Raw genomic sequence first — 57,671 nt, forward strand, 5'->3', positions numbered from 1 at the left:
GGCCCCCAAGCTGCACCCAAACACTCGAAGGACTTTTCAGGTGCGATGCCCCATGCCTGGAGGCATTGAAAAATGCCGTGTGGCTACTTCCTCAGAGAAGTTGTCTGCTGCCATAGAATCTCCCACAGATACACCACTGCCCCTGAGAGCAGTGCAGTACCTGTGGGATTACAGGTACACCACTGCCCTTGGAAGCAGTGCAATACCTATGTGGGAGCGGGCTTGCCCCGCGAAGAGGCCGGCCGGCACAACGCATATCCAGATGAAAAACGGAACCTTCAATTGGCCAGCAGGCGCATTTGGATACGCCATTCACGACATCTGGCGTTTATGGAAATGCGCTGTCGTGATCGAACAGTTCCGAGGCGTTCTCGTGTAATTTCCCACAGCCTCACGGGGCTTAAATGAAACCCGAATTGCACTGACACCTTGCGCTGTGACGCGTGCCAAAGATCAACAACAGTGCGCATACAAGGTGTCGACTTATTGATTTCAAAGGAGATATTTTCGCCTACGCCTGCCCGTCCTTCCTTGTGTCAGCAAAAAGAGAACAACATCAATGAACACCGTGGGATCTGATGGCAACCTTGCACAAGGTTTCAAGCCACGTCATGTAACGATGCTGTCCATCGCGGGCATCATCGGTGCCGGACTATTCGTCGGCTCCGGGCACGCCATTGCGGCGGCCGGGCCAGCCACCATTGTTTCTTACTTCGTGGCCGGCACCTTGGTAGTGCTGGTGATGCGCATGCTCGGCGAAATGGCCGTCGCGCACCCTGACACCGGCTCGTTCTCCACCTACGCCGACCAGGCCATTGGCCGCTGGGCCGGCTACACCATCGGCTGGCTGTACTGGTGGTTCTGGGTGCTGGTGATCCCGATCGAAGCGCTGGCCGCAGGGCATGTGCTTAACGCCTGGTTCCCGCAGTTGGACAGCTGGATCTTCGCCCTGGCTTCGGTGTTGCTGCTGGCCGGCACCAACCTGTTCAGCGTGGCCAAGTACGGTGAGTTCGAGTTCTGGTTCGCCATCCTCAAGGTCACGGCCATTCTCTGCTTCATCGGCGCCGGCTTCGCGGCCCTGATGGGCTGGCTGCCCGACCGCGAAGTCAGCGGCCTGAGCGGGTTGATGAAGGATTACGGCGGCTTTGCGCCGAACGGCTGGTCTGCCGTGATCGGTGCGTTCATCACCGTGATGTTCAGCTTCATCGGCACCGAGGCCGTGACCATTGCCGCATCGGAATCCAGCGACCCCTCGCGCAACATCGCCAAGGCGACCCGCTCGGTGATCTGGCGCATCAGCACCTTCTACATCCTGTCGATCTTCGTGATCATCTCGATCGTGCCGTGGAACGACCCGCAGCTGGCAGTGGTGGGCTCGTACCAGCGTGCACTGGAAATCATGAACATCCCCAACGCCGGCTTCCTGGTCGACCTGGTAGTCCTGGTGGCGGTGACCAGCTGCATGAACTCGTCGATCTACATCGCCTCGCGCATGATGTATTCGCTGGCCAAGCGCGGCGACGCCCCGGCCTTCCTGAAGCACACCTCCGAGGTCGGCGTGCCACGCGCTGCGGTGTTCGGCAGCACGCTGATCGGCGCTGCCATCGCGGTGCTCAACTACTTCGCACCCAAGGGCGTGTTCGAGTTCCTGCTGGCCAGCTCCGGCGCCATCGCCTTGCTGGTGTACATGGTCATCGCCATCTCCCAGCTGCGCATGCGCCGCCGCCTGGAGCGCGAGAACGCCCAGCTGAAATTCCGTATGTGGCTGTTCCCATGGCTGACCTGGGCGGTAATCATCTTCATCGCCGGGGCGCTGGCGGTGATGATGTACACGCCAGAGCACCGGGCGGAGGTGAGTTCGACGCTGGGGCTGGCGATCGTGATCTCGTTCCTCGGCATCGTGACCTCGCGGGGGCATGCGCAGGCAGTGGCGGCGCGTTCGGTGGGGTGATTGGGTTCACCCAGCGCTAGCCACCCATCATCTCGATGTACCTGTTCACCGCTGGCGCTTTCTCGAAGCGCCGGTGGAGCAGGCTCAACCACGAACTGGCTTCACTGTCGGCGATCCGCCGGTAGTTCACCTGTGGCAGGCTGATGCGCTGCACCACCGACTCTGGCACCACCGCAATCCCTTGCCCCAGCGACACCAAGGTAATCACCGCCACCAGGCTGCCGGGTTGCGGCCCCAGCCGCGGGACGAAACCACCCTGCGCCGCGGCCTCCAGCGTGCCGGAAATCTGCTCTGGCAGAATGAAGGTTTCGTTGGCCAGGCGCGCCGCCGGAATCTGCGGCAGTTCGTTGATCCGCGAACTGGCGGGCAGGGCGAGCACGAAACCTTCCTGATGCAAGGCGATGGCTTCGAGTTCTTCGGGCAACTCCATCGGTGAACGCACATAGGCCAGGTCGAGCAGGCCATCACCCACCATGCCCGGTAGCTCGGCCATGGGTAGTTCCCGAATGTTCAAGCGCACGCCGGGGTGAGCAGCGCTGAAGCCGGTCACCTGGCGCTGCAGCATGCCGGAATAGGCCGCCGACGCCACGTAACCCAATTCGATGCTGCCACTTTCACCACGCCCCGCACGTTGCGCCCCCAGTTGCGCGGCATCGAACTGGCGCACCGCCTGGTCGGCCTCGATCAACAGCGCCTGCCCGGCCGCCGTCAGGTTGACCTCGCGCTGATTGCGCTCGAACAGCCGCACACCCAGCTCGCGTTCCATGTCCTGGATCTGCCGGCTGAGGGTCGGCGGGGCGATGCCCAGCTGCTCGGCGGCACGGGTGAAATGGCCGTGCCGGGCGACGCAGAGGAAGTAGCGGAAATGACGGATTTCCATGGTGCGGGTGACCTGTGGGTTTCGCTTCTTGAAACACTTGTACAGGGCTGAGCACCACAAGGGAACTGGCCGGCGGCGTTAGCGGTTTCACGCGTGCTGTTACCTGCAAGCTAATGATGCCGGCCGCTGGAGCTAACAATCTTTTGGGGTGGCGGCGTTAAGGTGAAGCCAACATCAAAAGGCGGGTGTCTTGGCGGTACAGCTTGCCTTTGAGATTGCCGGGGCCGCTGCGCGCCCCATCGCCGGCAAGCCAGCTCCCACAGTAAAGCGCCGATCTTGCACACGCTGCTGTAAAGGTAGGAGCTGGCTTGCCGGCGATGGGTCGCGCAGCGGCCCCAGCGATCTCAAAAGCAACAACCGTTCCCCAAGGCAACCCGCCCTGCCTTTTGGAGCCCCACCATGCCCTCTGCGCGTTTCACGCTACTGACCGCCTCCCTGGTCTGCGCCCTGATCATCCTCGACACCAACATCGTCGCCGTCAGCCTGCCCAGCATCGCCCGCGACCTGTCCGGCTCGTTCGCCGATATCGAATGGGTCGTCAGCGCCTACCTGCTGGCCTTCGCCGCCTGCCTGCTACCCGCCGGCAGCCTGGCCGACCGCTTCGGCCGCCAGCGCATGCTGCTGCTTGGCCTGGCCGTGTTCGGCGCCGCCTCCCTTGCCTGCGGCGCCGCCCCAAGCCTACTGTTCCTCGACCTCGCCCGTGCCGCCAAAGGCATCGGCGCCGCCATGCTGCTGACCGCAGCACTGGCCGCCATCGGCCACCGCTTCCACGAACCCCAGGCACGCATGCGCGCCTGGGCCTTCTGGGGCGCCTGCATGGGCGCGACCATCACCTTCGCGCCACTGCTCGGCGGCGTAATCGCCAGCACCCTCGGCTGGCGCTGGATCTTCTACATCAACCTGCCGCTGGTGGCCGTGCTCGCCCTGATGGTGCTGCGCAGCGTCGAAGAATCCCGCGACAGCGACGCCTCCCGGCTCGACCCCATGGGCAGCCTGACCTTCGCCGGCAGCCTCGGCTGCCTGATCTGGGCAATGATCGAAGCCAACCAAGTCGGCTGGACCAGCGTAGACACCCTCGGCCGCCTGCTGATCAGCGCCTTCCTGTTCAGCCTGTTCATCATGGTCGAGCGCAGCCAGCCACGGCCCATGATCGACCTGCAACTGATGCGCAGCGCCCGCTTCATCGGCGCCCTGCTCGGCATGTTCGCCTACGCCGCCTGCGCGCAGGTGATGATGACGCTGTTGCCGCTGTACCTGCAGAACGGGCTGCAACTGTCCGCGCTAGCGGCAGGGGCGGGCATGTTGCCGTTTGCAATCGCCATGCTGCTGATGCCCCGGGTCGGCATGCGCCTCGCAGGCCGTTGGAGCCCCGCGCAGGTGTTTGCCCTGGGCCTGGTGTTGGTTGGGGTGGGCAATCTGCTGTGTGCCTGGGCGGTCGGGCAGGGCGGTTACCTCGCCTTCGCGTTGGCCAGCATCGTGCTGGGGGCGGGGGCGGGACTGCTGAATGGCGATACGCAGAAGAACATCATGGCGTGTGTGCCGCGCGAGCGGACCGGGATGGCTTCGGGGTTGAGTACGACTACGCGGTTTGGGGCGATCGTGATTGCTGTAGGCGTGTTGGGCGGAGTGCTGGCGGCGCGCAGTGGGCAGTTGTTGCGGGACGCCGTGGCAGGGGTGGCGCCGGAGCAGTTGGGGAAGGTTAGTGGTATGGCTACTCGGGTTGCGGCGGGGGATTTAGAGGCTGCGTTGTCGTTGCTTGAGCCGGGGTTGCGCGAGGTGGTGGCGCCGTTGGCGCGGGAAGCGTTTGCGGGGGGATTTGAGGCGGTGTTGGTGACGGCGGGGGTGGTGGCGCTGGTATTTGCGGTGGTGGTGGGGGTACTTCTGGGGCGGCCGATTCCGGAGCAGGGGGCGGCGGCATTGCAAAGCGCGCGGGGATAAAAAAGGCATCTGGGTTACCAGGTGCCTTTTACGTGTTTGGTGGGCCGGGGTAATTTGAACAGATTGTTTATTTATCTGAATTTATTGAGATTTTATCGATTGACTCTGACCGTTGGAATGCCAATTGGAAAGCCAGTATTCTGATTCGGTGGCATAAGCGTGATGATGAGACGGGCACTGTGCTCACGCTTTTCAGGAGGCTGGCGGGTTGGAGGCGGTTCCCAATGAGTTCGGTACGGCTATGAATCGTCAGCGCGTGCACAGCTGCATAAGCTTCTCGGCCTAGCTATTGGTACACTTCGGGAATTTTGCGCCTCAGGCGGGCGCTGGCAGTATTCCTAAGGATCGTTTGATGACCGCTCTCTCTACTCTTCTAGACTCCTACCGCAGTGCCGCGCTGACAGAGCGTGAGAAGGGCACCTATTTCGAGGAGCTGATCTGCGTCTACCTCCGTAACGAAGCGACCTATAGGGACCTCTACGATAAGGTATGGACCTATGCCGATTGGGCTAGAGAGCAGGGTCTGAGTGGTAAGGACGCGGGCATTGACTTGGTGGCTCGCACTCAGGGGACCGGTGAGTACCATGCCGTCCAATGCAAGCTTTACGCCGAAGACTACAAAATCCAGAAGAAAGATATTGATAGCTTCTTCACCGCTTCGGGAAAAGCACCTTTCTCGTATCGAGTCATCGTCACCACTACCAACAACTGGAGCGAGCACGCCGAGGATGCGCTACTGGGTCAGCAGCCTCCGGTTAGTAAGATCGATCTGCAAGCCCTAGAAGAAAGCCAAATTGACTGGGCTAAGTACCAGTCCAGCAAAGCGATCACGCTAAAAACCAAGAAGCAACTGCGCGAGCACCAGCAAACGGCATTGAACGCGGTAGCTGCTGGCCTAAAGGAGGCTGAGCGCGGCAAGCTGATTATGGCTTGCGGAACCGGCAAAACGTTCACGAGCTTGAAGATCGCTGAGCGCCTTGCGGGCAAGGACAAAAGAGTACTCTTTTTGGTGCCTAGCCTGTCGCTGCTATCACAGACGCTCACAGAGTGGACGCAGGAGAGTGAGACCCCGCTTCACAGCTTTGCAGTCTGCTCCGACAGTGATGTAGGGAAGAAGCGCAAGGCAGAGGACGATGTGGTTCAGGTTTTCACTCATGAACTGCGATACCCGGCGACGACCAAGGCGGATCGTCTGGCGGCGGAAATGCTCAAGCGTCACGACACTGAGCACATGAGCGTGGTGTTCTCCACCTACCATTCAATCGATGTGATTAGCCGAGCCCAGCATGAGCATGGCCTGGCCGACTTCGATCTGGTGATCTGCGACGAAGCACACCGCACCACAGGTGCGACCTTCGGTGATGACGACGAAAGTAATTTCGTGCGGATTCACGATGGTGCCGATATTCGCGCCGCCAAGCGCTTGTATATGACTGCCACGCCACGCATCTACGGTGACAGCGCAAAGGTCAAAGCTGAATCCGGCGAAGTCACGCTCTGTTCGATGGATGACGAAGCTCTGTATGGTAAGGAGTTGTTTGTCATCAACTTCTCCGAGGCTGTTCAGCGTGGCCTGCTCACTGATTACAAGGTGCTGGTACTTACTGTAGAGGAGAGCACCATCAGTCGCCGTCTTCAGGACATGCTGAAGGACGAGAACAACCAGCTCAAAGTAGATGATGCGGCGAAAATCGTTGGCTGCTGGAAGGCATTGGCTAAACAGGGCTTGCATGAGCAGTTAATCGGTGATGATGAACCGATGAAACGTGCTGTCGCCTTCTGCCAGGTCATTTCGCCCAATTACAAGGGCACAAAACACAAGGTCAGTTCCGTCAACATTGCTGATATGTTCCAGTCGGTAGTGGAGGCTTATCAGGAGTCCGAGGAAATCGAAGAAGCCTCGTGGCTGACCTGCGAAGCTGAGCACGTTGATGGCGGCATGAATGCCAGTCAGAAGGAAGCCAAGCTGAAGTGGTTGAAGGCCGAAGCACCTGCCAATACCTGTCGCATCCTCAGCAACGTACGGTGCCTATCTGAGGGTGTGGACGTGCCAGCTTTGGACGCCGTGCTCTTTCTCACCCCGCGTAACTCCCAGGTGGATGTGGTTCAGTCTGTTGGCCGGGTGATGCGCAACGCACCGGGAAAGAAGCGCGGTTATGTGGTGCTGCCGGTTGTCATCCCTGCTGGCTTGGAGCCGCACGAAGCACTCAACGACAACCAGACCTACAAGGTGGTCTGGCAGGTTCTGCAGGCACTGCGCTCGCACGACGACAGCTTCGACGCCATGGTCAATAAGCTCGACCTGATTGGTTCAGACCCTCGCAAGATGGAAGTCATCGCCATCACCGACAAGGCCGAGAAGAAGGCCAAGAAAGCTGCCGGTACCAATAACGGCAAGGCCGGCAAAGGGCAGTACGGCATTGGTGAAAAGCGCGCTAAATACGATGCCGAAGGTCAGATGACTCAACAGGCCGAACTGGCCTACGAGGTTGGTGAAATCGAGAAGGCCATCTACGCCAAAATCGTCGAGAAGTGTGGCAATCGCCACCATTGGGAAGACTGGGCCAACGACATTGCCAAGATCGCCCGCACCCACATCGACCGTATTAAGGGCATTTTGGAGAACCCGGAGTACACCGCAGAGAGAGCGACTTTTGAGTCCTTTGCTGCGGAATTGCGTGATGATCTCAATGACAGCATCACTGATGGCGAGATTGTCGAAATGCTCGCCCAGCACCTGGTAACCAAGCCGGTCTTCGACGCGCTGTTCGACGAATACAGTTTTGCCAGTCGTAACCCCATGTCCAAGGCTATGCAAGGAGTGCTGGACGCGCTCCACGAGCACCACTTAGCCAAGGAAGCCGACACCTTGGAGAAGTTCTACGCCAGCGTGCGTCAGCGTGCTGCCGGTATAGACAATGCCAAGGGTAAGCAGAAGATCATCGTCGAGCTGTACGACAAGTTCTTCCGCAACGCCTTTCCCAAGATGACTGAGCGTTTGGGCATTGTCTACACCCCCGTCGAGGTGGTCGACTTCATCCTCCACAGCGTTAACCACCTGTTGCAAAAGGAGTTCGGTCAGACCCTTGGCAGTAAAGGCGTTCACATCATCGACCCATTCACCGGCACCGGTACCTTTGTCACACGCCTAATTCAGTCGGGCCTGATCAAACCGGACGAGCTGCCGCACAAGTACAAGCACGAAATCCACGCCAACGAGCTGGTGCTGCTGGCCTACTACATTGCCGCCATCAATATCGAAGCGGCCTACCACGGCGAAGTGATCGACGAGTACACGCCATTTGAAGGTATCTGCCTGACCGACACCTTCCAGATGTATGAGAAGGATGATCTGGTAGACGCGCTGCTGGAAGACAACAGCGCCCGACGCAAGCGACAGAAGTCGCTAGATATTCGGGTGATTGTGGGTAACCCACCGTATTCGGTTGGTCAAGGCGATGCAAACGCTAACAACGCCAACGTGCCTTACCCCAGCCTAGATGAACGCATCCGAATAACCTATGCCGCTCGCTCAGACGCGAACAACAAAAACGCGCTCTATGACAGTTACATTCGCTCCATCCGCTGGGCCAGCGACCGTATTGGCGATGCGGGGATCATCGGTTTTGTTACAAATGCTGGTTTTGTGGAGGCCAATACCGCAGACGGCTTGCGCAAGTGCCTAGTGGATGAGTTTTCCAGCCTCTATGTATTCCATCTGCGCGGAAATCAGCGCACCAGTGGCGAAACCTCGCGTAAGGAAGGCGGCAAGATATTCGGTAGCGGTAGTCGTGCCCCTATTGCCATCTCCATATTGGTGAAAAATCCCAATGCACATAATCATGGCCAGATTTATTTCCATGACATTGGCGACTATCTCAGCCGTGAGGAAAAACTGGAGAAAATTTCCGGTTTTGGCAGCGTGGCAGGTATCGAGGAATGGCAGCGGATCAATCCTGATGAGCACGGCGACTGGTTGAAGCAGCGTGATGATAGCTTTGGACAGTTCATCGTCGTAGGCGATAAGGACGATAAAGGAACATTAGTACTTTTCGGCAACTACTCCAATGGTGTGAAAACTCAGCGTGATGCTTGGGCCTTCAATTACAGTAAAGAAAAATTGGCGGTCAATATGAATCGCATGATTGGATTCTACAATGCTGAAGTCGCGCGCTTCAATGAGGCGTATCCCTCGCTGGATCTAAAGGCACGCCTGGAAAAGGTTGATGGTTTTATTGATGCCGATCCAACTTGTATCAGTTGGACACATAATATCAAACAGGATCTCGCAAGGAATAATCTCTACGTTTTTGAATCCGAGTGCATGATTCCTAGCCTGTACCGCCCATTCGCTAAGCAGTGGTTGTATTACAATCGTCGCTTCAACGAAAGGGTTTACCAGATGCCGCGCATTTTTCCAGGGGCAGGGAAAGAAAACTTGGCGATAAATATAACGTCGGTAGGCGGTCTCTTTTCTGCTCTGATAACAGATACTCTGCCAAGTAAATTTGTTGGTGAGGATGTCACCCAGTGGTTACCGCTCTATAACTACGAAGAGTGCGCAAAGTCTGCCAAGCACGATCTTTTTTCTGATCCTCTTGAAGCTGGCTTACGCCGCCGCGATGCCATTACCGATTCTGGCTTGGCGTATTTCCACAAGTTTTACACCGGAGAGCAGATCAACAAAGAAGACCTGTTCTACTACGTCTACGCTATCCTCCATTCGCAGGACTACCGCGAGCGTTACGCCGATAACTTGAGCAAAGAGTTGCCACGCATTCCGGCAGTGAAGAAAGCTGCCGATTTCTGGGCTTTCAGCAAGGCAGGCCGCGCCTTGGCCGATCTCCACCTGAACTACGAAACCGTCGAGCCGTATCCACTGACCATCGAGGCCAAGGGTACGCTCAGCAATGCTGACTACCGTGTGGAGAAAATGAAGTTCGCTAAGAAGGGCGACAAGAGCACGGTCATCTACAACCAACGCATCACCCTCAAAGGCATCCCCGAGGCAGCCTGGGACTATGTGGTGAACGGTAAAGCTGCGCTGGACTGGGTGATGGAACGGCAGGCGGTACGTACTGACAAGGCCAGTGGAATCGTCAATGATGCGAATGACTGGGCAGTTGAGACCATGGGCAATCCCAAGTATCCGTTGGAGCTGTTCCAGCGAGTGGTCAATGTTAGTATTAAAACTCAGAATATCGTCAATAGTTTGCCGTCATTAGAGATTTGATTAAAAAGTGAACCATCTCAGAGCGGAGTGGTGAGTTTTTGTGCTCTGGATTCTCTCTTCCCCTGCAGGACAGGGGAAGGTTTGGTGGTTATGCTTGGAGGTGTAGGTCACAGAAGGATCTCATTTGATTGAGAGTTCATGGAGACCCCAGTGATAAGGGCGATCGCGCCCGCTTGAAAATACGCGGATACCATCGTCCTTAATGCTGAAGTCTGGTAGCTGTGTTCACCATCTGCTTACACCAGGGAAGCCGACTCGGATTGTGGGGGGCGGCCCAATTTTTACCGCCCCCTCCCCCCCCTTACGGTCAGAATTAGGCTGGTTTAAGGTTCATCTTGGCTTCAAATATCAACAGATCGCTTTCATCGTTATTGATCATCATGTTGACCAGGCGAGGACTCACTTCGATGTCACCGCCTACAGTCGCACGCACCGTTTCGGGGTAGCGTTCTAGCATCAGATCCGCCAAGCCATGGCTGTAGCCATCCCGAATGAGCTTGATCTTGGTGTCATCTGCAGTACCGTATTTTATGAGCTTGTAGAAGCCAGAATCCAGGGCACCTACGCCATGCAGTACCTCGACGAACTTAAAGATCTTGTTGTCGAAGAAATCGTCCTCGTCCTTTAGACGAACGATCGCAAGGTTGATTCGCTCGCCGTCATCCTTCTGGGAGATCCTTACCCAATTCTCGTAGTTGCTATCACGATACTTTGTATCCCCCCATTTTCCCACGAACACGTGATCGCTATGGCTCGTCTCGACCAGCTTTTTCCAGTACGCGAGCGTCAATCGGATCGTCTGCTTGACGCTGAGTTTCTTCAGTTTCCAATCCAGAATCATGGCGTAGAAATTCCGGGCAGCCTCTTGATTGAGACGTACTAGGTCGCTGTACTCTCGACTCTTATCGAAGTGGTCAATGAACGATTTGGAAATGGCAAGCATTAATCTGTCAACCGTGTTGATGACACCGTTCGCCTCGATGGCTCGCTTGATCTTCCGGTCAATCGCCTCTTCTTCCGCGAACACATCAATTTCACTGACGCTGTTCGCGATGAGTAGCTTGCCCACCTGAGTGGTCACGTACCGACACTCCCGGTCTTTAACCACGCCAGGATGTAGATTTTCAAGACGAGCCACGGCGTCGTCGTAGAGAATTGACACCTTCCCATCGATGATCTTGGTGGCCTCAAGCAGAACGTTGCTGACCGTGTCCTTGACTACTTTGGAGACGTTTACCGATTTATCGTAGAAAGTCTCAAGCGCCGCATTGTTGCGGGTGTAGCCATTCACGCCCAGCAGGTAGATGCTGGACTCCAGCTTTTTCAACGCAGCCTCAGCGCCAGGCGCGAAGACCTCACTGAATCGGTTAACGCGCCCGATCAAGTTCTTGAATTGAGATGGCGTCAGCGTTTTCTTCCCTTTGAAGTAATCAAAGACGAAGAGTCGCTCGATCGGCAGGTTCACCCCTTCAAGAAGCGTGGAGTTGCAGACCAGAAACCTCATCTGCTTGGAGCTGCTGAACAGATTCTCCAGGTACAGGCGGATGGTGTCTGGGATCGAGCCATGGTGGTACATCACCCCTTTGCGCAGGCAGCCGATCAGTTTGTAGCGTCGGTCAAAAAGCTCTTCGAGCTCGGCACAGGCCGTCTGTATCAGCGGGCAATCCACGGGCGGCAACACCGCTGCCAGCTCAACCGCGAATGACTCAATGCTTTTCTTCCTATTGCCATACACGATGTTTTTGGACAGTGCTTCGCCTTTGATGAGCTCGAAGCAGTTGGCATACCTCCGATCAAACTCCATCCAGTCATTCAGGAAATGGTCATAGAGCTTGAGCTTTGTCCGGCCCCTTCCAGTCCTGAAGTCCTTAATGTAGAAGCGCTCAGACTTGATGTACTCATCGATTTTGAACCCGCTTGGGATCATGTCCAGGAAGCGCACACGGACGTTGAGTTCATCGCACAAGAAGGGGGTCAGGAACTTGAATGACGTCTCCGGGTTACGAGCGCCTAAGATGCACAGCATAGCCGCCAGTAGCTCACTCCTGCGGTCGCTCTGCAGCAGGTTGTGGGCTTCGTCGACGAATACCATGTCGAAGGTCAGTCCGGCGTTCTCGTTCAAGAGCCTGTTGAGCCGTTCCTGAGTTAGGACAAATGCCCTGTTATTTCGCTCAACCGAATACATCTCGGGGTGGGTGACCACCTTGCCCAAGCCCTCGATGTCCGCGTAGATCAACCGCTTCTTCGTCTGGGCCAGCAGGGCCTTTGAGGGGACGAGAATCAGGACCCGTTGCCCCGGATTTTCCCTCACCGATTGGATGATGAGCTCAGATTTTCCGTAGCTGGTCGGAGCAACCACGACTGACGACTTACGGTACTCCGACTGCACAAAGGTTCGTAGGGCGTCCTGTTGCTCAGTGAGCACGATGCCCTGATCACGGAAGGTATCGACGTAGCTGCCCACGATGTTTCTGATAAACGACTCGCTGCGGTGGTCGTCTTCGGAAAAATAGCTGCTGATAACCGCTGAGACAGGGTGTAGGCCACTGTCGAGCGCTACATCGTACAGCGCCTGGTACTGACCCGTGGCGTTCCCATAGAACAGAATGATGCGGTAGCCAAGACGCCGAATTTCGGGGGTTTTGTGGTTAAGGAGCAGCACGGCGATGGCTAGTAGCTTTACGGTCTGCGTGTTACCCAATTCATCTCCCTTGAGGAGTTGGAAATACAGATCCTTAAACTTGGTGTTGCCCAGTTTCCTGATGGTCAACTCTTCCATGCTACTGCTCCGCCTCCTGCCTCAAGAACTCTTCCAGCTTTTCCATAGTGCCCTTGTGCAGGGAGAGTACCCACACCGTCTTGAAAACCGCCTCCGCCACAAGCTTCGTGGTGAAATTCGATACGGTCTTCTCGGCGATGGCCTGGGACACATCGCTAAACAGGGCAGAGATCAGAAACACATTATTGTCCGAAGCAGTCGCTCCATCTTCTTCAGCTAAATCGCCTTCCAGCTCCAAGATCTCAATGACGGAGTCCCGGTAGTTGGATTTGTTGTGGATGGCGTTTTTCGCGGCGTTGATCGCGTTGAGCCAATGATTGAGCTCCGGCTCAGCCAAGCGCTTCTTGAGATCATCCCGAGCCAGGCGCAACAGCGCACTGGTGGCCGAGCAAGAAGTCTTGTCAGCCCCTCGACCACCCGATTTGACCTCGGTGATCCAGACGTTGTTGGTTGAGGTCTCGTACAGTAGTAGATCGAAGCCCTTCCGAATGCTCTTTTCTTCCATGTTGAAGAACGGCGAGACGACGTTGAAATCGGGGAAAAGTTTCAGAATGATGACGTGCGATAGTAGCTCGCCGAGCATTCCGATCCGTGTTTCCCAGGGCTTTTTGCAGTAGCGCTCGTTCCAGAAATGCCTGATCGTCGCAGGGTATTTGTAGATTGCCCTGTCCTTGCTAGCTTGGTCGGCACCGTGGCAGATTCGTGTAAGGTTCTCCCTAAGTGCGAACTTGAGCTCGTCAGAAAAGTCTTCAACACAACACAGAGCATACTGGTCTACCTGCTTGAAGCTCACGCCATCCATAACATTTCCCACAAGCACGAAACCGCAGAGTCCTCATGCGGTTGCTGCGCACGATCAATGATCTCGCCCTGATTAACGGGGCACCAGTTGGGCATCAGTGCACGCATGTGAATGCTATTCGAGTATCCCCAATAGCGGCACTGTGCCAGCGTGCTTGCAAAATAGCGTGATCAGTGGATGTTGGTAAACAAGATTGAATAAAACTTATGAAGATAGTCAGAAGGTCATAGCTTGGCTGTATTTATATACAGGTGCTTGATATGGGTTGCCGTAAGAAAATGGAGTCGTCCCTAATTCCACTGATGGCAAGCTTTTGTAATGTCAACAGCACACAGTGGGCGTTAGCCGAGCACCGGTGCCCTGATGCTCAAGCAAGTATCGGAGGTGCGAGTTGGAATGAAGCTAGCAATTGGCGAGAGATGCCACAACGAATCGCCGTTTTTGAGCTTGTTCCATCATTCTTGGCATATCACACACCCAAATGCTCCGACCTCCGTACATGCGGCAAAAAATGACGACAGCAACCAATAGAGCTGGACGAAGTAGGGGCTGGCGGTGTGACCCGCTTCGATGTCTTGGAACGCTTGCTCAACCGCGGCCTTGCTCAGTGATGAGGTCACAATGGCCACCCGTTTGAAGGTGTGAGGGGCACTCCTGCAAAAGTCCACAGCAGTTCGGGAGTCAGCGGGTGTACCTCGGCACGTGCGATGAATACTTGTCTTCACCCTGTTGTTGGTATAAAGCCGATTCCATCGAGCGAATTTCTTGGTCATGGCCGGTGCGGGCAAGTTGAGATTGCCCAGGTTTTTGATAGCCTGGCTGACAGAAACGTGGAACGCGCCGGCGCCGAGAGTCAGCTCCCCGTGCTTAGCATGGTAGAAGGTGATTCTTGGGGAGGCTGGGTCCGTTCGGAAGCCAATAAAATCAGCCCATTCATCACCGAGATCATCGCAGACCATGACGTCGTCTTCGGGCGCGACCGTCGATAGTACCGCGCCAAACGTGGAGTCAGGATCGAACGTATGATGGGCAGCGGTAAAGGCACCTTTCTCATCCGTGACAGTAGCCAGCTCTGCATTGCCGAAGAGGTAGCCCAGGAACTGACTGCCACCGTTCACCAAAGAGTCGTCTTGGTAAAGATTGCCGTCCAGGTAAGCAAACCGGGGCTGGTCGAACAGGACGATGAATGTGTTTTCTTTGTCGATGAACTGCTTAAGCAGAGCGCGATCTTCGTCCGCCCCTAGAGCGAACTGGGTGTCCTCGACGTAGACATCGGCGAGCAGAGGTAACGCTAGGCGTTTCAGAGCGATTCGTGTTTTGTTGATCGCCATTTCACCCACTTCGACGCCTGTTGCAAGCTGGGACACGAGCAGTTTGCCGGCAGCGCTTTTGGCAACTCCCAAGACGTCTGTCAGCTCAGCAAGTATCGAATCGACCTCTACCTTTGGCAGTTCTCGATACACCCCTCCGTCCCGCTTGACCAGGCGTATAACTTTGTCGTCAAAGATGGCCTGTCCGAGGATGGCGGTATCAACCGCAAATTGGGTAGGACTAGCCGTTAGATCCGATAGCTCCAGCGGTCGCGCGAAAGCTGCCAGAAAAGGGGAGGACGATGGCCTTCCAGGACGAGGGCACAGGCGGTCAATGATACTGCAGGCGTAGTCAACCAGTTCCAGATGCCCTGCACGATCCGCCCGAAGTGAAATCCGCCCGGTTCGTGGTGTTGTTGAGAAGTGCTCGTCCGCCTCAGTGAAGCTGTAACCCAGCGGGGCAAATCGTGCCGAGGAGGCCATGCCCACATTGTTCTGAAGGTTCTCGCCCTCAAGCGTCTTACTGCGCAAAGCAAAGCGGGACAACGTCATATGACGCAGCCTAACCCGGGCAAATACTGAATCCTTGCTGGTGAGCCCACGATCAACGTCCTGGGCGCCGATGCGTTGCAGATGCCGCTTGGTGAAATCAGCGGGGACGTCGATCTGGGATTTGAAAATGGCGACGTAATTACGGTGCTCGACGATCAGCAAATATCCGGTTACCCGGTCAATCACGGCGCTAGATCCAGGCAGGAAAGCTGGCGTCTTGTCGAATTGAAAGCACAGAGCAGACCAGATCGATGTCCCGTGAGGCTGCCGTAAGAAAGAGAAAAGGTTGTTCGAGGGAGACGGGTGGGCACCCCTAATCGCCCGGAACAAAGCAGTGATCGCGCCCGTTGTGATCGGAGCTTTTAGGCGGTAAAAGTAGCAGGATTTGCTGGCTTGAAGCTCATCGATCATATCCGTTTCCCTACGGCAGGGGTAAAACGAGGAGTCAATCAAGCGATGACGGTAGCCCAATGCCATTAAGGCTGTCTAGATGGATACGCTTCAACAGAGCATGGCTGTTGGCGAGCAATGACTGGCCGGTTTGGATCGTATGTAAGTCGGTAGTGACTATCAAAATCAGACTCTCCCTCTGGCGGGCAATGTCCATGATTTCTCTAAACGACGAACGATTAGCCGCATGGTCAGTAAATAGTAGTACCGAGTCGCGTCGCGGCGTCGATCTAGGCGATGTTCAAGGAACCATGTCACATGCTTTCTCTGCCAAGCCCAAGGCGTTTTTCGCTGCCATCGCTCTGCAATTTCAGTCTGGATGATTTTCGCCTGCCGCACATGGCGTTGCCGGGTTGCGTGCGAGCCAGTCAGTACGCCAGCCAAGAACAGCTCCATATCGAATGGCAGACTCATGACCGCCCTCCAATGTAAGCCGCGACCACGTCGATCCGACCGTGCCCAAGCTCGCAACTGATTCGCCTCCGGGCCTCGCCATCAAGGTTCCTATCTACCTGGCAACAATTGCCACCATTGATTGGCGCGAGGCATTGGGTGATCTGCTCGTAGCGCTCACATGCGTACGCCGCTCGTAGCTCATGGAAGCCTTTGAGGTTGTGTGCATGTAGGATGTCCCGCGCAGATCGGGCAAACTCCTGCAGAACCTCCAGGTAACGTTCGTTTGGCGCAATCAGGTTGCGGCTACCCTCAGGTGACACCTGCCGTGCAAACCCAAGTGCATCTTGAACATGGTGGTCTACCACAATCCATCGTGGCGCTGAGGCGCCAGCACGGCCGCCTTTGGTGCCATCCTGGATGTTGATCCTGCCTAGGTCGTGAGCCTCACGGCTCAGCCGTGGCAAGTCGGCTAGGATGGCCTCACGCAAGCGCATGCCGGTGGCTCGCGCCAACAGAACGATTGCAGCGGCCCGTAGCTGATGATCGCGGCAAAGCACATCGACAATCTGCTTAACCTGTTTGCGGTCTTGGCCCTGCGGCACCGACTGCCGAACTCCGCTGCGCTGCATACCCAACGCCTTGCTCGGACTTGGCAGTTTCACATGCTGATCACCGCGAAGCGCTGCCATGGTCCTGTTAACGCTGGATAGGCGGTTTTGCGCGGTGCTGACGGCGAGATCACCGCGCTTAACTATGTCGCGCAGATACGCTGCGTAGTCGGCCAATACCTTTCGATTAATTTGCCGCGCATCATTGATACCGGGTCCTTGTTCGGAGCGGCACCACTTAACGAATGCCTGCCACCGATCACAGTGTGCCCTCACCGTGCCGTAGTGACCGCCGCCGAACATGTCTTTGAGCGCCTGCGGACCTGCGTAACCCAATTGCCTGCCGTAGCCGAAATTGCGGCCATCTCGCCTACCCACCAATGCCATCACAATCACCTCATCTACCGTTCTCCGATCCTCGCCCCACGTCATCCCGCCAAGAATGCTGAGTGTTATCAGGGATCAAGGCCCCTGCGGCCTGTGGGGGTGTCCTCTAACGCGGGACTGGCGGCTCCGTACGACCGGAAGCAAGGGCATCTCATGATCTGGCCTCCTGAGCACCGTTATCGGTGGGCGGGTGGAGGCTGCATTGGCTGACGAGACCAGTGCCGCGAGATCCTGAGCCATGTGCAAGCAGCAATGCGATGACCGGGGCATGCCTGACTGTCAGTCAGGTGCAGTCCATTCCTTGGTCTGCGGCACCATCATCTACATGGCTGTTGCTGGTGACATCGGCGTTTGTCACGCCGATTGTCACGAGGGGGATTGCCGCAAAGCCTCGTGCTATCTGGGCTGCAGCAGTGGTAGAAGTGCCCGTCTCTTTCCAGAAGAAAGAGACGGGCACAGGTTGGCGCAATATTCGGCCAAGCGGATAGGTTGCTGCAGGGCAGCGAGGTACGGTGTAGTTGGCGCACGAGCGCTATATGTGTAAGAGCATCCATCACATGGGTAGTGACCGGGCGAGCTGCCGGATGCGAATCGCCCTTGGGGAGAACCACCGCGGGAGCGGCGTGACCTTTAAGGTTCGGGTCACCTGGGGTGCTGTCATCGACAGCCTTTGCACGGCCAGTTCTACGCCTGTGGATAAACCCGGTCAAGGGCCGAAACTCAGCGCTCTTGGGGGCGTGAAAAGCGGTTATCCACCGGTGGAATTCCGTGGTAAATCCTGGACAACGTCGTGGCTTTTAGCTTTTCAAAATAAGGTCCATCCAAACAGGGCGGCTTTGCAGCCCTGTTTGGATGGACCCGCGCTGAGAAGCGGATAAGCGAGGCTGCTTGCCCCGAGTCACGAACGTTCAGTTGTTACCGCAATTCTTGCGCTCGCACAGTGCTAACGAATCGGCACCACATTTTTGTCTCTGACTTGGCCGTAGGCTGAGGCAAGCAGGCTGCCGGTGGCGGCTTTCTGGATGTACTCACTCCACCAAGCCATCATCGGACGCCGGCGCTCGATGTAGTCGGCCCGGTTGTAAGCGCTGCGCACCTCATCCTTGTCGACATGCGCCAGTGCGACCTCAATGAGCTCCGGGTCCCACCCGTGCTCATTCAAGATGGTGCTGGCCATTGAGCGCATGCCGTGGCTCACCAACCGATCTTGGAACCCCATGCGTTTCAACGCCATGTTGGCGGTCTGGCTATTGGCGTGGGTGCGCGGATTTCTTTCTGCCGGGAAGACGTATTCGCGATGGCCGCTGTGAGTCTTCAGTGACTCCAGCAGTGCGACAGCGTGATCACTCAACGGGATGCTATGTGGGCGGCGCTTCTTCATCCGCTCCGGAGGGATAGTCCAGACACGCCTTTCAAAGTCGATGTCTGCCCAGCGAGTAGTCGCCGCTTCGGCGGGGCGAGTCATCGTGTGTAACTGCCATTCAATCAGGCAGCGGGTGGTCCGTTTGATGCTGGCGTTCGCGATCTCCAGCATGAGCTCCGGGAGTTTTTCGGGCGGAAGCGCAGCCATGTTCTCTTTCTTGGGCTTCTTGAAGACTGCCCTGATGCCGCTGAGCGGGTTGGCGAAGATCAGGCCGGAATTTACTCCGTAGGTCATGATTTCGTTAAGCCGCTGACTAAGGCGCTTGACCGTCTCCAGGCTACCTTTCGCTTCGATTGGGCGAAGCAATGCGATCACCATCGGCGCGGTGACTTTCACCAGCGGTGTTGTCTTCAAGTCGGGGAACACGTGCAGTGTGAGCGACCGCCAAATGTCCTCGGCGTAGGCCGGGGTCACCGAGTCTTTCTTGAGCTCGAACCAGGCGGTGGCCACGTTCTCGAAGGTGTGTTCCGTTTCTGCGCGCTTGGCTTCATTCAGAGTGTTGCGTTGCACCTTGGGATCGATGCCCTGTGCAAGCAGCTCGCGGGCATCGACTGCCATCTTTCGTGCGTTCGCCAGTGACAGTTCGGGATAGGTCCCGAAGCCGATGTTGATGCGCTTCTTGGTCACTGGTTCGCGGTAGTTGAAATTCCACAGCAACGAGCCGTTGCTGCGTACGCGGAGCTGCAAACCGTCACCGTCCGTGAGGACATAATCCTTGGACGCGGGTTTGACTCCCTTGAGCTGTCGATCGGAGAGGCGGAGGTTTTGAGCAGGCATGAGATTGACCTCAGGCACTGATTCGGTATTCCAAAGATTAGCACCGGGTGAGGTGGAATACCGCCTGGAATACCCGAACGGTTGGAACTCAAAAACTCTCAAAAGACCGCAAAACCGCTGGCGGCCGCGTATTTACTGGATCGCAGGCACAAAAAAAGACGTCCGTGGACGTCTTTGTTTGATCATTTGGTGGAGCCGGGGGGATTTGAACCCCCGTCCGCCAGTACTCCGCTGTCGGTACTACATGCTTAGCCGTGTCTACTGATTTAATCCGCAGCCGCCCGACGGGCAGGGTGCTTTGGATGAGTTGGGTAAGTTTTAGTCGCTTTGCCCCCAACGTGCTACACGACGATCCTGTTCTGTATGACAATCATTTCGGGTTTACAGGCATCCCCTGATGATTGCTGGAGCCGAAGCTACCAGGAGAGCGGGCTCAGCTGCTTACGCAGCGAGAGCGTAACCCTCGTAGTTTTCGTCATTGGCAACTATAGAAAGTTGCAACAGTGGATTTACGAGTTCTGTTACCAACTCGGCATGCACCTAGAGTTTCGCTACCGGCGTCGAATCCTAATCGGCCCCACACTCAGCTCTAGCTGACCGTACCTTTCGGCACGTGGGCTGAGTATACGCGCTAAAGCGGGCGGCGTCGACAGCATGTCGCCGCCCGCTTCAGTTCAGGCACCGCTGCCGCCGGCGGAGCCGCTGCCTTTCTCGGTTTTTTCCAGGCGTTCGAGCACTTTGCTGGTGATGGCAATGCATTCTTTGGTGTCGCCGGAGGCTTGGGCGGCCTTGGCTTTGTCGACTTGTTCGGTCAGGGCCTTGTCCAGGCCTTCTGATGTGGCGCCGGCGGTGGCCATGCTGTCGTCGATCTTCTGCAGGTTGCTGGTGCAGAGGTCGTCGGCAGCGAACACCGGGGAAGCCAGGAGGGTAGCGGCCGCGAAGAGGGCCGAAAGCGCGGTACCTTTCATGGGTGTCTCCTTGAAGGCCTCTGGAAGGTGGGCCTGTAAGGGTGGACTGCTGGGGTTTGGCGTGGGTTCAATCGGCGTGCTGGCTAGGGGACATGACTGTGTGTGGCGGGATGTTGCGGGCGAGGGCTTTGCCCTCGATTCGCGGGGCAAGCCTGCCCCCACAGGATGGATGTGCTGGGCCTGTGGGGGCGGGGTGGCGGTTAGTGAGGTTTGGTCAGGCCGCGTTCCATGTCGTCGATGAGCGCCTTGGCCATCTCGCTGAGGATGCGCGCCGCGCTGCCGGCTTGGCGGTCGTTTTCCATTTCGGCTTCGGTGGTGAGGTGGCGGATGCAGCCGAGCAGGACGGACAGCTGGCTGAAGGCGTGGTCGAAGGGGACGCCGGGTTGCAGGCGGAAGAGGTCGAATGATTCCTTGCCTGCGGTGGTGATCTTTTTCAGTTCCTCATGCATGGGGTCACCTCTGCCTTTGCGTGTTGTAGAGATCAGTCAAGGCGTGCTCGATCAGCGCTCGGGAGGTTTCGGAGGCGTGGGCGGCGTTGCTGAGCATGTTCAGGCCGGGTTCGCCGGCGTGGGTGCGGCAGTGTTCGTCGATGGTTTCGGCAACGCCGCGCAGCAGTTCGCTGGCGTGAGCGAGTGCATCGGGTGTGGGCATGTCGCTGTGGATGGAGAAGTAGGGGTTGGCGATGATGCGCAGGCGGGGTGGGTCGGGTACGATTTTCTTCATGATGAGATGCTCGTGTAGTGAATGACATCACCACCTGCATCCTTTCTCACGAGATAAAGGTGGCAACCGTACGAGGGTGAGAAATCCGAGACACGAGCACTCGGCCAGACCGAAGTCTGCCTGCGTACGGCTGCCATAACGAACTGCCGCAAGTCGTGAAGTCGGGTTTCTCACGCCCGGTCACCTTGTAGGGCGACGGGGAAACCTTATCTCTGGGTTATTCCACCGACAATGCAGCGACTTCCGACAAGCTCGTAGGATAATTCGACACGCGGCCTGAACTGAAGCATTTGGTTGCAGGTTAGGAAATGTCTTACGGCTGGAGGGCGTAGGCGAGGGCTTTGCCCTCGATCGCAGGCAAGCCAGCTCCCACAATGGACGATGCCAGACGTTGGATAATGCGCCGGCGGGTGCCCGGGTTTGGGAATGTCTTACGGCTGGAGGGCGTGGGCGAGGGCTTTGCCCTCGATTCGCGGGGCGAGCCCGCTCCCACAATGGACCGTGCCAGACGTTAGATAGTGCGTGGGCGGGTGACGCGGTCTACCAGGTAGACGAGGCCGTGATAGTCGATGCCGCTGTGGGTGGACAACCCGATCTCGCAGGTGCGGCTGGTGGAGATGCCTTCGCTGCAATATTGCACCGCATCCTTGAGGCTGCGCAGCGAATGGGCGTTGAGCTCCGGGGTGGTAAAGCCTTTGTCTCCGGCAAACCCGCAGCAATGAATACCTTCTGGTATCACCACTTGCTTGCTGCAGCGGCGGGCCAGGTCGATCAGTGCCTGGCTTTCGCCCAGGTGCTGGGTGCTGCAGGTCACGTGCACGGCTACAGGCTCTTCCTGCGGGGTGAACTCCAGTTTGTCCAGCAGGTGGGTGCGGATGAAGCGCACCGGGTCGTACAGGTCGAGGCGGGTGTCGCCCAGGTCCTGTACCAGGCGCAGGGTGCAGGGGCTGGTGTCGCAGTAGATCGGGTCGAGGCCGCCGCGGCTGGCGTGCAGCAGGGCGTTGATCAGCTCCTGGCGCTTGTGCTCGGCTTGCTCGGGGTAGCCCTTTGAGGCGAACGGCTGGCCGCAACAGAGGCTGTCGGCGTTGTCGGGGAACACCACCTGGTAACCGGCTTTTTCCAGCAGGGCGCGGGTCTTGTCGAGCAGTGAGCTTTGCTCGCGGTCGGCGAAGGCCGGGCCCATTACCCGCGATACGCAGGCGGCCAGGTACACCACGCGGGGGCGGGCGTCGTTGCTCGCGGGGCCGAAGTCGATACTGCGCAGCGGTTGTGGCATGGCCGGGGTCCACTGCGGCAGGCGGCCTTTACTCGCCTTGCTCAAGGCCGCGCTCAGGCGGCCCAGGCGTGGGGCGCCCAGCAGCTTGCGGGCGGTGTTGGCGGTAGTCAGGGTCAGGCGGGCGCCGCCCAGCGCGGTGGCGAAGTGGTCGGCCAGCCAGTCGGCGGTTTTTGCGTGATCGGCCGCCTGGGCGCGCAACTTCTTCACCAGCTCGCCGGTGTTGATGCCGACCGGGCAGCGCTGGGCGCACAGGCCGGTGGCGGCGCAGGTGTCGATGCCTTGGTACTGGTAGGTCTGCAGCAGTTCGCGGGTGTCGATGCCGGCGCGTTTTTTCGCCTGAATGTCACGCCACATGACGATGCGCTGGCGGGGGCTGAGGGTCAGGCCCTTGGACGGGCACACCGGTTCGCAGAAGCCGCACTCGATGCATTTGTCGACGATTTCGTCGGCGGCTGGCAGCGGCTTCAGGTGCTTGAGGTGAATGGCGGGGTCTTCACTCAATACCACGTCGGGGTTGAGGATGCCGTTGGGGTCGAGCAGGCGTTTGAGCGCCCACATCAGCTGGTAGGCATCATGGCCCCACTCCAGCTCCACGAACGGTGCCATGTTGCGCCCGGTGCCGTGTTCGGCCTTGAGCGAGCCGCCGAATTCCACCGCCACCAGCTGCGCCACGTCGTCCATGAAGGCCTGGTAGCGCGCCACTTCTTCGGCGCTGTTGAAGCCCTGGGTGAAGACGAAGTGCAGGTTGCCTTCCAGCGCGTGGCCGAAAATGATCGCCTCGTCGTAGCGGTGCTTGTCGAACAGCTGGATCAGGCGGTTGACGCCTTCGGCCAATTGTTCGACGGGGAAAGTCACGTCTTCGATGATGACGGTAGTGCCGGTCTGGCGCACGGCGCCGACGGCGGGGAAGGTGTCCTTGCGGATTTTCCACAGCTGGTTGTACACCGCTGGGTCTTCGCTGAACTCGACCTTCTGCTCCAGGGGGTATTCGCCGATGGAGGCCATGACCTGTTGCAGTTGCTCGTGCAGCAGCGACTGGCTGGCAGCGCGGGACTCGATCAGCAGGGCGCAGGCGTTGGCCGACAGGCCTTTTACCCACAGCGGCATGCCGGGCATGTTCTGCACCGAGCGCAGGCTGCGGCGGTCGAGCAGTTCAACGGCAGAAACCGGCTGGCGCTTGAGCACGGTGACTGCGCGGCAGCAGCTTTCGACGCTGGGGAATACCAGCAGTGCGCTGGCCTTGTGCGGGTGGTCGGGCACGGTGTCGTAGGTGACGGCGCTGATGAAGCCCAAGGTGCCTTCGGAACCGACCAGCAGGTGCTGCAGGATATCCAGCGGCTGGTCGTAGTCCACCAGTGCATTGAGTGACAGGCCGGTGGTGTTCTTCAGCCGGTATTTATGCCGGATGCGGTCGGCCAACTCGGTGTTGGCGCGGGTTTCGCGGCCCAGCCGGGCGAGGGCGGCGAGCAGGTCGGCATGGCTGCTTTCGAAGGCCGCCACGCTGGCCGGGTCTTCGCTGTCCAGGCGGGTGCCGTCAGCCAGCACCAGGCGCAGGCCGGCCAGGGTGTGGTAGGTGTTCTGCGCGGTGCCGCAGCACATGCCGCTGGCGTTGTTGGCGACGATGCCGCCGATCTTGCAGGCGTTGATCGAGGCCGGGTCTGGGCCGATCTTGCGACCGAACGGGGCCAGCCAGGCATTGGCCTGGGCGCCGATGACGCCGGGTTGCAGGCGGATCTGCTCGCCCTGGCCACGGATTTCCTTGCCGCCCCAGTTGTCGCCGAGCACGATCAGCACCGAGTCGCTGATGGCCTGGCCAGACAAGCTGGTGCCTGCGGCGCGGAAGGTGACCGGCACGCGCTCGCGCTGGGCCAGGTGCAGCAACCCGACCACTTCGTCCTCGGACTCCACGCGCACCACCAGCTTGGGGATCAGCCGATAAAAGCTGGCGTCGGTGCCGAAGGCCAGGGTCGAGGTAGGGTCGTCGAAACGGCGTTCGGCGGGTATCAGGCGCTCGGCATCACGCAGGAATGCGGCGGGCAGGCTCATGCAATCTCCTCGCGGGGCCACGGCGTCTGGCGCGCCGTGTGCCCCGGTCATTCAGGCAGCTGTTGTAGGTGTCGGCACTGGCAGGTGCTCAGGCGCCCAGTTCGCGGACCAGCGAATCGCGGCTGATCTCGCTGATCGACTTGGCGCCGGTCAGCACCATGGCCACGCGCATCTCTTTCTCGAACAGTTCGAGCAGGTTCTTCACGCCGGCCTGGCCATGCACGGCCAGGGCCCAGAGGAAGGCGCGGCCGATCAGCACGGTGTCGGCGCCCAAGGCGATCATGCGCACCACGTCGAGGCCGCTGCGGATGCCCGAGTCGGCGAGGATCTTCAGGTCGCCCTTAACCGCGTCGGCAATCGCCGGCAGGGCGCGTGCGCTGGACAGCACGCCGTCGAGCTGGCGGCCGCCGTGGTTGGAGACGACGATGCCGTCGGCGCCGAACTTGACCGCGTCACGCGCATCGTCGGCGTCGAGGATGCCCTTGATGATCATCGGGCCGTCCCAGAATTCGCGGATCCATTCCAGGTCCTTCCACGAGATCGACGGGTCGAAGTTGTTGCCCAGCCAGCCGATGTAGTCGGCCAGGCCAGTGGGGTTGCCGCGGTATTTGGAGATGTTGCCCAGGTCGTGCGGGCGGCCCATCACGCCAACGTCCCAGGCCCACTCGGGGTGGGTCATGGCTTGCAGCACGCGGCGCATCGGCCCGTTGGCGCCGCTCATGCCGGAGTGGGCGTCGCGGTAGCGCGCGCCGGGCACCGGCATATCCACGGTGAACACCAGGGTTTTTACCCCGGCGGCCTTGGCCCGCTCCAGGGCGTTGCGCATGAAGCCGCGGTCCTTGAGCACGTACAGCTGGAACCACATCGGCCGGTTGATGGCCGGGGCGACTTCTTCGATCGGGCACACCGACACGGTGGACATGGTGAACGGGATGCCATGTGCGGCTGCCGCGCGGGCCGCCTGCACTTCGCCGCGGCGGGCGTACATGCCGGTGAGGCCGACCGGGGCCAGGGCCACCGGCATGCTCAGGGTTTCGTCGAACAGCCGGGTCTCGAGGCTGAGTTCGGACATGTTCTTCAGCACCCGCTGGCGCAGGGCGATGCCGGCCAGGTCCGAGACGTTGTGGCGCAGGGTGTGCTCGGCGTACGCACCGCCGTCGGCGTAGTGGAAGAGAAACGGAGGCAGCTTGCGTTGGGCCGCGGCGCGATAGTCGGTGGAGGCGGAAATGATCATGGATTCTCGCAGCGTGGGTTGAAGGAGATGCCGGGCGCATGGGCGCCCGGCCCCTTTCACTTTAGTGATGAACCAGCATGCCGGTCAGCCAATAGGCCTGCACCAAGGTGATCAGGCCGACGATGGTGGCGAAGAACAGGCTGTGCTTCACGGTGAAGCGGAACAGGTCGGATTCCTTGCCGACCAGGCCGGTGGCGGCGCAGGCCACGGCGATCGACTGTGGCGAGATCATCTTGCCGGTTACGCCGCCGCTGGTGTTGGCGGCCACCAGCAGGGTGTCGTTGACCCCGATCTGGTGCGCGGTGGTGGCTTGCAGCGAGCTGAACAGGGCGTTGGACGAGGTGTCCGAGCCGGTCAGGAACACGCCCAGCCAGCCGAGGAACGGCGAGAAGAACGGGAACGCGGCGCCGGTGCCGGCCAGTACCAGGGCCATGGTCGACGACATGCCCGAGTAGTTGGTGACGAAGGCGAACGCCAGCACCATGCCGATCGACAGGATCGGCCAGCGCAGCTCCCAGAAGGTCTCCTTGAAAGTGGTCAGACCAGTTTTGAAGTTGATCTTGAGTACCGCCATGGAGATCAGTGCAGACAGGAAGATGGCGGTGCCGGTGGCGGAGATCGGGTCGAGCTTGAACACCGCTGGCATGGCGGTGGGTGCGGTGACGATCGGTGCGGTCTTGACCACCAGTTGGTCGAGGTGCGGGATGGAGAAGTTGAACACGAAGTTGTACATCGCACCGCCCGGGGCGAAGGCCGCCTTGAACGGTTTCAAGGTCCAGATGGTGACCAGCACGGTGAGGATCAGGAACGGCGACCAGGCTTTGAAGATCTCGCCGAAGCTGTACGGGCTCGGCTGGCTGCCAGTCGGTTGCACAACGGCGGCGCCGACGCTGGCCTTGGCTTCTGCGAACGAGCGCTTTGGCTGCCAGACTTTCAGGAACAGGGTGAGGCAGATCAGGCTGGCCAGGGCCGAGGTGATGTCTGGCAGTTCCGGGCCGATGAAGTTGGAGGTGAAGTACTGGGTAACGGCGAAGCTCAGGCCGGCGACCAGGGCGGCGGGCCAGGTTTCTTTCACGCCGCGCAGGCCATCCATCATGAACACCAGCCAGAACGGCACGAACAGCGACAGCAACGGCAGCTGGCGGCCAGTCATGGCGCCGATGTGGAAGGCGTCGATGCCAGTCACCTGGCCGGCGACGATGATCGGGATGCCCAGGGCGCCGAAGGCGACCGGTGCGGTGTTGGCGATCAGGCACAGGCCGGCGGCGTACAGCGGGTTGAAGCCCAGGCCCACCAGCAGTGCGGCCGTGATGGCTACCGGGGCACCAAAGCCTGCCGCACCTTCGAGGAAGGCGCCGAAGCAGAAGCCGATCAGCAGCACTTGCAGGCGTTGGTCGTCGGTGATCGACAGTACCGAGCTGCGGATCACTTCGAACTGGCCGCTCTTGACCGTGAGTTTGTACAGGAACACCGCGGCAACGATGATCCAGGCGATTGGCCAGAGGCCGTAGAGGAAGCCGTAACCCGCTGCGGCGAGGGCCATGTCGACAGGCATCTGGAAGGCGAAGATCGCCACCAGGATCGACAGGCCGAGGGTGATGCTGCCAGCGACGTGGCCTTTGAGGCGGAACACGGCGAGGGCAAGGAAGAAGAACACGATGGGGATGACCGCCGCCAGTGCGGACAGGCCAAGACTACCAAGCGGGGAATAGAGTTGTTGCCAGGTTTGCATATGGGGTAACCCCTAATTGTTGTTGGTCAGCACTGGCATTGGATAATTGGTAATACCAATTTACAATGTCTGGACGCTAGGTTAAAAGCGCGGTTGCGGGTGTGTCAATTTGTCCCGTGCAAAACTTTGGTCGTGTGCCGATGAGCGGGTGTGTGATGGCGTGGGAAAATCGTCCGCTGATGGGTGCTGGCGTGACGTGGATCGGCGAGAATAGAGGCCCCTGAAACTGCCGGGGGTTTGTGGAGAGTGTGTGATGGTTTTTGATCAGGTCCGCCAACGGCGCCTGTCCGACGACATCGTCGATCGGTTGGAAGGGATGATTCTCGAAGGCACGCTGACCTCTGGCCAGCGGCTGCCGGCTGAGCGTGCCCTGGCCGAACAGTTCGGCGTGTCGCGCCCGTCACTGCGCGAGGCGATCCAGAAGCTGGTGGCCAAAGGGCTGCTGGTCAGCCGTCAGGGTGGCGGCAATTATGTGGCCGAATCGCTGGGGTCGACCTTCAGTGACCCGTTGCTGCAGTTGCTTGAGCACAGCGCCGAGGCGCAGCGTGACCTGCTGGAATTCCGCCATACCCTGGAGGCTTCATGCGCCTACTACGCGGCGCAGCGTGCCACCGAGCCTGATCGTGCGCGCCTGAAGGCAGCGTTCGATACGTTGCAGGATTGCTATGCGCGGGCTGACGAGGTCACGCGTGCGGAGGAGGGCGCAGCGGATGCGCGGTTCCACCTGGCGATTGCCGAAGCCAGCCACAATGCCGTGCTGCTGCACACCATTCGCGGGTTGTTCGACCTGCTCAAGCGCAACGTGGTAACCAACATCGGCGGCATGTACCAGCAGCGTACCGAAACGCGGGACATGCTGATCAGCCAGCACCGCGAGTTGTACCAGGCGATAGTCGAGGGCAGGGCGGAGGCGGCGCGGGAGGTGTCCAGCCGGCACATTCTGTATGTGCAGGAGGTGCTGGAAGAAGCGCAGCACGAAGCGCAGCGCGTGGCGCGGGCAGAGCGGCGCAGCGGGCGCTGAGAATCGTTGTGGCAGTACCGGCCTCTTCGCGGGCCAAGCCCGCTCCCACAATGTTCGAGCTCGACCCGGTCACTGTAGGAGCGGGCTTGCCCCGCGAAGAGGCCCGCATGAGCAACAGAAAGGCTTAGTCTTCCTTGCCCTTGTTGCGCACGGCCCGCTGCAGCTCGCGGTTGGAATCGCGTTCGCGCACGGTGTCGCGCTTGTCGAATTCCTTCTTGCCCTTGCCAAGCGCGATCTCGCACTTGATCAGGTGCTTGCTCCAGTACAGCGCCAGGGCCACACAGGTGTAGCCCTTTTGCGCCACCGCCGCTTCCACCCGCTCGAGCTCGCGCTTGTTCAGCAGCAGCTTGCGTGAGCGGATGGGGTCGGCGATGACGTGGGTGCTGGCGGTCGTCAGCGGGGTGATGTGGCTGCCGAACAGCCAGGCTTCGCCATCCTTGAGCAGCACGTAGCTGTCGGTCAGGTGCGCCTTGCCGGCCCGCAGGCTTTTTACTTCCCAACCGGACAGGACCAGCCCGGCCTCGAACTTGTGTTCGATGAAGTAATCGTGTCGCGCCTTCTTGTTTTGCGCGATGGTCCCGGTCGGATGTTTCTTTTGTTTAGCCATAGGGGCGGCATTATAGGCAACTCACCGCGTGATCGGCTACGGGATTTAGGCGAGCTTGAGCCACTGCAATGAATACCGGACAATACAGGCCCTGTCTTACGCACAGAACTTGTTTTCGGCATGCTGCGAAGCACCGCCACCCAGCCTTGGAAGTGACGCCTGGATGACTACCCATATTCAACGCTCCGCCCTGCTGCCGTACCCTGCCCAGGCGCTCTACGATCTGGTCAACGATGTGGCCAGCTACCCGAAATTCCTGCCCTGGTGCTCGGCTTCGACCGTGATCGAGGCCAGTGACACGCACATGCGCGCCAAGCTGGAAGTGGCCAAAGGCGGCATGAGCCAGCATTTTGTGACCAGCAATGTGCTGGTGCCGGGGCAGTCGATCGAGATGAACCTGGAAGAAGGGCCGTTTACCCAGCTGCATGGCGTGTGGGTATTCAAGCCGCTGGGTGAGAAGGCCTGCAAGATCAGCCTGGACCTGTCCTTCGACTATGCCGGGCCGATTGTGCGGGCCACCTTGGGCCCGCTGTTCAACCAGGCAGCCAATACCCTGGTGGACGCCTTCTGCCAGCGAGCCAAACAGCTCTACAGCTGACTGAGGTTTACCCCGCGCTCACAAAAAAGCCCGGACCATGGCCCGGGCTTTTTCATGTCGCCTGCATTTACTGCGGCGAAGTATCCAGTGGAGCGGGGGTTGGCACCGGTGTCGTCTCGATGGTGTCGATCTCGCGCTGGATGGATTCTTCCACCGAGCCCGGCTTGGCAGGTTTCTCTGCCGGCTGCGGCGCTTGCTGCTCTGGCTGCGTGCCTGGGCTTACCGTGGTGTCGCTGCTGCCACCGAGGATTTCCTGATCGCGGCTGACGCCTGGCATGAAGTCCCCAGACAGGCTCACCAGCTGGTCGCTGTCATTGAAGAAGATGCTCATGCGCTCTTGCTGGCGTTTACCGCCACCAGGCTGCAAGCTGTACAGGTAATCCCAGCGATTGGTGTTGAACGTATCCTGGAGCAGCGGGTTGCCCATGATAAACCTTACTTGCCGACGGGTCATTCCGGGGCGTAATTGGTCTATCATGTCTTGCGTAACGACATTGCCCTGCTGGATGTCGATTTTGTAAACCCCGGGAAACGAGCAACCGGCGAGTGCGAGCAGTCCCACGAAGGTGAGGCTGGTTAGCAAGTGCTTGGTGTTGTTTTGCATCGGTGGGCGACTTCCACTATCTTGGCTGGACAACGTAAACCCCGATCATACCCGTATTAAGAGAAGCTGCGAAGCAGCATCGGCGAGAAAGCTGACCATGGTTGAAAATAGCGAATTGCGCAAAGCCGGTCTCAAGGTGACACTGCCTCGAGTCAAGATCCTTCAGATGCTCGATTCGACCGAGCAACGTCACATGAGCGCCGAGGATGTCTACAAGGCGCTGATGGAGGCTGGCGAGGACGTCGGTCTGGCAACCGTTTATCGCGTACTGACCCAGTTCGAGGCTGCTGGTCTGGTGGTACGCCACAACTTCGATGGCGGTCACGCGGTGTTCGAGCTGGCAGACGGCGGTCACCACGACCATATGGTCGACATGGAGACTAACGAAGTCATCGAGTTTATGGACTCCGAAATCGAACGGCGCCAAAAGGAAATCGTGGCCGAGCATGGCTACGAGCTGGTGGACCACAATCTGGTCCTCTATGTGCGCAAGAAAAAGTAACGATTTCGATCGTTATGAATAACAAAGGCGACCCTGGGGTCGCCTTTGTGCTTTCTGTTTGGGCAGAAAATGTTGTGGGGGCTGTGCCGGCCTCATCGCGGGCAAGCCCGCTCCTACAGGTCCTGTGCAGGTTTCAATCTCTGTGGGGGACCTGTTTCTGCACAGATTACAAGGCCAGTGGGACACCTGTGGGAGCCGGCTTGCCGGCGATGAGGCCTGAGAGGGCAACATCAGGCCTTGCCGCTGACCACCATCTTGCGCGCATGCGCCAACGATTCTTTGGTCAGGTCGATGCCGCCCAACATGCGCGCCACTTCTTCGACGCGCTCGCGCTTGCCCAGGTTGGCCACGGCGGTGTGGGTGGTGTCGCTGTTGCGCACCTTGTGCACGAACAAGTGGTGATGGCCTTGCGCCGCAACCTGCGGCAGGTGGGTCACGGTCAGCACCTGGCCGCGCTCACCCAGCCGGCGCAGCAGCTGGCCGACGATTTCGGCAGTAGGGCCGCCAATACCCACATCGACTTCGTCGAATACCAGCGTAGGAATGCGCGAGGTTTGCGCGGTGATGACCTGGATGGCCAGGCTGATGCGTGACAGCTCGCCGCCCGAGGCCACTTTGGCCAAGCCCTTGAGCGGCTGCCCCGGGTTTGCACTGACCAGTAGCTCGATCTGCTCCAGCCCATGTGGCGACAGGTCGTTGCCTTCATTGGGCGTGAGTTCGATGCAGAAGCGCCCCCCGGGCATGCCCAGGCGCTGAATCTCCTGCTCCACGGCAATCGCCAGCTGCTGCGCAGCCTGCTGGCGCAACGCGCTCAGCTCAATAGCCCGTTCCTTGTAATGCTGCGCAAAGGCGGCCAGTTCTTCGCCCAGGCGCTCAATCGACTCGTCGCTGGCGTTCAGCCCTTCGATCTCCTCCATCAACTGCTGCTGCAGGTGGGGCAGTTCGGTCGGGTGTACGCGGTGTTTGCGCGCCAGGGTATAGATGGTGTCGAGGCGCTCTTCCAGGGCCTGCAGGCGCATGGGGTCGGCATCGAAGTTGTCGAGGAAGCGATTCAGTTCGCCGACCGCTTCTTCTATCTGTATCTGCGCGCTGGCAATCAGGTTGGACGCCTCGCCCAGCGCCTTGGGCGTGTTGCTGGCGGCGCTTAGGCGATTGAGGCTGGTAGTGAGGGCGGCGAGCACATTGCCCGAGTCGCTCTCGCTGCACTGGTCGATGACCTGGCGGCAGATGCCGAACAGGGCTTCGGCGTTGGTCAGGTTCTTGTGTTCCTGCTCCAACTGCTCCAGTTCGTTTTCACCCAGGCCCAGGTTGTCCAGCTCTTCCAGTTGATAGCTGAGCAGCTGGTGGCGGGCGCGTTGCTCGTCACCGGAGTTGGTCAGGCGCTCCAGCTCAAGGCGGGTCTGGTTCCAGCGCTTGGCCGCCAGTTGCACCTGGCGGGCCAGGTCGATGGCGCCGGCGTACTCGTCGAGCAGGCGGCGGTGGGTGTCGGTTTTGAGCAGCGACTGGTGTTCGTGCTGGCTGTGGATGTCGATCAGCAGCTCGCCCAGTGCCTTCAAGTCGCCCAGCGGGCAGGGCGTGCCATTGATATAGCCGCGGCTGCGGCCCTCGGCAGTGATGACCCGGCGCAGGATGCACAGGCCTTCGTTGGCCAGGTCGCGCTCGGCCAGCCAGGTGTGAGCTTCGGGGATGTCCACCAGGTCGAAGGTGGCCAGGATGTCGGCCTTGTCGGCGCCAGGGCGCACCACGCCGCTGTCGGCCCGGTCGCCGAGGGTAAGGCCGAGGGCGTCGAGCATGATCGATTTGCCAGCGCCGGTCTCGCCGGTAATGACGGACATGCCGCGGGCGAGTTCGAGGTCGAGGTGTTCGACGATGGCGTAGTTATGAATGGACAGGTGCACCAGCATGGGGGCCGCTCCCGAGGGTTGGGTCTGGTTATTTATACAGTACTTTTTTCTGCCCTGCCAATGCCTGCTGGCGGATTTTGCCTGCACCCTGAAAAGCGCCTTGCCCCTTGAAGCTGGTTTTTCCGGCCCCATATAGCCCGCAGACACGGCGAGCTTTGCTCGTACAACAGAAATTGCGGAGGAGAGACCCATGGCTGACGAACAGCTGAAAGACCAAGACCTTAACCCCGAAGAGGCCGGTGCAGTGGATAACGGCGCCCGCGTTCAGGAGCTCGAGGAGCAGCTGGCCGCAGCCAAGGATCAAGCCCTGCGTGTCGCCGCTGACGCGCAGAACAGCATTCGCCGCGCTGAGCAGGAAGTCGACAAGGCCCGCAAGTTCGCCCTCGAGAAGTTCTCGGGCGACCTGCTGCCGGTGATCGACAGCCTGGAGATGGCCCTGACCCATCTCGACCCTGCTGACGAACAGGTCAAGAACACCCGTGAAGGTGTCGAGCTGACCCTGAAGATGTTCCAGGACACCCTCAAGCGCTACAACCTCGAAGCCATCGACCCGCACGGCCAGCCGTTCAACGCCGATCATCACCAGGCGATGGCCATGCAGGAGAGCGCCGAAGTCGAGCCGAACAGCGTGCTCAACGTGTTCCAGAAGGGCTACCTGCTCAACGGCCGCCTGCTGCGCCCCGCCATGGTGGTGGTCAGCAAGGCGCCGAGCGCAGCGCAACCTTCGATCGATGAGAAGGCTTGAAATCCACCGGGGCATCCCCATCTAGGTGTCAAGCCTTCAAGTATTACTGCAGTTGGCCAAAAGTAGTCGCTGCTACCAAATTCAAGTTTCGGGAGAGTTAACATGGGTAAAATCATCGGTATCGACCTGGGGACCACCAACTCGTGCGTCTCCATTCTGGAAAACGGTAACGTCAAGGTCATCGAAAACGCCGAAGGCGCGCGTACTACCCCTTCGATCGTGGCCTACGCCAACGATGGCGAAATCCTGGTAGGTCAGTCGGCCAAGCGCCAGGCTGTGACCAACCCGCACAACACCCTGTTCGCAGTGAAGCGCCTGATTGGCCGCCGCTTCGAAGAAGACGTCGTGCAGAAAGACATCAAGCTGGTGCCGTACAAGATCGTCAAGGCGAACAACGGTGACGCCTGGGTCGAGGCTGCTGGCAAGGAAATGGCTCCGCCGCAAATCAGCGCCGAAGTCCTGAAAAAAATGAAGAAGACCGCCGAAGACTACCTCGGCGAGCCCGTCACCGAAGCGGTCATCACCGTTCCGGCCTACTTCAACGACAGCCAGCGTCAGGCCACCAAAGACGCCGGCCGCATCGCTGGCCTGGACGTAAAACGCATCATCAACGAACCGACCGCCGCTGCACTGGCGTACGGCATGGACAAGGCCAAGGGCGACCACACCGTCATCGTTTATGACCTGGGTGGCGGTACCTTCGACGTTTCGGTCATCGAAATCGCCGAAGTCGACGGTGAGCACCAGTTCGAAGTACTGGCCACCAACGGCGACACCTTCCTGGGTGGTGAAGACTTCGACATGCGCCTGATCGACTACCTCGTCGATGAGTTCAAGAAAGAGTCGGGCATGGACCTGAAGAACGATCCACTGGCCCTGCAGCGTCTGAAAGAAGCTGCTGAAAAAGCCAAGATCGAGCTGTCGTCCGCTCAGTCGACCGATGTCAACCTGCCGTACATCACTGCAGATGCCACCGGTCCTAAGCACCTGAACGTGAAGATCTCCCGCTCCAAGCTGGAAGCGCTGGTCGAGGACCTGGTCAAGCGTACCATCGAGCCTTGCCGCATCGCGCTGAAGGACGCCGGTATCGACGCCAGCAAGATCGACGACGTGATCCTGGTTGGCGGTCAGACCCGTATGCCGCTGGTGCAGAAAGAAGTTGCCGATTTCTTCGGTAAAGAAGCGCGTAAAGACGTCAACCCGGACGAAGCCGTTGCCATGGGTGCTGCCATCCAGGGTGCCGTTCTGGCCGGTGACGTAAAAGACGTGCTGCTGCTGGACGTCAGCCCGCTGACCCTGGGTATCGAAACCATGGGTGGCGTGATGACCGCGCTGATCGAGAAGAACACCACCATCCCGACCAAGAAGTCGCAGGTGTTCTCGACTGCCGACGACAACCAGGGCGCAGTGACCATTCACGTACTGCAGGGCGAGCGTAAGCAAGCTGCGCAGAACAAGTCGCTGGGCAAGTTCGACCTGGCTGACATCCCGCCAGCACCGCGTGGTGTTCCGCAGATCGAAGTGACCTTCGACATCGACGCCAACGGCATCCTGCACGTCGGCGCGAAAGACAAGGCCACCGGTAAGGCTCAGTCGATCGTGATCAAGGCCAACTCCGGCCTGTCGGACGAAGAAGTCGAGCGCATGGTGCGTGACGCCGAGGCCAACGCCGAGGAAGACCGCAAGTTCGAAGAGCTGGCTGCTGCCCGTAACCAGGGTGATGCGCTGGTTCACTCGACCCGCAAGATGGTTGTCGACGCAGGTGACAAGGTCACTGCCGAAGAAAAAACCGCCATCGAAGCGGCCGTGGTTGCCCTGGAAGCCGCTGTCAAAGGCGACGACAAGGCTGCCATCGAGGCCAAGGTCGAAGAGCTGTCCAAGGTCTCCGCACCGGTAGCCCAGAAGATGTACGCCGAGCAGTCGGCCGAACAGCCTCAGGGCGGCGCTCAGCAAGCCGAGCCGGAAGCCAAGCACGATGACGTGGTTGACGCTGAGTTCGAAGAAGTCAAAGGCGACGACAAGAAGTAATCGTTGCATGTTGTCGGCCAGCTCACCGGCCTTTGTCGGTGAGCTGGTAGGATGTCGCCGCGCGGGGGCTTGCTCCCGCGTTGGCGTATCTGGAATTCGAGAATTTTTACAGTGTTTGTCTGGGCCATTCGTGGTGTGCAGGCAGGTGCTGATGGCGCGGCGCGGATGCCTGACGCCCAACAAGGTGCAAATGACCTATGTCCAAGCGTGATTATTATGAGGTCCTGGGTGTCGAGCGCGGCGCCAGTGAAGCAGACCTGAAGAAGGCCTATCGTCGACTGGCGATGAAGTTCCACCCGGACCGCAACCCCGGTGATAAAGAGTCGGAAGACAAGTTCAAGGAGGCCAACGAGGCCTACGAAGTGCTGTCTGACGCCAGCAAGCGTGCAGCGTTCGACCAGTATGGTCACGCTGGCGTCGACCCAAGCATGGGTGGCGGTGGTGCTGGCTTCGGCGGCGCCAACTTCTCCGACATCTTTGGCGATGTGTTCAGTGACTTCTTCGGCGGTGGCCGGGGCGGTGGTCGTGGTGGTGCCGCACGCGGCAGCGACCTGCGCTACACCCTGGAGCTGAACCTGGAAGAAGCGGTGCGCGGCACAACGGTCAGTATCCGTGTGCCGACACTGGTCAACTGCCAGCCGTGCGACGGCAGCGGTGCGAAAAAGGGCTCGACCCCGTCCACTTGCCCAACCTGCGGCGGTATCGGCCAGGTGCGCATGCAGCAGGGCTTCTTCTCGGTGCAGCAAACCTGCCCGCGCTGCCATGGCCAGGGCAAGATCATCACCGACCCTTGCAACGCGTGCCATGGCGAAGGCCGTGTCGAGGAGTACAAGACCCTGTCGGTCAAGGTGCCGGCGGGCGTCGATACCGGCGACCGCATTCGCCTGTCTGGCGAAGGCGAGGCGGGCACCCATGGTGGCCCGACCGGCGACCTGTATGTGGTCATCAACGTGCGCGAGCACGAGATCTTCCAGCGTGACGGCAAGCACCTGTATTGCGAAGTGCCGATCAGCTACACCGACGCTGCCCTGGGTGGCGAGCTGGAAGTGCCGACCCTGGATGGCCGTGTAAAGCTGAAAATCCCGGAAGGCACCCAAACCGGCAAGCAGTTCCGCCTGCGTGGCAAGGGTGTGGCGCCGGTGCGTGGCGGTGGTGCGGGTGACCTGCTGTGCCGCGTGGCAGTGGAAACCCCGGTCAACCTCAGCCGTCGCCAGCGCGAACTGCTCGAAGAGCTGCGTGATTCGCTCGAAGGCGACAGCTCCCATTCGCCCAAGGCCAATGGTTGGTTCGATGGCGTGAAGCGCTTCTTCGGCGACCTCTGACAAGGAAATAGCTATGCGACGTATTGCAGTGATGGGCGCGGCGGGGCGGATGGGCAAGACCCTGATCGAAGCTGTGCAGCAAACCCCGGGTGCCGGGCTGACCGCGGCGATCGATCGCCCGGACAGCTCGCTGGTCGGGGCTGATGCCGGCGAGCTGGCGGCCCTGGGCCGCATCGGCGTGCTGCTGTCGGATGACCTGGCCAAGGTGGCCGACGATTTCGACGTGCTGATCGACTTCACTCACCCTTCGGTGACCCTTAAGAACCTGGCGTTCTGCCGCAAGCACGGCAAGGCGATGATCATCGGCACCACCGGGTTCAGCGTCGAAGAGAAGCAGCTGCTGGCCGAGGCGGGCAAGGATATTCCGATCGTCTTCGCCGCCAACTTCAGCGTTGGCGTGAACCTCAGCCTCAAGTTGCTGGACATGGCAGCGCGCGTGCTGGGCGATGAAGTCGACATCGAGATCATCGAGGCGCACCACCGGCACAAGGTCGATGCCCCGTCGGGTACTGCGCTGCGCATGGGTGAAGTGGTTGCCAATGCGCTGGGCCGTGACCTGCAGGAAGTGGCGGTGTATGGCCGCGAAGGCCAGACCGGCGCGCGTGATCGCAAGACCATCGGCTTCGCCACTGTGCGTGCCGGCGATGTGGTGGGTGATCACACCGTGCTGTTCGCCGCTGAAGGCGAGCGGCTGGAGATCACGCACAAGGCGTCCAGCCGCATGACCTTCGCCAAGGGCGCTGTGCGTGCGGCGCTGTGGCTGGATGGGCGTGAGGCTGGCTTGTATGACATGCAGGATGTGCTGGAGCTGCGCTGACGCTTGCAATGATTGTGATGGCCCTATCGCCGGCAAGCCGGTTCCCACAGGGGCGTGCAAACCTTCGGGTGGGTGCATGACATGGGGGAGCCGGCTTGCCGGCGATGGGGTGCAAGGCACCCCCTGTCGCAATCATGTGTTTTAGAGGCACATATACGGTAGACCCAAAACGCACTTTTCTGTAAGCTACAGCTTTAGTGTGTCCACTAAAAGCGCGCAGCGAATTGAATTCAGCACATGAAAGCGGGGTGACGTGTCCATACGTCACTCCGCTTTTTTGCAACCTGCGATCGCCCTTTCATGCTTGATTTACGGGAGGTCTTCTTGACAAAGCCAGCCATACTCGCCCTTGCCGACGGCAGTATTTTTCGCGGTGAAGCCATTGGTGCCGACGGTCAAACCGTTGGTGAGGTGGTATTCAACACCGCTATGACCGGCTACCAGGAAATCCTTACAGACCCTTCCTACGCGCAGCAAATCGTTACCCTGACCTATCCGCACATCGGCAACACCGGCACCACGCCGGAAGACGCCGAATCGAACCGTGTCTGGTCCGCTGGCCTGGTCATCCGTGACCTGCCGCTGCTGGCCAGCAACTGGCGTAACACCCAGTCGCTGCCTGACTACCTGAAGGCCAACAATGTCGTCGCCATCGCTGGCATCGACACTCGCCGCCTGACCCGTATCCTGCGTGAAAAGGGCGCCCAGAACGGCTGCATCCTCGCTGGTGACAACATCAGCGAAGAAGCCGCCATCGCCGCTGCCCGTGCCTTCCCAGGCCTGAAGGGCATGGACCTGGCCAAGGTCGTTTCCACCAAAGAGCGCTACGAGTGGCGCTCCAGCGTGTGGGAGCTGAAAACCGACAGCCACCCGACCCTCGAAGCTTCCGAGCTGCCGTACCACGTGGTCGCCTTCGACTACGGCGTCAAGCTGAACATCCTGCGCATGCTGGTCGCCCGTGGCTGCCGCGTGACCGTGGTGCCTGCCCAAACCCCGGCCAGCGAAGTGCTCGCGCTCAACCCCGATGGCGTGTTCCTGTCCAACGGCCCGGGTGACCCCGAGCCATGCGACTACGCCATCCAGGCGATCAAAGAGATCCTCGAAACCGAGATCCCGGTGTTCGGCATCTGCCTCGGCCACCAGCTGCTGGCCCTGGCCTCCGGCGCCAAGACCGTGAAGATGGGCCACGGCCACCACGGCGCCAACCACCCGGTCCAGGACCTGGACACCGGCGTGGTCATGATCACCAGCCAGAACCACGGCTTCGCCGTCGACGAAGCTAGCCTGCCGGGCAACGTCCGCGCCATCCACAAGTCGCTGTTCGACGGTACCCTGCAGGGCATCGAGCGCACCGACAAGAGCGCGTTCAGCTTCCAGGGCCACCCTGAAGCGAGCCCAGGCCCGACCGACGTCGCGCCACTGTTCGATCGTTTCACCGATGCCATGGCCAAGCGCCGCTGAGCATCCTGCATCAAGGCCCCGGGCCGGCTTGCGCCGTGCCCGGAAGCGCCTGACCCAGATTGTTCAAGACGGCTTGCCGACTGACCCGCGGATTTGAGTGACAACCATGCCAAAACGTACAGACATCAAAAGCATCCTGATTCTCGGCGCTGGCCCGATCGTGATCGGCCAGGCCTGCGAATTCGACTACTCCGGCGCCCAGGCTTGCAAAGCCCTGCGCGAGGAAGGTTTCCGCGTCATCCTGGTGAACTCCAACCCGGCCACCATCATGACCGACCCGGCCATGGCCGACGCCACCTACATCGAGCCGATCAAGTGGCAGTCGGTGGCCAAGATCATCGAGAAAGAGCGCCCGGACGCCGTGCTGCCTACCATGGGTGGCCAGACCGCGCTGAACTGCGCCCTGGACCTGGAGCGCCATGGCGTTCTGGAGAAGTTCGGCGTAGAGATGATCGGTGCCAACGCCGACACCATCGACAAGGCTGAAGACCGTTCGCGCTTCGACAAGGCGATGAAGGACATCGGCCTGGAGTGCCCGCGCTCCGGTATCGCCCACAGCATGGAAGAGGCCAACGCGGTCCTCGAGAAGCTTGGCTTCCCGTGCATCATTCGCCCGTCGTTCACCATGGGTGGCACCGGTGGCGGTATTGCTTACAACCGTGAAGAATTCGAAGAAATCTGCACCCGCGGTCTGGACCTGTCGCCGACCAAGGAGCTGCTGATCGACGAATCGCTGATCGGCTGGAAAGAGTACGAGATGGAAGTGGTCCGCGACAAAAAGGACAACTGCATCATCGTCTGCTCGATCGAAAACTTCGACCCGATGGGCGTGCACACCGGCGACTCGATCACCGTTGCCCCGGCGCAGACCCTGACCGACAAGGAATACCAGATCATGCGCAACGCCTCGCTGGCGGTGCTGCGTGAAATCGGTGTTGAAACCGGCGGTTCCAACGTGCAGTTCGGTATCTGCCCGGACACCGGCCGCATGGTCGTCATCGAGATGAACCCGCGTGTATCGCGTTCGTCCGCCCTGGCCTCCAAGGCTACCGGCTTCCCGATCGCCAAGATCGCCGCCAAGCTGGCCATTGGTTACACCCTGGACGAGCTGCAGAACGACATCACCGGCGGCCGCACCCCAGCGTCCTTCGAGCCGTCGATCGACTACGTCGTCACCAAGCTGCCGCGCTTTGCCTTCGAGAAATTCCCGAAAGCCGACGCCCGCCTGACCACCCAGATGAAGTCCGTGGGTGAAGTCATGGCCATCGGCCGTACCTTCCAGGAGTCCCTGCAGAAAGCCCTGCGCGGCCTGGAAGTCGGTGCCTGCGGTCTGGACCCGAAAGTCGACCTGGCCAGCCCTGATGCCGCCAGCATCCTCAAGCGCGAACTGACCGTGCCAGGTGCCGAGCGTATCTGGTACGTGGCCGACGCCATGCGTTCGGGCATGACCTGCGAAGAAATCTTCGCCCTGACCGGCATCGACATGTGGTTCCTGGTGCAGATGGAAGATCTGATCAAGGAAGAAGAGAAGGTCAAGACCCTGGCCCTGTCGGCCATCGACAAGGACTACATGCTGCGCCTCAAGCGCAAGGGCTTCTCGGACCAGCGCCTGGCCAAACTGCTCGGCATCACCGACAAGAATCTGCGCCGTCACCGTCACAAGCTGGAAGTGTTCCCGGTCTACAAGCGCGTCGATACCTGCGCCGCCGAGTTCGCCACCGACACCGCCTACCTGTATTCGACCTACGAGGAAGAGTGCGAGGCCAATCCGTCGACCCGCGACAAGATCATGATCCTGGGCGGTGGCCCGAACCGTATCGGCCAAGGCATCGAGTTCGACTACTGCTGCGTACACGCGGCCCTGGCGCTGCGTGAAGACGGTTACGAGACCATCATGGTCAACTGCAACCCGGAGACCGTCTCCACCGACTACGACACCTCCGACCGTCTCTACTTCGAGCCGCTGACCCTGGAAGACGTGCTGGAAGTCTGCCGCGTCGAGAAGCCGAAGGGCGTCATCGTCCATTACGGCGGCCAGACCCCGCTGAAACTGGCTCGCGCGCTGGAAGAAGCCGGCGTACCGATCATCGGTACCAGCCCGGACGCCATCGACCGTGCCGAAGACCGTGAGCGCTTCCAGCAGATGGTTCAGCGCCTGAACCTGCTGCAGCCGCCAAACGCTACCGTGCGCAGCGAAGACGAAGCCATCCGTGCCGCTGGCAGCATCGGTTACCCACTGGTGGTGCGCCCGTCCTACGTACTGGGCGGCCGCGCGATGGAAATCGTCTACGAACTGGACGAGCTCAAGCGCTACCTGCGTGAAGCCGTACAGGTGTCCAATGACAGCCCGGTACTGCTCGACCACTTCCTCAACTGCGCCATCGAGATGGACGTTGATGCGGTCTGCGACGGTACCGACGTGGTCATCGGCGCAATCATGCAGCACATCGAACAGGCCGGCGTTCACTCCGGTGACTCGGCGTGCTCGCTGCCGCCTTACTCGCTGAGCAAGGAAGTGCAGGACGAAGTCCGTGTACAGGTGTCGAAAATGGCCCTGGAGCTGGGGGTTGTCGGCCTGATGAACGTGCAGTTGGCCCTGCAGGGCGACAAGATCTACGTGATCGAAGTCAACCCGCGCGCCTCGCGTACCGTACCGTTCGTTTCCAAGTGCATCGGCACTTCCCTGGCGATGATCGCTGCCCGCGTCATGGCTGGCAAAACCCTGAAAGAACTGGGCTTCACCAAGGAAATCATCCCGAACTTCTACAGCGTCAAGGAAGCCGTCTTCCCGTTCGCCAAGTTCCCAGGGGTTGACCCGATCCTCGGCCCTGAGATGAAATCGACCGGTGAAGTCATGGGTGTCGGTGACAGCTTCGGTGAAGCGTTCGCCAAGGCCCAGATGGGTGCCAGCGAAGTGCTGCCGACCGGCGGTACCGCGTTCATCAGCGTACGTGACGACGACAAGCCACAAGTGGCTGGCGTTGCCCGTGACCTGATCGCCCTGGGCTTCGAAGTGGTTGCTACTGCAGGTACCGCCAAGGTTATCGAAGCGGCCGGCCTGAAAGTGCGCCGCGTGAACAAAGTGACCGAAGGTCGTCCGCACGTGGTAGACATGATCAAGAACGACGAAGTGTCGCTGATCATCAACACCACCGAAGGGCGCCAGTCGATCGCCGATTCCTACTCGATTCGTCGCAATGCGCTGCAGCACAAGATCTACTGCACCACGACCATTGCGGCAGGTGAAGCCATCTGCGAAGCGCTGAAATTCGGCCCTGAAAAGACCGTTCGTCGCTTGCAGGATCTGCATGCAGGACTTGAAGCATGAGCATTACCAAATACCCGATGACCGTCCAGGGCGCTCGCGCCCTGGAAGAGGAGCACCTGTTCCTGAGCAAGACCGAGCGCCCACGCCTGAGCCAGGCGATTGGTGAAGCGCGCGAACTGGGTGACCTCAAGGAAAACGCCGAATACCATGCCGCCCGTGAAGAGCAGGGCATGGTCGAGGCACGTATCCGTGATATCGAAGGCCGCCTGCAGAACTCGGTGGTGATCGATGTGACCACCATCCCCCATACCGGCAAGGTCATCTTCGGTACCACCGTGGAGCTGGCCAACACCGAAACCGACGAGCGTGTGAAGTACCAGATCGTTGGTGAGGACGAGGCCAATATCAAGCTCGGCAAACTTTCGGCCAGCGCGCCGATTGCCCGTGCCATCATCGGCAAGGAAGAGGGCGACGTCGTCGTCATCAAGACGCCAAGCGGCACGGTCGAGTACGAGATTGTCGAAGTCCAGCACATCTGACAGGCGCCTTCGGGCGCCATCCCTCGAGGGGATCCTCTGGCAGCTGGCCCAGGTATTCTGGGTCGGAGGCCTGTGGGTGTTCCACGTGGGGTTGGTGCCGGCGCTCAAGGTCAGTGGCCTGGCACCGTTGCTGGTGCAGGACATCGCCGGGCAGATCGACCGCTGGTTGATTGGCGTGGCGCTGTTAGGGTTGCTTACCCAATTGGCCGTGCTGGCGAGGGTGGATGGCCTGGCTGCCTGGTGGCGGCAATTCCGTGGCCAGATGCTGCTGCTGGGTTTTGCAGCCTGTGTGGGGTATTACACCTTGCGCTACGGCATTTCGGTCGGCGAGCGCTGGCAGATGTTCTGTTTCCTGGTGCTGGGTTTTTCCGGCATCGTGCTGGTGGCCCAACCGGTACCGGTCAGGGCGCGCAAGGCGCGCCACTGATCGGCGCCACCGTTACTTGAAACGGTGGATGTTGGACAGCTGCTTGTTCGGCTGCGGGTTCTTGCGGTAGATCAGCGCTTTCTTGCCGATGGTCTGCACCAGCTCGGCGCGGCCCACCTTGCACAGCTCGGCAATGGCGGCGGCACGTTCTTCACGATCTTCGGAGCGAATCTCGACCTTGATCAGCTCATGATCGGCGAGCGCACGCTCCAATTCGGCGGCCACGCCTTCGTTCACACCGTTGCCAGCAACGATCAGGACCGGCTTCAGGTCATGACCAATGGACTTGTATTGCTTCTTCTGCTCGTTATTGAGCGGCATAATCTGACCCTTTCCGTCTGATTCTGTAAAATTGACAGGCATTTTACCCGAGGGCCCCTGGCTCCGCCCAGTCAATCACGACGCATATCATCGAGGTGCCCCGTGGTACAACGTTCCAAAAGCAGCGCCAACTGGCTGCGAGAGCATTTTAACGACCCTTTTGTTAAGCAAGCGCAGAAGGATGGCTACCGCTCGCGTGCGAGCTACAAACTGCTGGAGATTCAGGAGAAAGACCGCCTGATCCGTCCTGGCATGAGCGTCATCGACCTGGGCGCAGCCCCGGGCGGCTGGTCACAGGTGACCAGTCGTCTGATTGGTGGCCAAGGCCGCCTGATCGCTTCCGACATTCTGGAAATGGACTCGATCCCTGACGTTACCTTCATTCAGGGCGACTTCACCCAGGATGAAGTGCTGCAACAGATCCTCGACGCTGTCGGTGATTCGCACGTAGACCTTGTGATTTCCGACATGGCCCCCAATATGAGTGGTACGCCCGAGGTGGACATGCCGCGTGCCATGTTCCTGTGCGAACTGGCATTGGACCTGGCAACCCGTGTGCTCAAGCCGGGTGGTGACTTCCTCATCAAGATTTTCCAGGGCGAAGGCTTCGACATGTACCTGAAGGATGTGCGCACCAAGTTCGACAAGGTGCAGATGCGCAAGCCGTCCTCGTCGCGAGATCGCTCGCGTGAGCAGTACCTGCTGGGCAAAGGTTTCAAAGGCGTGTGAAAGGCGTGCCACGGGGTGGCCGATAGTTATTTCCAATCGGCTACCCCGTCAGGATCGTCCGAACTTCGTGTAGTCTAGGTTTCACAAAGGGTTACAGACGGTGCCTGCGGATGCGTAGGTAATGTAGTAAGTTAGGGCGATGAATATCATGCGAGGCACGGCTGCGTCGTGCGCCGGCCTCAGAGGGTAGCGAATTGAACGACATGGCAAAGAATCTGATCCTGTGGTTGATCATCGCAGCTGTCCTGGTGACAGTGATGAACAACTTCTCCAGCCCTAACGAGCCGCAGACCCTCAACTACTCCGACTTCATCCAGCAGGTCAAGGATGGCAAGGTCGAGCGTGTGACCGTCGACGGCTACATCATTACCGGCAAGCGCGCCGACGGCGACAGCTTCAAGACGGTTCGCCCGGCCATTACCGACAACGGCCTGATCGGCGACCTGGTCGACAATCATGTGGTCGTCGAAGGCAAGCAGCCCGAGCAGCAGAGCATCTGGACTCAATTGCTGGTGGCAAGCTTCCCGATCCTGGTGATCATCGCCGTGTTCATGTTCTTCATGCGCCAGATGCAAGGTGGCGCAGGCGGCAAGGGCGGGCCGATGAGCTTCGGCAAGAGCAAGGCGCGCCTGCTGTCCGAAGACCAGGTAAAAACCACCCTGGCCGACGTTGCAGGTTGCGACGAAGCCAAGGAAGAGGTTGGCGAGCTGGTCGAATTCCTGCGTGACCCGGGCAAGTTCCAGCGCCTGGGTGGCCGCATCCCGCGTGGCGTGCTGATGGTCGGCCCGCCGGGTACCGGTAAGACCCTGCTGGCCAAGGCCATCGCCGGTGAAGCCAAGGTACCGTTCTTCACCATTTCCGGTTCGGACTTCGTCGAGATGTTCGTCGGCGTCGGCGCCAGCCGTGTGCGCGACATGTTCGAGCAGGCCAAGAAGCACGCGCCGTGCATCATCTTCATCGACGAGATCGACGCCGTGGGTCGCCACCGTGGCGCCGGCATGGGCGGCGGTCACGACGAGCGTGAGCAGACCCTCAACCAGTTGCTGGTCGAGATGGACGGCTTCGAAATGAACGATGGCATCATCGTCATCGCCGCCACCAACCGTCCGGACGTACTTGACCCTGCGCTGCTGCGCCCAGGCCGCTTCGACCGCCAGGTGGTGGTTGGCCTGCCCGACATTCGCGGCCGTGAGCAGATCCTCAAGGTGCACATGCGCAAAGTGCCGATTGGCGACAACGTCAACCCGGCGGTCATTGCCCGTGGTACCCCTGGCTTCTCCGGTGCCGACCTGGCCAACCTGGTCAACGAGGCTTCGCTGTTCGCTGCGCGTTCCAACAAGCGCCTGGTCGAAATGAAAGAGTTCGAGCTGGCCAAGGACAAGATCATGATGGGCGCTGAGCGCAAGACCATGGTCATGTCCGAGAAAGAAAAGAAAAACACCGCTTACCACGAAGCTGGCCACGCCATCGTCGGTCGCCTGGTGCCTGAGCACGACCCGGTGTACAAGGTGTCGATCATCCCGCGCGGTCGCGCGCTGGGCGTGACCATGTTCCTGCCCGAGGAAGACCGCTACAGCCTGTCCAAGCGCGCGCTGATCAGCCAGATCTGCTCGCTGTACGGTGGCCGTATCGCCGAAGAAATGACCTTGGGCTTCGACGGTGTCACCACGGGTGCGTCCAACGACATCATGCGCGCCAGCCAGCTCGCCCGGAACATGGTCACCAAGTGGGGCCTGTCGGAAAAACTCGGCCCGCTGATGTATGCGGAAGAAGAGGGTGAAGTGTTCCTCGGCCGCAGTGCTGGCAGCCAGCACGCCAGCGTGTCCGGCGAGACCGCCAAGCTGATCGACTCCGAGGTGCGCAGCATCATCGACCAGTGCTACGCCACCGCCAAGCAGCTGCTGATCGACAACCGCGACAAGCTCGAAGCGATGACCGAAGCGCTGATGAAGTACGAGACCATCGATGCCGACCAGATCGACGACATCATGGCTGGTCGTACGCCACGCGAACCGCGTGACTGGGATGACGACAAGAACTCGGGCACCCCGACTGCCCAGAATGATCGTCCAGAATCGCCGATTGGCGGCCCAGCGGCTCAACTCTAAGGGCATCTATGAGCTCGAAGCTGTACCCGACCCGGTTGCCTTGCGGCAACCGGGTTCTTGATTTGTCCCGTACCCATGTCATGGGTATTCTCAACATCACCCCCGACTCCTTTTCCGATGGTGGTCGCTTCAGCCAGCGCGATGAGGCGTTGCGCCATGCCGAGGCCATGGTCGCGGCCGGTGCGACACTGATCGACATTGGTGGCGAGTCGACTCGCCCCGGTGCGCGTGCAGTGTCGGTAACCGAGGAGCTCGAACGGGTAGCGCCGATGGTCGAGGCCATCAACGCCCGCCTCGACGTGGTCATCTCGGTGGATACCTCTACGCCTGCGGTCATTCGCGAGTCAGCCCGGCTGGGTGCCGGCCTGATCAACGATGTGCGTGCACTGGAGCGCGATGGCGCGCTGGACGCGGCAGCGGCTACCGGTTTGCCGGTGTGCCTGATGCACATGCGCGGCGAGCCCGGGAACATGCAGGATGACCCGCATTACGAGGATGTGACCGCCGACGTAACGCGGTATCTTGAACAACGGATGGCCGCTTGCGCAGCAGCGGGCATCGGTGCGGATCGCATCATTCTCGACCCGGGCTTCGGGTTCGCCAAGACCCTGGCGCACAACCTGAGCCTGTTCAAACACATGGAAGCGCTCTATCGCCTGGGGCGCCCGCTGCTGGTGGGCGTTTCACGCAAGAGCATGATCGGCCTGACGCTGGATCGTCCGGTCGGTGAGCGGCTGTATGGCAGCCTGGCGCTGGCGGCATTGGCCATGACCAAGGGGGCCAGTATTCTGCGCGTCCATGATGTGGCCGAAACCGCCGATGTAGTGCGCATGATCGCTGCGGTACAGAACGCCGAATAAGAACATTGGAGTCCCTATGAGCAGAAAATACTTTGGTACCGACGGCATCCGTGGTCGCGTCGGCGAATACCCGATCACCCCTGACTTCATGCTGAAGCTGGGTTGGGCGGCGGGCATGGCCTTCCGCAAGCAGGGCAACTGCCGCGTGCTGGTGGGCAAGGACACGCGTATCTCCGGGTACATGTTCGAGTCCGCACTCGAGGCCGGCCTGTCCGCGGCGGGTGCCGACGTGATGCTGCTCGGGCCGATGCCAACCCCGGCCATTGCCTACCTCACGCGCACCTTCCATGCCGAGGCAGGTATCGTCATCAGTGCCTCGCACAACCCGCACGATGACAACGGCATCAAGTTCTTCTCGGGCCAGGGCACCAAGCTGCCGGACGAAGTCGAGCTGATGATCGAAGAGCTGCTTGACCAGCCCATGACGGTGGTCGAGTCGAGCAAGCTGGGCAAAGTGTCGCGGATCAACGACGCTGCCGGCCGCTACATCGAATTCTGCAAGAGCAGCGTGCCTACCAGCACCAGCTTCGATGGCCTCAAGCTGGTGGTCGACTGCGCCCATGGCGCCACCTACAAGGTCGCGCCGAGCGTGTTCCGCGAGCTGGGTGCCGATGTAACCGTACTGCATGCGCAGCCTGATGGCCTGAACATCAACGAAAGTTGCGGTTCAACCCATATCGAGTCGCTGCAGGCGGCGGTACTGGTAGGCCACGCCGACCTGGGCATCGCCTTCGATGGCGATGGCGACCGCGTGCTGATGGTTGACCATACCGGTGCCATTGTCGACGGCGACGAGTTGCTGTTCATCATCGCCCGTGACCTTCACGAGCGTGGCAAGTTGCAGGGCGGTGTGGTGGGTACGCTGATGAGCAACCTGGGCCTGGAGCTCGCGCTCAAGGACCTGGATATTCCGTTCGTGCGGGCCAAGGTAGGCGATCGCTACGTCATGGCCGAGCTGCTCGAGCGCAACTGGCTGGTGGGTGGCGAAAACTCCGGGCACGTGGTGTGCTGCAACCACACCACCACCGGTGATGCGATTATTGCCGCCCTGCAGGTGCTGCTGGCCTTGAGGCGCCGCGGTGAGACCCTGGCACAGGCCCGTCAGGCCCTGCGCAAGTGCCCGCAGGTGCTGATCAACGTGCGCTTCGGCGCAAGCAAGGTCGACCCGCTGGAGCACCCAGCGGTGCAGGAGGCCAGTGCCAAGGCTACCGAGGACATGGCGGGGCGGGGGCGTGTGCTGTTGCGCAAGTCCGGCACCGAGCCGCTGGTCCGGGTGATGGTCGAAGGTGACGACGAAAGCCAGGTGCGGACGCACGCCGAAGCCCTGGCCAAGCTGGTTGCTGAAGTTTGTATCTGAATTGGGCTTGCCAGCGCAGATCGGGTTGGGTAAGATCTGCGCCCACTTTGACCGACGAGGTAAAGCATGCGTCGCCCTATGGTAGCTGGTAACTGGAAGATGCACGGTAACCGCGCCAGCGTCGCTGAGCTGACTCAAGGCTTGGGCAAAATGCTCATTCCCGAAGGTGTCGAAGTTGCGGTGTTTCCACCGGCCCTGTTCATCAATGGAGTCATTGATGGCCTGAAAGGCAAAGGGATCGCGGTTGGAGCCCAGAATTCTGCAGTAATGCCCGAACAGGGTGCGCTGACCGGTGAAATTGCACCGAGTCAGTTGGCTGAAGTAGGCTGCAAGTTGGTGTTGATTGGCCACTCCGAGCGTCGCCAGATTATCGGCGAACGTGAAGAAGTGCTGAATGACAAGTTTGCAGCCGCTCAGAAAAGTGGTTTGACGCCAGTGCTCTGTATAGGGGAAACTCTCGCAGAGCGCGAAGCAGGCAAGACGCTAGAAGTTGTAGAGCGTCAACTAAGCAGTGTTATCGACGCGTTCGGTATTGCCGCTTTTGCCAATGCAGTCATTGCCTATGAGCCTGTATGGGCCATCGGTACAGGTTTGACGGCCTCGCCGCAGCAGGCTCAGGATGTGCACGCCGCCATCCGCAAGCAGTTGGCAGCGAAGGACGCCGAAGTTGCAGAAAATGTGCAGCTTCTCTACGGCGGTAGCGTGAAGGCGGCCAATGCGGCCGAACTGTTCGGCATGCCGGATATTGATGGGGGGCTCATTGGTGGAGCATCCCTGAACGCAGACGAATTCGGTGCAATTTGTCGCGCCGCAGGAAACTGAACAAATGCTGGAAACAGTCATCGTTGTTTTTCATCTGTTGGCAGCGCTGTCGCTTGTAGTGCTGGTTCTGTTGCAACAGGGTAAAGGTGCGGAAGCAGGTGCATCTTTCGGCGCAGGTGCTTCAAATACTGTGTTCGGAAGCCAAGGTTCTGCTACCTTCCTGAGTAAATTTACTGCTATACTTGCTGCCACTTTCTTTCTGACAGCACTTGGGTTAGGATACTTCGCCAAGCAACAAGCTCACCAGTTGAGCGAGGCGGGACTTCCAGATCCAGCGGTGTTGGAAGTGCAAAAGCCAAAGCCGGCAGTAAATGATGATGTACCGGTGCTCCAGGAGCAGAAGAGCGAAACCACCCACGCTGGTGATGTACCTCCTCCAACCGAAGAGCAGAAGTAACGGGTTTCAAGAAGTAGTATTGCCGAGGTGGTGGAATTGGTAGACACGCAACCTTGAGGTGGTTGTGCCCATAGGGTGTAGGGGTTCGAGTCCCCTTCTCGGTACCAATTGAAGCAAGAGAGCCCGCTTTATGCGGGCTTTCTTGTAGGTGGAGGTCGGATTGACCCAGCAACGGGTTCGGTCTTATACTTTCGCCCCAGCTTTGTCGCGGGGTGGAGCAGCTTGGTAGCTCGTCGGGCTCATAACCCGAAGGTCGTTGGTTCAAATCCAGCCCCCGCAACCAGCTTCAGCGGAGCCCCTTTTCAGGGGCTTTTTGCTAGCCGAACAGTTATCGGCGTCGTTGTCCAACGGCGCTTTCAGGGATGGGCGCTTCGCCCATTTTTCATTTGCACAGCATGCACGAGGGGGTTCAGGTGTCGAGCAAGCTAGAACAGTTGCAGGCCTTGTTGGCCCCGGTGGTCACGGGGCTGGGCTTCGAATGCTGGGGGATTGAATTCGTCTCCCAAGGCAAGCATTCGGTACTACGTGTCTACATCGACAAGGAAGGCGGGATTCTGGTGGACGACTGTGCTGAAGTCAGCCGTCAGGTCAGCAGCGTTCTCGATGTGGAAGATCCGATCAGCTCTGAATATACCCTAGAGGTTTCTTCTCCTGGCATGGAACGCCCGCTGTTCACGCTCGAACAGTTTGCCTCGCATGCCGGCGAACAAGTGAAGATCAAGCTGCGCTCACCCTTCGAGGGTCGTCGTAACTTCCAGGGCCTTCTCCGCGGTGTGGAGGAGCAGGATGTGGTGGTCCAGGTGGACGATCAAGAGTTCCTGTTGCCGATCGACTCGATCGACAAGGCCAATATTATTCCCAGTTTTGACTGAGACGTGCCGGGCCCGGCGGACTATCCGGGCCCAATGGCTTGCGCAAGGCGAGGCGTACGATGAGCAAAGAAGTACTGCTGGTTGTTGAATCGGTATCCAACGAAAAAGGTGTACCGCCCGGCGTCATTTTCGAAGCGCTGGAAGTGGCCCTGGCTACTGCAACCAAAAAACGTTTTGAAGACGAAGTCGATCTGCGTGTGGAAATCAACCGCCACACCGGTAGCTACGAGACCTTCCGTCGCTGGACAGTTGTCGACGAAGCCGATCTGGACGATCCGGCTATCGAGACCTGGCTGGCCAAGATTCACGAGACCCACCCTGAAGCCAAGGTAGGTGACGTGATCGAAGAGAAGATCGAGTCCATCGAATTCGGTCGTATCGCCGCCCAGACCGCCAAGCAGGTCATCGTGCAGAAGGTCCGCGAGGCCGAGCGCGCCCAGGTGGTTGACGCTTACCGCGAACGCGTTGGCGAGATCATCTCGGGTACCGTCAAAAAGGTCACTCGCGACAACGTCATCGTCGACCTGGGCAACAACGCCGAGGCGCTGCTGGCCCGCGAAGACATCATTCCACGTGAGACCTTCCGTGTTGGCGTGCGCTTGCGTGCGCTGCTCAAGGAAATCCGCACCGAGAACCGCGGCCCGCAGCTGATCCTGTCGCGTACCGCGCCACAGATGCTGATCGAGCTGTTCCGCATCGAAGTGCCGGAAATCGCTGAAGGCCTCATCGAAGTCATGGCCGCCTCCCGTGATCCGGGGTCGCGTGCCAAGATCGCCGTCCGCTCCAAGGACAAGCGTATCGATCCGCAAGGTGCCTGTATCGGCATGCGTGGTTCGCGCGTCCAGGCCGTATCCGGAGAGTTGGGTGGTGAGCGTGTGGATATCGTCCTGTGGGACGATAACCCGGCGCAATTTGTCATCAACGCCATGTCGCCGGCCGAAGTCGCGGCGATCATCGTTGATGAAGATGCCCATGCAATGGACATCGCCGTTGCCGAGGACAACCTGGCCCAGGCCATTGGCCGTGGTGGTCAGAACGTTCGCCTTGCCAGTCAGCTGACTGGCTGGACCCTGAACGTGATGACCGAGAAGGACATCCAGGCCAAGCAGCAGGCAGAAACCGGTGACATCCTGCGCAATTTCATCGATGAACTGGAAGTCGACGAGGAGCTGGCCCAAGTGCTGGTCGACGAAGGCTTTACCAGCCTCGAAGAAATTGCCTACGTACCGTTGGAAGAAATGCTCAACATCGATGGCTTTGACGAAGATATCGTCAATGAGCTCCGCGCTCGAGCCAAGGACCGTTTGTTGACCAAGGCCATCGCTACCGAAGAAAAACTGGCAGACGCCCATCCGGCCGAAGACCTGCTCTCCCTTGAGGGCATGGACAAGGACCTGGCGGCGGAACTGGCGGTGCGCGGCGTGGTTAACCGCGAAGACCTGGCCGAGCAGTCGATTGACGACCTGCTCGACATCGACGGCATCGACGAAGAGCGTGCCGGCAAGTTGATCATGGCCGCCCGAGCCCACTGGTTCGAGTAATTAGGCGCGGCCTGAGGAGAGAAGTGCATGACGCAAGTCACGGTGAAAGAACTGGCCCAAGAGGTCGAGGCACCGGTAGAGCGCCTGCTGCAGCAGATGCGTGAGGCAGGTCTGCCGCACACCGACGCCGGTCAGGTAGTGACCGACAATGAGAAGCAGACTCTGCTGACTCATTTGAAAAGCAGCCACAAAAGCAAGGCGGAAGAGCCGCGCAAGATTACCTTGCAGCGCAAGACCACCAGCACGCTGCGTGTCGCCGGTAGCAAAAGCATCAGCGTAGAAGTACGCAAGAAGAAAGTATTCGTTCAGCGCAGCCCGGAAGAGATCCAGGCTGAGCAGAAGCGTGAGCAGGACGAGCGCCGTGCGGCTGAGAATGCCGCTCGCGACAAGGTCGAGGCCGATGTTCGCCAGCGCAACGAAGAGCAGGCTCGTCGCCAGTCGACCGAAACTGCCGCCGCTGCGCCTGCGCCAGCTGCCAAGGCTGAGCCGGCACCTGCTGCTCCGGCTCCGGTAGTCGCCGACGCACCAGCGTCCGAAGACGCCGCTGCTCGTGCCGCCGAGCGCAAGAAGGACGAGACCCGTCGCAACGAAAGCCGCACTCGCGATGACGACCGTCGTCGTGGCGAGGCTCCGCGTGTGTCGATCAAGGTCAAGGTCAAGGAGAAAGAAAAAGCTCCGACGCCGCGTGCCGCGCCGCGCACTACCGACGAAGAGAGCGATGGCGCTCGTCGTGGTCGTGGTGGCAAGGGCAAGCTGAAGAAGCGCAATGCGCACGGCTTCCAGAACCCGACCGGCCCCGTCATCCGTGACGTGACCATCGGCGAGACCATCACCGTCTCCGAGCTGGCCAACCAGATGTCCGTCAAGGGCGCTGAAGTGGTCAAGTTCATGTTCAAGATGGGTACTCCGGTCACCATCAACCAGGTGCTCGACCAGGAAACCGCTCAGCTGATCGCAGAAGAGCTGGGCCACAAGGTCACTCTGGTCAGCGATAGCGCCCTGGAAGATTCCCTGGCCGAATCGCTGAAGTTCGAAGGCCAAGTCGAATCGCGCGCCCCGGTCGTTACCGTCATGGGTCACGTTGACCATGGCAAGACCTCGCTGCTCGACTACATCCGTCGTGCCAAGGTTGCCGCTGGCGAGGCCGGTGGTATTACCCAGCACATCGGTGCCTACCACGTGGAAACCGACCGCGGCATGGTCACCTTCCTCGATACCCCGGGCCACGCTGCGTTTACCCAGATGCGTGCTCGTGGTGCCAAGGCGACCGACATCGTCATCCTGGTGGTGGCGGCGGACGACGGCGTGATGCCGCAGACCCGTGAAGCTGTTCAGCATGCCAAGGCAGCTGGTGTTCCACTGGTGGTTGCGGTGAACAAGATCGACAAGCCAGGTGCCGACCTCGATCGCATTCGTAACGAGCTGTCCGTCGAAGGCGTGACCTCCGAGGAATGGGGTGGTGACACGCCGTTCGTCAAGGTTTCGGCGAAGATGGGTACGGGCGTCGACGAACTGCTCGAAGCCGTCCTGCTGCAGGCCGAAGTGCTCGAGCTGACCGCTACCCCGACCGCTCCTGGTCGTGGTGTCGTCGTCGAATCGCGCCTGGACAAGGGCCGCGGCCCTGTGGCGACCATCCTGGTTCAGGACGGTACGCTGCGACAGGGCGACATGGTCCTGTGCGGCTCCAACTACGGCCGCGTACGTGCCATGCTCGACGAGAACGGCAAGCCTGTGAAGGAAGCCGGCCCGTCGATCCCGGTCGAGATCCTCGGCCTGGATGGCACTCCGGAAGCCGGTGACGAGCTGTCCGTGGTTGCCGACGAGAAGAAAGCCCGCGAAGTTGCGCTGTTCCGTCAGGGCAAATACCGCGAGGTCAAGCTGGCCCGTGCTCACGCCGGCAAGCTGGAAAACATCTTCGAGACCATGGGTCAGGAAGAGAAGAAGACGCTCAACATCGTCCTCAAGACCGACGTACGCGGTTCCCTGGAAGCGTTGAACGGCTCGCTCGGCGGTCTGGGCAACGACGAAGTTCAGGTTCGTGTCATCGGTGGCGGCGTCGGTGGTATCACCGAGAGCGATGCCAACCTTGCGCTGGCGTCCAACGCGGTGCTGTTCGGCTTCAACGTGCGTGCCGATGCCGGCGCGCGCAAGATCGTCGAGCAGGAAGGTCTGGATATGCGTTACTACAACGTGATCTACGACATCATCGAAGACGTCAAGAAGGCCCTGACCGGCATGCTCGGCAGCGATGTTCGCGAGAACATCCTGGGTGTCGCCGAAGTGCGTGACGTGTTCCGTTCGCCGAAGTTCGGCGCCATCGCTGGCTGTATGGTCATCGAGGGTACCGTGCACCGCAACCGTCCGATCCGCGTACTGCGCGACGACGTTGTGATCTTCGAAGGCGAGCTGGAATCGCTGCGTCGCTTCAAGGACGACGCTGCAGAAGTACGTTCGGGCATGGAGTGCGGTATTGGCGTCAAGAGCTACAACGACGTCAAGGTCGGCGACAAGATCGAAGTCTTCGAGAAAGTCCAGGTTGCTCGTACCCTCTAAGGGCGAGCAGGGTGCCAGCCCCCGCCCCAGGGCGGTGGGCAGCGCCTCAGTAGGTAGCGCCCGGTCAGGCATTAGCCTGACCGGGCGTTTGCCGCTTTAAGATACAGGTAGCAAGAATGGCCAAAGAATATAGCCGTACCCAACGTATCGGTGATCAGATGCAGCGCGAGCTGGCAGAACTGATCCGCCGTGAAGTCAAGGATCCACGCGTCGGTCTGGTGACCATCACCGCCGTGGACGTCAGCCGCGACCTGGGCCATGCCAAGGTGTTCATCACCGTCATGGGCGAAGAAACCCCGGACGCCGTGAAGCAGTCGCTGAAGGCGCTGAACAGCGCAGCCAGCTTCCTGCGCCTGCACCTGGGCCGCTCGATGCAACTGCGCAGCGTGCCGCAGCTGCACTTCCACTTCGATGAAAGCGTCAGCCGTGGTGTTCACCTGTCGGCGCTGATCGAACGTGCGGTGGCCGAAGACCGCCAGCACAAGGATACCGACGAGCAGGACACCAAGGAGTAAGCGGTGGCCCAGGTCAAACGTATCCGCCGCAACGTCAGCGGCATCATCCTGCTCGACAAGCCACTGGGGTTCACCTCCAACGCGGCGCTGCAGAAGGTCCGCTGGTTGCTCAATGCGGAAAAGGCCGGCCACACCGGCAGCCTCGACCCGCTGGCAACGGGCGTCCTGCCGCTGTGCTTCGGTGAAGCGACCAAGTTTTCGCAGTACCTGCTCGATTCCGACAAGGGCTACGAAACCGTCATGCAGCTGGGGCAGACTACCAACACTGCCGACGCTGAAGGCGAGGTTCTGCAGACCCGCGAGGTGACCGTTGGTCGTGCCGATATCGAGGCCCTGCTGCCTCGTTTTCGCGGCCCGATCAGCCAGATACCGCCGATGTACTCGGCGCTCAAGCGCGATGGCCAGCCGCTGTACAAACTGGCACGTGCAGGAGAGGTAGTGGAGCGCGAGGCGCGTTCTGTTACTATTAACCGCTTGGAGTTGCTCGAGTGCGAAGGCACCCGTGCACGGCTGAGCGTAGGATGCAGCAAAGGCACCTATATCCGTACCCTGGTGGAGGATATTGGCGAGGCTCTTGGCTGTGGCGCCTATGTTGCCGAGCTGCGCAGGACCCACGCCGGGCCCTTCGAGCTGGCCCAGACCGTGACCCTCGAGGAACTCGAACAGGCCCACGCCGAAGGTGGCAACGAAGCGCTCGATCGCTTCCTGATGCCTTCCGACAGTGGCCTGCAGGACTGGCCGTTGTTGAGCCTTTCCGAACACAGCGCCTTCTACTGGCTGCATGGCCAGGCAGTACGCGCGCCGGACGCGCCGCAATTCGGCATGGTCCGGGTACAGGATCACAATGGTCGCTTCATCGGTATCGGTGAAGTGAGCGAAGACGGGCGCATAGCGCCGCGTCGACTGATTCGGTCGGAATGACCGGAACCACGGGTCAAGGCTTTGGCTGAGACCCGCGGATACAAGGGTGGCTGTCAGTAGGCACGGTCACACCTTTTTTATTAATACAGGGAGCAGTCCCTGGCCTATTGGAACCCGTCCGCGGGGTCCGTTATCAGGAGAAGCCAAATGGCCCTCAGCGTTGAAGAAAAAGCTCAAATCGTTACCGACTACCAGCAAGCTGCTGGCGACACTGGTAGCCCGGAAGTTCAGGTTGCTCTGCTGACCGCGAACATCAACAAGCTGCAAGGCCACTTCAAGGCCAACGGTAAAGACCACCACTCGCGTCGTGGCCTGATCCGTATGGTTAACCAGCGTCGTAAGCTGCTGGACTACCTGAAGGGCAAAGACACCACTCGTTACAGCGCCCTGATCGGTCGCCTGGGCCTGCGTCGCTAATAGCGGCCTGGTCAGTGGTGTGCATGGCGTGTTGCATGCTTCGGGGGCGCTGCCTTGCAGCGTTCCTGTCGGACACGCCACGCGTATCTCCGAGGTTGGCAGCCTGGCAATGTTGAGCGGATTACCCGCTCGGCGCCAGGCTCCCAGCCTCGTGTTGTATCTGGACGGTCAACGGGGCCGATTCCCTGTTCTGCCCAAGAATTCGCAAGAAACCAGTTCCCCCAGAGCCACTGAAAAAGGTAGGAAACCGTGAACCCGGTAATCAAGAAATTCCAGTTCGGTCAATCGACCGTTACTCTCGAGACGGGCCGCATTGCCCGCCAGGCAACCGGCGCCGTGCTGGTTACCGTCGACAACGACGTCACTGTGCTGGTGACCGTGGTCGGTGCCAAGCAGGCCGATCCAGGCAAGGGCTTCTTCCCGCTGTCGGTCCACTACCAGGAAAAGACCTACGCCGCCGGTAAGATCCCAGGTGGCTTCTTCAAGCGTGAAGGCCGTCCTTCCGAGAAAGAGACCCTGACCTCGCGCCTGATCGACCGTCCGATCCGTCCGCTGTTCCCTGAAGGCTTCATGAACGAAGTCCAGGTCGTCTGCACCGTGGTGTCCACCAGCAAGAAGACCGATCCGGACATCGCTGCGATGATCGGTACCTCGGCAGCCCTGGCCATCTCTGGCATTCCGTTCGAAGGCCCGATCGGCGCTGCGCGCGTTGCCTTCCACGAAAGCACCGGCTACCTGCTGAACCCGACTTACGAGCAACTGGCTGCCTCGAGCCTGGACATGGTCGTTGCTGGTACCTCCGACGCCGTGCTGATGGTTGAATCGGAAGCCCAGGAGCTGACCGAAGACCAGATGCTGGGCGCCGTACTGTTCGCCCACGACGAATTCCAGGCTGTTATCCAGGCTGTGAAAGAGCTGGCCGCCGAAGCTGCCAAGCCTACCTGGGACTG

General features: G+C 59.9%; 44 protein-coding genes, 2 tRNA genes and 1 other RNA gene (1 of these 47 running past the window's edge). 29 read left to right on the forward strand and 18 right to left on the reverse strand.

Going from position 1 to position 57,671, the window contains the following annotated elements; translation table 11 throughout:
• The first annotated feature begins 559 nt into the window (after positions 1-559).
• Positions 560-1,951 carry an amino acid permease gene (locus tag ABEH27_RS20425; RefSeq protein ID WP_346615300.1) on the forward strand — a complete coding sequence of 464 codons (1,392 nt, stop codon included), beginning with the start codon at positions 560-562 and terminating at the stop codon, positions 1,949-1,951.
• A 16-nt stretch (positions 1,952-1,967) separates the two neighbouring features.
• On the opposite strand, the gene ABEH27_RS20430 is transcribed toward ABEH27_RS20425, so the two are convergent.
• Positions 1,968-2,831, reverse strand: coding sequence for a LysR family transcriptional regulator (locus ABEH27_RS20430; protein WP_346615301.1), 864 nt, complete (start codon positions 2,829-2,831; stop codon positions 1,968-1,970).
• A gap of 399 nt (positions 2,832-3,230) precedes the next feature.
• Between ABEH27_RS20430 and ABEH27_RS20435 the strand changes: the two genes are divergently transcribed.
• The gene (locus tag ABEH27_RS20435) at positions 3,231-4,769 is read left to right on the forward strand and encodes an MFS transporter (RefSeq protein WP_346615302.1); all 1,539 of its coding nucleotides are present in this window, start codon (positions 3,231-3,233) and stop codon (positions 4,767-4,769) included.
• Positions 4,770-5,121: 352 nt separating this feature from the next.
• Positions 5,122-10,002 carry a type ISP restriction/modification enzyme gene (locus ABEH27_RS20440; protein ID WP_346615303.1) on the forward strand — a complete coding sequence of 1,627 codons (4,881 nt, stop codon included), beginning with the start codon at positions 5,122-5,124 and terminating at the stop codon, positions 10,000-10,002.
• Between the two features lie 313 nt (positions 10,003-10,315).
• Here ABEH27_RS20440 and ABEH27_RS20445 read toward each other — a convergent pair whose 3' ends face one another.
• The 13 genes from ABEH27_RS20445 to ABEH27_RS20505 form a co-directional block, all read right to left on the reverse strand.
• On the reverse strand, positions 10,316-12,781 hold the full coding sequence (locus ABEH27_RS20445; protein WP_346615304.1) for a DEAD/DEAH box helicase: 2,466 nt from the start codon (positions 12,779-12,781) through the stop codon (positions 10,316-10,318).
• Between the two features lies 1 nt (position 12,782).
• Complete coding sequence (locus ABEH27_RS20450) at positions 12,783-13,583, reverse strand: hypothetical protein (RefSeq protein WP_346615305.1); 801 nt, start codon at positions 13,581-13,583, stop codon at positions 12,783-12,785.
• A 455-nt stretch (positions 13,584-14,038) separates the two neighbouring features.
• Positions 14,039-15,856 (reverse strand): hypothetical protein, encoded by a 1,818-nt coding sequence (locus ABEH27_RS20455; RefSeq protein ID WP_346615306.1) that lies wholly within the window; start codon positions 15,854-15,856, stop codon positions 14,039-14,041.
• Positions 15,857-16,021: 165 nt separating this feature from the next.
• Positions 16,022-16,309 (reverse strand): hypothetical protein, encoded by a 288-nt coding sequence (locus ABEH27_RS20460; RefSeq protein ID WP_346615307.1) that lies wholly within the window; start codon positions 16,307-16,309, stop codon positions 16,022-16,024.
• Complete coding sequence (locus ABEH27_RS20465) at positions 16,306-17,286, reverse strand: integrase domain-containing protein (RefSeq protein WP_346615308.1); 981 nt, start codon at positions 17,284-17,286, stop codon at positions 16,306-16,308. The genes ABEH27_RS20460 and ABEH27_RS20465 overlap by 4 nt, the downstream gene beginning before the upstream one ends.
• Positions 17,287-18,229: 943 nt before the next feature.
• Positions 18,230-19,486: an integrase domain-containing protein gene (locus ABEH27_RS20470; RefSeq protein WP_346615309.1), complete on the reverse strand. Its 1,257-nt coding sequence runs from the start codon at positions 19,484-19,486 to the stop codon at positions 18,230-18,232.
• 187 nt (positions 19,487-19,673) lie between these two features.
• Positions 19,674-20,065: a transfer-messenger RNA gene (gene ssrA / locus ABEH27_RS20475) on the reverse strand.
• 95 nt (positions 20,066-20,160) lie between these two features.
• The gene (locus tag ABEH27_RS20480; protein ID WP_346615310.1) at positions 20,161-20,454 is read right to left on the reverse strand and encodes a hypothetical protein; all 294 of its coding nucleotides are present in this window, start codon (positions 20,452-20,454) and stop codon (positions 20,161-20,163) included.
• A 200-nt stretch (positions 20,455-20,654) separates the two neighbouring features.
• A complete protein-coding gene (locus tag ABEH27_RS20485; protein WP_346615311.1) occupies positions 20,655-20,903 on the reverse strand; it encodes a DUF3077 domain-containing protein in 249 nt (82 codons plus the stop codon).
• Between the two features lie 4 nt (positions 20,904-20,907).
• Positions 20,908-21,177: a hypothetical protein gene (locus ABEH27_RS20490; protein WP_346615312.1), complete on the reverse strand. Its 270-nt coding sequence runs from the start codon at positions 21,175-21,177 to the stop codon at positions 20,908-20,910.
• A gap of 511 nt (positions 21,178-21,688) precedes the next feature.
• Positions 21,689-24,499: an FAD-binding and (Fe-S)-binding domain-containing protein gene (locus tag ABEH27_RS20495; RefSeq protein ID WP_346615313.1), complete on the reverse strand. Its 2,811-nt coding sequence runs from the start codon at positions 24,497-24,499 to the stop codon at positions 21,689-21,691.
• 88 nt (positions 24,500-24,587) lie between these two features.
• On the reverse strand, positions 24,588-25,733 hold the full coding sequence (lldD, locus tag ABEH27_RS20500) for an FMN-dependent L-lactate dehydrogenase LldD (RefSeq protein WP_346615314.1): 1,146 nt from the start codon (positions 25,731-25,733) through the stop codon (positions 24,588-24,590).
• Positions 25,734-25,794: 61 nt separating this feature from the next.
• Entirely contained in the window at positions 25,795-27,465 is a 1,671-nt protein-coding gene (locus ABEH27_RS20505; protein ID WP_346615315.1) for a lactate permease LctP family transporter, read from the reverse strand.
• A 253-nt stretch (positions 27,466-27,718) separates the two neighbouring features.
• Here ABEH27_RS20505 and ABEH27_RS20510 point away from each other — a divergent pair, with 253 nt between their 5' ends.
• Positions 27,719-28,486, forward strand: a complete 768-nt coding sequence (locus ABEH27_RS20510) for an FCD domain-containing protein (protein WP_346615316.1) — start codon at positions 27,719-27,721, stop codon at positions 28,484-28,486.
• Positions 28,487-28,610: 124 nt separating this feature from the next.
• Here ABEH27_RS20510 and smpB read toward each other — a convergent pair whose 3' ends face one another.
• Positions 28,611-29,093, reverse strand: a complete 483-nt coding sequence (gene smpB / locus ABEH27_RS20515; RefSeq protein WP_012312633.1) for an SsrA-binding protein SmpB — start codon at positions 29,091-29,093, stop codon at positions 28,611-28,613.
• Between the two features lie 163 nt (positions 29,094-29,256).
• Here smpB and ABEH27_RS20520 point away from each other — a divergent pair, with 163 nt between their 5' ends.
• Positions 29,257-29,691, forward strand: coding sequence for a type II toxin-antitoxin system RatA family toxin (locus tag ABEH27_RS20520; protein ID WP_346615317.1), 435 nt, complete (start codon positions 29,257-29,259; stop codon positions 29,689-29,691).
• Positions 29,692-29,758: 67 nt separating this feature from the next.
• On the opposite strand, the gene ABEH27_RS20525 is transcribed toward ABEH27_RS20520, so the two are convergent.
• Positions 29,759-30,295, reverse strand: a complete 537-nt coding sequence (locus ABEH27_RS20525) for an outer membrane protein assembly factor BamE (protein ID WP_346615318.1) — start codon at positions 30,293-30,295, stop codon at positions 29,759-29,761.
• A 97-nt stretch (positions 30,296-30,392) separates the two neighbouring features.
• Between ABEH27_RS20525 and fur the strand changes: the two genes are divergently transcribed.
• Entirely contained in the window at positions 30,393-30,797 is a 405-nt protein-coding gene (gene fur, locus ABEH27_RS20530; RefSeq protein ID WP_346615319.1) for a ferric iron uptake transcriptional regulator, read from the forward strand.
• 230 nt (positions 30,798-31,027) lie between these two features.
• Here fur and recN read toward each other — a convergent pair whose 3' ends face one another.
• Positions 31,028-32,701 (reverse strand): DNA repair protein RecN, encoded by a 1,674-nt coding sequence (gene recN / locus ABEH27_RS20535; protein WP_346615320.1) that lies wholly within the window; start codon positions 32,699-32,701, stop codon positions 31,028-31,030.
• Between the two features lie 172 nt (positions 32,702-32,873).
• Here recN and grpE point away from each other — a divergent pair, with 172 nt between their 5' ends.
• The 8 genes from grpE (at position 32,874) to ABEH27_RS20575 (ending at position 43,308) form a co-directional block, all read left to right on the forward strand.
• A complete protein-coding gene (gene grpE, locus ABEH27_RS20540) occupies positions 32,874-33,446 on the forward strand; it encodes a nucleotide exchange factor GrpE (protein WP_346615359.1) in 573 nt (190 codons plus the stop codon).
• A gap of 102 nt (positions 33,447-33,548) precedes the next feature.
• Positions 33,549-35,474: a molecular chaperone DnaK gene (dnaK, locus tag ABEH27_RS20545; protein WP_346615321.1), complete on the forward strand. Its 1,926-nt coding sequence runs from the start codon at positions 33,549-33,551 to the stop codon at positions 35,472-35,474.
• Between the two features lie 197 nt (positions 35,475-35,671).
• On the forward strand, positions 35,672-36,796 hold the full coding sequence (dnaJ, locus tag ABEH27_RS20550) for a molecular chaperone DnaJ (RefSeq protein WP_346615322.1): 1,125 nt from the start codon (positions 35,672-35,674) through the stop codon (positions 36,794-36,796).
• 13 nt (positions 36,797-36,809) lie between these two features.
• Complete coding sequence (dapB, locus tag ABEH27_RS20555) at positions 36,810-37,613, forward strand: 4-hydroxy-tetrahydrodipicolinate reductase (protein WP_346615323.1); 804 nt, start codon at positions 36,810-36,812, stop codon at positions 37,611-37,613.
• Positions 37,614-37,937: 324 nt separating this feature from the next.
• Positions 37,938-39,074 (forward strand): glutamine-hydrolyzing carbamoyl-phosphate synthase small subunit, encoded by a 1,137-nt coding sequence (gene carA, locus ABEH27_RS20560; RefSeq protein WP_346615324.1) that lies wholly within the window; start codon positions 37,938-37,940, stop codon positions 39,072-39,074.
• Between the two features lie 106 nt (positions 39,075-39,180).
• Complete coding sequence (carB, locus tag ABEH27_RS20565) at positions 39,181-42,402, forward strand: carbamoyl-phosphate synthase large subunit (RefSeq protein WP_346615325.1); 3,222 nt, start codon at positions 39,181-39,183, stop codon at positions 42,400-42,402.
• Positions 42,399-42,881, forward strand: a complete 483-nt coding sequence (gene greA / locus ABEH27_RS20570) for a transcription elongation factor GreA (RefSeq protein ID WP_346615326.1) — start codon at positions 42,399-42,401, stop codon at positions 42,879-42,881. Before carB ends, greA begins: the two co-directional genes overlap by 4 nt.
• On the forward strand, positions 42,859-43,308 hold the full coding sequence (locus tag ABEH27_RS20575) for an MFS transporter (protein WP_346615327.1): 450 nt from the start codon (positions 42,859-42,861) through the stop codon (positions 43,306-43,308). The genes greA and ABEH27_RS20575 overlap by 23 nt, the downstream gene beginning before the upstream one ends.
• Positions 43,309-43,320: 12 nt before the next feature.
• On the opposite strand, the gene ABEH27_RS20580 is transcribed toward ABEH27_RS20575, so the two are convergent.
• Complete coding sequence (locus ABEH27_RS20580; protein WP_027595032.1) at positions 43,321-43,629, reverse strand: YhbY family RNA-binding protein; 309 nt, start codon at positions 43,627-43,629, stop codon at positions 43,321-43,323.
• A 102-nt stretch (positions 43,630-43,731) separates the two neighbouring features.
• Between ABEH27_RS20580 and rlmE the strand changes: the two genes are divergently transcribed.
• The 15 genes from rlmE to pnp form a co-directional block, all read left to right on the forward strand.
• Positions 43,732-44,358, forward strand: coding sequence for a 23S rRNA (uridine(2552)-2'-O)-methyltransferase RlmE (gene rlmE, locus ABEH27_RS20585; protein WP_258703328.1), 627 nt, complete (start codon positions 43,732-43,734; stop codon positions 44,356-44,358).
• A 203-nt stretch (positions 44,359-44,561) separates the two neighbouring features.
• Positions 44,562-46,466 (forward strand): ATP-dependent zinc metalloprotease FtsH, encoded by a 1,905-nt coding sequence (gene ftsH / locus ABEH27_RS20590; RefSeq protein ID WP_346615328.1) that lies wholly within the window; start codon positions 44,562-44,564, stop codon positions 46,464-46,466.
• Between the two features lie 8 nt (positions 46,467-46,474).
• On the forward strand, positions 46,475-47,326 hold the full coding sequence (gene folP / locus ABEH27_RS20595; protein WP_346615329.1) for a dihydropteroate synthase: 852 nt from the start codon (positions 46,475-46,477) through the stop codon (positions 47,324-47,326).
• Positions 47,327-47,342: 16 nt separating this feature from the next.
• Entirely contained in the window at positions 47,343-48,683 is a 1,341-nt protein-coding gene (gene glmM, locus ABEH27_RS20600; RefSeq protein WP_346615330.1) for a phosphoglucosamine mutase, read from the forward strand.
• A gap of 66 nt (positions 48,684-48,749) precedes the next feature.
• Positions 48,750-49,505, forward strand: a complete 756-nt coding sequence (gene tpiA, locus ABEH27_RS20605; protein WP_346615331.1) for a triose-phosphate isomerase — start codon at positions 48,750-48,752, stop codon at positions 49,503-49,505.
• A 4-nt stretch (positions 49,506-49,509) separates the two neighbouring features.
• Complete coding sequence (gene secG, locus ABEH27_RS20610) at positions 49,510-49,902, forward strand: preprotein translocase subunit SecG (RefSeq protein ID WP_346615332.1); 393 nt, start codon at positions 49,510-49,512, stop codon at positions 49,900-49,902.
• Positions 49,903-49,923: 21 nt separating this feature from the next.
• Positions 49,924-50,009 (forward strand) — tRNA-Leu (locus tag ABEH27_RS20615).
• 99 nt (positions 50,010-50,108) lie between these two features.
• Positions 50,109-50,185: transfer RNA gene (locus tag ABEH27_RS20620), tRNA-Met, on the forward strand.
• A gap of 130 nt (positions 50,186-50,315) precedes the next feature.
• The gene (gene rimP / locus ABEH27_RS20625; protein WP_033702568.1) at positions 50,316-50,774 is read left to right on the forward strand and encodes a ribosome maturation factor RimP; all 459 of its coding nucleotides are present in this window, start codon (positions 50,316-50,318) and stop codon (positions 50,772-50,774) included.
• 59 nt (positions 50,775-50,833) lie between these two features.
• The gene (nusA, locus tag ABEH27_RS20630; RefSeq protein ID WP_346615333.1) at positions 50,834-52,315 is read left to right on the forward strand and encodes a transcription termination factor NusA; all 1,482 of its coding nucleotides are present in this window, start codon (positions 50,834-50,836) and stop codon (positions 52,313-52,315) included.
• Positions 52,316-52,342: 27 nt separating this feature from the next.
• Entirely contained in the window at positions 52,343-54,868 is a 2,526-nt protein-coding gene (gene infB / locus ABEH27_RS20635; protein WP_346615334.1) for a translation initiation factor IF-2, read from the forward strand.
• A 116-nt stretch (positions 54,869-54,984) separates the two neighbouring features.
• Entirely contained in the window at positions 54,985-55,383 is a 399-nt protein-coding gene (gene rbfA / locus ABEH27_RS20640; RefSeq protein ID WP_346615335.1) for a 30S ribosome-binding factor RbfA, read from the forward strand.
• A 3-nt stretch (positions 55,384-55,386) separates the two neighbouring features.
• Complete coding sequence (gene truB / locus ABEH27_RS20645) at positions 55,387-56,304, forward strand: tRNA pseudouridine(55) synthase TruB (protein ID WP_346615336.1); 918 nt, start codon at positions 55,387-55,389, stop codon at positions 56,302-56,304.
• Positions 56,305-56,451: 147 nt separating this feature from the next.
• The gene (gene rpsO / locus ABEH27_RS20650) at positions 56,452-56,721 is read left to right on the forward strand and encodes a 30S ribosomal protein S15 (protein ID WP_016489163.1); all 270 of its coding nucleotides are present in this window, start codon (positions 56,452-56,454) and stop codon (positions 56,719-56,721) included.
• A 249-nt stretch (positions 56,722-56,970) separates the two neighbouring features.
• A protein-coding gene (gene pnp, locus ABEH27_RS20655) for a polyribonucleotide nucleotidyltransferase (protein WP_346615337.1) crosses the window boundary here: on the forward strand, positions 56,971-57,671 show its 5' portion. It continues 1,405 nt past the right edge of the window; 701 of the gene's 2,106 nt are visible here — the first part of the coding sequence; it begins with the start codon at positions 56,971-56,973; its stop codon lies beyond the right edge, outside the window.

The sequence above is a fragment of the Pseudomonas sp. P39-UII1 genome (genome assembly GCF_039672635.1).
GTDB lineage: Bacteria > Pseudomonadota > Gammaproteobacteria > Pseudomonadales > Pseudomonadaceae > Aquipseudomonas.

Coding starts and splice junctions, on each gene's coding strand:
- ABEH27_RS20485 (WP_346615311.1), bottom strand. CDS start 20,903: ATGCATGAGGAACTGAAAAAGATCACCACCGCAGGCAAGGAATCATTC.
- lldD (WP_346615314.1), bottom strand. CDS start 25,733: ATGATCATTTCCGCCTCCACCGACTATCGCGCCGCGGCCCAACGCAAG.
- carB (WP_346615325.1), top strand. CDS start 39,181: ATGCCAAAACGTACAGACATCAAAAGCATCCTGATTCTCGGCGCTGGC.
- greA (WP_346615326.1), top strand. CDS start 42,399: ATGAGCATTACCAAATACCCGATGACCGTCCAGGGCGCTCGCGCCCTG.
- rbfA (WP_346615335.1), top strand. CDS start 54,985: ATGGCCAAAGAATATAGCCGTACCCAACGTATCGGTGATCAGATGCAG.
- ABEH27_RS20495 (WP_346615313.1), bottom strand. CDS start 24,499: ATGAGCCTGCCCGCCGCATTCCTGCGTGATGCCGAGCGCCTGATACCC.
- ABEH27_RS20470 (WP_346615309.1), bottom strand. CDS start 19,486: ATGCCTGCTCAAAACCTCCGCCTCTCCGATCGACAGCTCAAGGGAGTC.
- ABEH27_RS20455 (WP_346615306.1), bottom strand. CDS start 15,856: ATGATCGATGAGCTTCAAGCCAGCAAATCCTGCTACTTTTACCGCCTA.
- ABEH27_RS20460 (WP_346615307.1), bottom strand. CDS start 16,309: ATGAGTCTGCCATTCGATATGGAGCTGTTCTTGGCTGGCGTACTGACT.
- rpsO (WP_016489163.1), top strand. CDS start 56,452: ATGGCCCTCAGCGTTGAAGAAAAAGCTCAAATCGTTACCGACTACCAG.
- ABEH27_RS20490 (WP_346615312.1), bottom strand. CDS start 21,177: ATGAAGAAAATCGTACCCGACCCACCCCGCCTGCGCATCATCGCCAAC.
- dapB (WP_346615323.1), top strand. CDS start 36,810: ATGCGACGTATTGCAGTGATGGGCGCGGCGGGGCGGATGGGCAAGACC.
- recN (WP_346615320.1), bottom strand. CDS start 32,701: ATGCTGGTGCACCTGTCCATTCATAACTACGCCATCGTCGAACACCTC.
- ABEH27_RS20480 (WP_346615310.1), bottom strand. CDS start 20,454: ATGAAAGGTACCGCGCTTTCGGCCCTCTTCGCGGCCGCTACCCTCCTG.
- nusA (WP_346615333.1), top strand. CDS start 50,834: ATGAGCAAAGAAGTACTGCTGGTTGTTGAATCGGTATCCAACGAAAAA.
- ftsH (WP_346615328.1), top strand. CDS start 44,562: ATGGCAAAGAATCTGATCCTGTGGTTGATCATCGCAGCTGTCCTGGTG.
- ABEH27_RS20525 (WP_346615318.1), bottom strand. CDS start 30,295: ATGCAAAACAACACCAAGCACTTGCTAACCAGCCTCACCTTCGTGGGA.
- fur (WP_346615319.1), top strand. CDS start 30,393: ATGGTTGAAAATAGCGAATTGCGCAAAGCCGGTCTCAAGGTGACACTG.
- ABEH27_RS20465 (WP_346615308.1), bottom strand. CDS start 17,286: ATGGCATTGGTGGGTAGGCGAGATGGCCGCAATTTCGGCTACGGCAGG.
- ABEH27_RS20520 (WP_346615317.1), top strand. CDS start 29,257: ATGACTACCCATATTCAACGCTCCGCCCTGCTGCCGTACCCTGCCCAG.
- ABEH27_RS20425 (WP_346615300.1), top strand. CDS start 560: ATGAACACCGTGGGATCTGATGGCAACCTTGCACAAGGTTTCAAGCCA.
- ABEH27_RS20580 (WP_027595032.1), bottom strand. CDS start 43,629: ATGCCGCTCAATAACGAGCAGAAGAAGCAATACAAGTCCATTGGTCAT.
- ABEH27_RS20510 (WP_346615316.1), top strand. CDS start 27,719: ATGGTTTTTGATCAGGTCCGCCAACGGCGCCTGTCCGACGACATCGTC.
- smpB (WP_012312633.1), bottom strand. CDS start 29,093: ATGGCTAAACAAAAGAAACATCCGACCGGGACCATCGCGCAAAACAAG.
- dnaK (WP_346615321.1), top strand. CDS start 33,549: ATGGGTAAAATCATCGGTATCGACCTGGGGACCACCAACTCGTGCGTC.
- infB (WP_346615334.1), top strand. CDS start 52,343: ATGACGCAAGTCACGGTGAAAGAACTGGCCCAAGAGGTCGAGGCACCG.
- glmM (WP_346615330.1), top strand. CDS start 47,343: ATGAGCAGAAAATACTTTGGTACCGACGGCATCCGTGGTCGCGTCGGC.
- ABEH27_RS20450 (WP_346615305.1), bottom strand. CDS start 13,583: ATGGATGGCGTGAGCTTCAAGCAGGTAGACCAGTATGCTCTGTGTTGT.
- ABEH27_RS20430 (WP_346615301.1), bottom strand. CDS start 2,831: ATGGAAATCCGTCATTTCCGCTACTTCCTCTGCGTCGCCCGGCACGGC.
- ABEH27_RS20445 (WP_346615304.1), bottom strand. CDS start 12,781: ATGGAAGAGTTGACCATCAGGAAACTGGGCAACACCAAGTTTAAGGAT.
- secG (WP_346615332.1), top strand. CDS start 49,510: ATGCTGGAAACAGTCATCGTTGTTTTTCATCTGTTGGCAGCGCTGTCG.
- folP (WP_346615329.1), top strand. CDS start 46,475: ATGAGCTCGAAGCTGTACCCGACCCGGTTGCCTTGCGGCAACCGGGTT.
- ABEH27_RS20505 (WP_346615315.1), bottom strand. CDS start 27,465: ATGCAAACCTGGCAACAACTCTATTCCCCGCTTGGTAGTCTTGGCCTG.
- ABEH27_RS20435 (WP_346615302.1), top strand. CDS start 3,231: ATGCCCTCTGCGCGTTTCACGCTACTGACCGCCTCCCTGGTCTGCGCC.
- dnaJ (WP_346615322.1), top strand. CDS start 35,672: ATGTCCAAGCGTGATTATTATGAGGTCCTGGGTGTCGAGCGCGGCGCC.
- ABEH27_RS20440 (WP_346615303.1), top strand. CDS start 5,122: ATGACCGCTCTCTCTACTCTTCTAGACTCCTACCGCAGTGCCGCGCTG.
- tpiA (WP_346615331.1), top strand. CDS start 48,750: ATGCGTCGCCCTATGGTAGCTGGTAACTGGAAGATGCACGGTAACCGC.